This window comes from Spirulina subsalsa FACHB-351 (assembly GCF_026130165.1).
In the GTDB taxonomy this organism is placed as follows: Bacteria; Cyanobacteriota; Cyanobacteriia; order Cyanobacteriales; family Spirulinaceae; genus Spirulina_A; species Spirulina_A subsalsa_A.
In genome coordinates, this window is record NZ_JAIHOM010000033.1 from 1 (window position 1) to 45813 (window position 45813).

At 45.0% G+C, this 45813-nt stretch carries 33 protein-coding genes and 1 tRNA gene; 18 read left to right on the forward strand and 16 right to left on the reverse strand.

Features of this window, described 5'->3' with window-relative positions; all coding sequences use genetic code 11:
* Positions 1-281 precede the first annotated feature (281 nt).
* A complete protein-coding gene (gene nadC / locus K4A83_RS08445) occupies positions 282-1145 on the forward strand; it encodes a carboxylating nicotinate-nucleotide diphosphorylase (RefSeq protein WP_265264047.1) in 864 nt (287 codons plus the stop codon).
* Between the two features lie 170 nt (positions 1146-1315).
* Here nadC and K4A83_RS08450 read toward each other — a convergent pair whose 3' ends face one another.
* A complete protein-coding gene (locus K4A83_RS08450) occupies positions 1316-2266 on the reverse strand; it encodes a sensor domain-containing diguanylate cyclase (RefSeq protein ID WP_265264048.1) in 951 nt (316 codons plus the stop codon).
* Between the two features lie 402 nt (positions 2267-2668).
* Here K4A83_RS08450 and K4A83_RS08455 point away from each other — a divergent pair, with 402 nt between their 5' ends.
* From K4A83_RS08455 to K4A83_RS08475, 5 genes are all read left to right on the forward strand, one after another.
* Complete coding sequence (locus tag K4A83_RS08455; protein ID WP_407809951.1) at positions 2669-3805, forward strand: DegT/DnrJ/EryC1/StrS family aminotransferase; 1137 nt, start codon at positions 2669-2671, stop codon at positions 3803-3805.
* Between the two features lie 46 nt (positions 3806-3851).
* Positions 3852-4781, forward strand: a complete 930-nt coding sequence (gene crtB / locus K4A83_RS08460) for a cyanoexosortase B (RefSeq protein ID WP_265264050.1) — start codon at positions 3852-3854, stop codon at positions 4779-4781.
* Entirely contained in the window at positions 4778-5497 is a 720-nt protein-coding gene (locus K4A83_RS08465; protein WP_265264051.1) for a cyanoexosortase B system-associated protein, read from the forward strand. Before crtB ends, K4A83_RS08465 begins: the two co-directional genes overlap by 4 nt.
* 17 nt (positions 5498-5514) lie before the next feature.
* Positions 5515-6771 carry a polysaccharide biosynthesis/export family protein gene (locus tag K4A83_RS08470; protein WP_265264052.1) on the forward strand — a complete coding sequence of 419 codons (1257 nt, stop codon included), beginning with the start codon at positions 5515-5517 and terminating at the stop codon, positions 6769-6771.
* Positions 6772-6920: 149 nt separating this feature from the next.
* Positions 6921-7115, forward strand: a complete 195-nt coding sequence (locus K4A83_RS08475; protein WP_265264053.1) for a hypothetical protein — start codon at positions 6921-6923, stop codon at positions 7113-7115.
* 62 nt (positions 7116-7177) lie between these two features.
* Here the strand turns inward: K4A83_RS08475 and K4A83_RS08480 are convergent, their stop codons facing one another.
* The 3 genes from K4A83_RS08480 to aspS form a co-directional block, all read right to left on the reverse strand.
* A complete protein-coding gene (locus tag K4A83_RS08480; protein ID WP_265264054.1) occupies positions 7178-8302 on the reverse strand; it encodes a class I SAM-dependent methyltransferase in 1125 nt (374 codons plus the stop codon).
* The gene (locus tag K4A83_RS08485; RefSeq protein WP_265264056.1) at positions 8302-10362 is read right to left on the reverse strand and encodes an ATP-binding protein; all 2061 of its coding nucleotides are present in this window, start codon (positions 10360-10362) and stop codon (positions 8302-8304) included. Before K4A83_RS08485 ends, K4A83_RS08480 begins: the two co-directional genes overlap by 1 nt.
* A gap of 587 nt (positions 10363-10949) precedes the next feature.
* On the reverse strand, positions 10950-12743 hold the full coding sequence (gene aspS, locus K4A83_RS08490) for an aspartate--tRNA ligase (protein ID WP_265264057.1): 1794 nt from the start codon (positions 12741-12743) through the stop codon (positions 10950-10952).
* A gap of 256 nt (positions 12744-12999) precedes the next feature.
* Here aspS and ureA point away from each other — a divergent pair, with 256 nt between their 5' ends.
* The 5 genes from ureA to K4A83_RS08515 all read left to right on the forward strand — a co-directional run bounded on the left by ureA (position 13000) and on the right by K4A83_RS08515 (position 19265).
* On the forward strand, positions 13000-13302 hold the full coding sequence (ureA, locus tag K4A83_RS08495; protein WP_265264058.1) for an urease subunit gamma: 303 nt from the start codon (positions 13000-13002) through the stop codon (positions 13300-13302).
* A gap of 61 nt (positions 13303-13363) precedes the next feature.
* On the forward strand, positions 13364-13678 hold the full coding sequence (locus K4A83_RS08500) for an urease subunit beta (protein WP_265264059.1): 315 nt from the start codon (positions 13364-13366) through the stop codon (positions 13676-13678).
* Positions 13679-13776: 98 nt separating this feature from the next.
* Positions 13777-14499 (forward strand): CorA family divalent cation transporter, encoded by a 723-nt coding sequence (locus tag K4A83_RS08505; protein WP_265264060.1) that lies wholly within the window; start codon positions 13777-13779, stop codon positions 14497-14499.
* Positions 14500-14929: 430 nt separating this feature from the next.
* Complete coding sequence (locus K4A83_RS08510) at positions 14930-18499, forward strand: PAS domain-containing protein (protein ID WP_265264061.1); 3570 nt, start codon at positions 14930-14932, stop codon at positions 18497-18499.
* Between the two features lie 130 nt (positions 18500-18629).
* Positions 18630-19265 (forward strand): histidine phosphatase family protein, encoded by a 636-nt coding sequence (locus K4A83_RS08515; protein WP_265264062.1) that lies wholly within the window; start codon positions 18630-18632, stop codon positions 19263-19265.
* Positions 19266-19345: 80 nt separating this feature from the next.
* On the opposite strand, the gene K4A83_RS08520 is transcribed toward K4A83_RS08515, so the two are convergent.
* Positions 19346-20602 (reverse strand): family 10 glycosylhydrolase, encoded by a 1257-nt coding sequence (locus K4A83_RS08520; RefSeq protein WP_265264063.1) that lies wholly within the window; start codon positions 20600-20602, stop codon positions 19346-19348.
* A gap of 227 nt (positions 20603-20829) precedes the next feature.
* Here K4A83_RS08520 and K4A83_RS08525 point away from each other — a divergent pair, with 227 nt between their 5' ends.
* From K4A83_RS08525 to K4A83_RS08535, 3 genes are read left to right on the forward strand one after another with little or no spacing between them, the layout of a single operon-like run.
* Positions 20830-21444 (forward strand): Uma2 family endonuclease, encoded by a 615-nt coding sequence (locus K4A83_RS08525; RefSeq protein WP_265264065.1) that lies wholly within the window; start codon positions 20830-20832, stop codon positions 21442-21444.
* A 56-nt stretch (positions 21445-21500) separates the two neighbouring features.
* Positions 21501-22442: a DUF1517 domain-containing protein gene (locus K4A83_RS08530; protein ID WP_265264066.1), complete on the forward strand. Its 942-nt coding sequence runs from the start codon at positions 21501-21503 to the stop codon at positions 22440-22442.
* Between the two features lie 56 nt (positions 22443-22498).
* Complete coding sequence (locus K4A83_RS08535; protein ID WP_265264067.1) at positions 22499-23047, forward strand: NUDIX hydrolase; 549 nt, start codon at positions 22499-22501, stop codon at positions 23045-23047.
* A 222-nt stretch (positions 23048-23269) separates the two neighbouring features.
* On the opposite strand, the gene K4A83_RS08540 is transcribed toward K4A83_RS08535, so the two are convergent.
* From K4A83_RS08540 to K4A83_RS08550, 3 genes are all read right to left on the reverse strand, one after another.
* On the reverse strand, positions 23270-24241 hold the full coding sequence (locus K4A83_RS08540; RefSeq protein WP_265264068.1) for a sulfotransferase: 972 nt from the start codon (positions 24239-24241) through the stop codon (positions 23270-23272).
* Between the two features lie 52 nt (positions 24242-24293).
* Positions 24294-25280: a nodulation protein NodZ gene (locus K4A83_RS08545; RefSeq protein ID WP_265264069.1), complete on the reverse strand. Its 987-nt coding sequence runs from the start codon at positions 25278-25280 to the stop codon at positions 24294-24296.
* Between the two features lie 312 nt (positions 25281-25592).
* Positions 25593-27569: a serine/threonine protein kinase gene (locus K4A83_RS08550; RefSeq protein ID WP_265264070.1), complete on the reverse strand. Its 1977-nt coding sequence runs from the start codon at positions 27567-27569 to the stop codon at positions 25593-25595.
* A 52-nt stretch (positions 27570-27621) separates the two neighbouring features.
* On the opposite strand from K4A83_RS08550, the gene K4A83_RS08555 reads away from it, so the two are divergent.
* Positions 27622-28284 carry a class I SAM-dependent methyltransferase gene (locus tag K4A83_RS08555; protein WP_265264071.1) on the forward strand — a complete coding sequence of 221 codons (663 nt, stop codon included), beginning with the start codon at positions 27622-27624 and terminating at the stop codon, positions 28282-28284.
* A gap of 216 nt (positions 28285-28500) precedes the next feature.
* Positions 28501-29757, forward strand: coding sequence for an L-lactate MFS transporter (locus tag K4A83_RS08560; protein ID WP_265264072.1), 1257 nt, complete (start codon positions 28501-28503; stop codon positions 29755-29757).
* Between the two features lie 37 nt (positions 29758-29794).
* Here the strand turns inward: K4A83_RS08560 and K4A83_RS08565 are convergent, their stop codons facing one another.
* From K4A83_RS08565 to K4A83_RS08595, 7 genes are all read right to left on the reverse strand, one after another.
* On the reverse strand, positions 29795-30160 hold the full coding sequence (locus tag K4A83_RS08565; protein WP_265264073.1) for a slr1659 superfamily regulator: 366 nt from the start codon (positions 30158-30160) through the stop codon (positions 29795-29797).
* Positions 30161-30430: 270 nt separating this feature from the next.
* Positions 30431-31060, reverse strand: a complete 630-nt coding sequence (locus K4A83_RS08570; RefSeq protein ID WP_265264074.1) for a DUF6272 family protein — start codon at positions 31058-31060, stop codon at positions 30431-30433.
* A gap of 4 nt (positions 31061-31064) precedes the next feature.
* Positions 31065-32804, reverse strand: a complete 1740-nt coding sequence (locus K4A83_RS08575; protein WP_265264075.1) for a SpoIIE family protein phosphatase — start codon at positions 32802-32804, stop codon at positions 31065-31067.
* 50 nt (positions 32805-32854) lie between these two features.
* The gene (locus tag K4A83_RS08580; protein ID WP_265264076.1) at positions 32855-33301 is read right to left on the reverse strand and encodes a hypothetical protein; all 447 of its coding nucleotides are present in this window, start codon (positions 33299-33301) and stop codon (positions 32855-32857) included.
* A 62-nt stretch (positions 33302-33363) separates the two neighbouring features.
* Positions 33364-33741 carry a response regulator gene (locus tag K4A83_RS08585; RefSeq protein WP_265264077.1) on the reverse strand — a complete coding sequence of 126 codons (378 nt, stop codon included), beginning with the start codon at positions 33739-33741 and terminating at the stop codon, positions 33364-33366.
* A gap of 54 nt (positions 33742-33795) precedes the next feature.
* Complete coding sequence (locus K4A83_RS08590) at positions 33796-36600, reverse strand: response regulator (RefSeq protein WP_265264078.1); 2805 nt, start codon at positions 36598-36600, stop codon at positions 33796-33798.
* Positions 36601-36659: 59 nt separating this feature from the next.
* Complete coding sequence (locus K4A83_RS08595; RefSeq protein WP_265264079.1) at positions 36660-41048, reverse strand: amino acid adenylation domain-containing protein; 4389 nt, start codon at positions 41046-41048, stop codon at positions 36660-36662.
* Between the two features lie 460 nt (positions 41049-41508).
* Between K4A83_RS08595 and K4A83_RS08600 the strand changes: the two genes are divergently transcribed.
* Positions 41509-44250: a diguanylate cyclase domain-containing protein gene (locus tag K4A83_RS08600; RefSeq protein ID WP_265264080.1), complete on the forward strand. Its 2742-nt coding sequence runs from the start codon at positions 41509-41511 to the stop codon at positions 44248-44250.
* A 94-nt stretch (positions 44251-44344) separates the two neighbouring features.
* The gene (locus K4A83_RS08605) at positions 44345-45433 is read left to right on the forward strand and encodes a porin family protein (protein WP_265264081.1); all 1089 of its coding nucleotides are present in this window, start codon (positions 44345-44347) and stop codon (positions 45431-45433) included.
* 84 nt (positions 45434-45517) lie between these two features.
* Here K4A83_RS08605 and K4A83_RS08610 read toward each other — a convergent pair.
* Positions 45518-45590: transfer RNA gene (locus tag K4A83_RS08610), tRNA-Ala, on the reverse strand.
* Positions 45591-45813: the final 223 nt, after the last annotated feature.

Consider the following 45813-nt stretch of genomic DNA (forward strand, 5'->3'; position numbering starts at 1 on the left):
GACGCAACTTGTATTGATAGGAAAGAATGAGCATCTTACGAAATGCAAGTGATTCTCTTAATTGTATTACGATTAAGAAAAAGCCGTCCTAGAAGGACGGGGCTTTAGACCCAGGGTTTTTGGTAAACAGGAATCAGCAGAGAAGGGGGGAGTCAAACTTTGTAGCAACATCAGCTTAGAATCCCCTGAGTTTCAACCGGGGGGGATGTCAAGCCCTCATTTTTGCTCGTCCCCTCTGGGATAAAATGGGGGGGCGCTGCTGTTTCTTTACTCCATTGTCTATGAAACCTATTACGGCTTTCCTTCCCCCCTGGTTTGTGCTTGATCCTCTGCTCAAAAACTGGTTGTTAGAAGATATTGGACGAGGCGATCGCACCAGTGGCGGATTAGGGATTCCCGATGACCGTCTATGCCAAGCCCGTTGGGTAGTTAAGGAGGCAGGTGTTATTGCAGGTTTACCTGTGGCGGAACGGGTGTTTTTTCTGCTGGATCCTCGCGTAGAATTTAAGCCCATGGTATCAGAGGGTCAAGCTTGCGATCGCGGGGAAACCATTGCCTCTCTCCAAGGCCCTCTCTCCCCCTTACTGATGGGGGAACGAGTAGCCCTCAATTTAGGGATGCGTTTGAGTGGAATTGCTAGTTTAACGCGGCAATATGTGGCGCAAATTGCCGATTTACCCGCTCGCTTGGTGGATACGCGCAAAACTACCCCAGGCCTGCGCCTTTTAGAGAAATATGCCATGCAGGTGGGGGGGGCGATGAATCACCGCATGGGATTAGATGATGGGGTGTTAATTAAAGATAATCATATTGCGGCAGCTGGGGGGATTGGGGCGGCTATGGAACAGATTCGCGATCGCATTCCCTACCCCCTCACCGTTGAAGTGGAAACAGAAAACCTCGCTCAAGTTCAAGCAGCCCTCGCCCATCAAGCCGATATTATTATGTTAGATAATATGCCCCTAGAACTCATGGGGGAAGCAGTGCAACTGATCCGCGCTGAAAATAAGCGGATTAAAATTGAAGCCTCGGGGAATATTACCTTAGAAACCATCCGAGGGGTGGCAGAAACGGGAGTAGATTATATCTCTAGTAGCGCCCCCATTACTCGTTCAACTTGGTTAGATTTAAGTATGAAAATTTGACGTTCCCCGACCTCAAGCTGTGAGGACTCTTGGCTTCACGAGGCGACTTGCTGAAGCCAGTTTTCAATAGCAGAGGTTTTCCCACACCATATTTTGATAACTTGGGGTGAACAAGAATGACGGTAATCCTGACGCACCATCCTGAATCTATGATCCATTCCCCCACCGTTTCACTCATAAATTCCCGTTACAATAGAAATCCGATTGTCTCCCAAGGCTTGACAAGCGGCTAGGGTTTGATGGGCTCGTTCTAGGAGAGTATGGGCTGAATCGTTGTTTTGTGCCATTGTCCCACTGACGGAAAGGGTGACATGAAGGGGTGAGGTTTGATCTAATACCAGACAGGTATCTTTCACCAAAAATGAAAGGCGACCTGCTAACATTTTTAACACCCGCTCATTAATATTAGGGAATAAAATAATAAATTCATCTTGATTCCAGCGAGTCAGTAGGTCTACTGTACGACGAATCGATGTGCTGAGTGTTTTGGCAACCATGCACAAAACTTGATCCCGAATTATTAATCCGTAGTCTTCTTCAATTTCGGTTAAGTGGTCAATTTTCAAGACCAATAAACCGAACTTAATCTGATATTCATGGAGTTCCTCAAAACGATGCTCTAAATTCAGGCGGGTGAGGCGATAATTGCCAATTTCTGTCACCTGATCAATAAGGGATTTAGCTTGTAATTGGCTGACCGTTTCTTGATCACGATGGAGTTGAGAACGATCTAAAAAGAGTTGGACCGCACCTAACAAATTTCCTCGTTCATCATGAATCGGTAACACTCGCAGGCTAATCGGGACAGGATACCCTTGTTTGTGGTAGAGGTAAAAATCACCACTGCGTTTTTGCCCATCCTGTAACGTAGCCGTCAGGGGATATCTCTGCCCAGAGAGTTCATGACCTGTTTCGTCTAGGTGTTTTAATAAATTACCCTGGCATTTTTTGCCGAGTACATCCTCTCGGCTGTATCCTGTAATATCTTCTGCCCGTTGATTCCAGAATAAAATCCTTTTTTCTAGGTCAACGTAATAAACACCGTCGAATAAATTATCAATAATCGATTGATACCAAGAGTAGTCCGTAATCTCTTGCCTTGCTGGTCTAATTTGATACATTGTCCTACTTACCTGCCATGTCCCTTATGGCATCTATTAAATGGGGTCGTGGTTCAAAATTCAACTAATTGAAAGGAAAGCTTTAGAAAGTGTGTAATGAATCTTAAGAAAGAGAAAAATACACTCCATCTTGATTAATGCAAGGGTTATAACGAAAAATTAAGCTCAGAAATTGCGAAAAAATCTGGCAGAAATCTGAGAATTTGTTCGATTTTAATTCATATTAATTTACACGGGAGGAGTTAGCTCTGACGGATTTCCCGAATGAATACTCAAGAGCGTCGCTGTAATCGGGAATTTTTGCCTCACAAACACTGAGCTGGATCTAACCTTAGTGAATCCGTGAATCCACTACATCCGTCAGAGAAACGCGATAACATGATTGAACTGTCTAGAACGCGAATGATTATGCAAGTCCCCTTCGTTGATTTTTCTTGGCAACATGAGCCAATTCAGAGCGAAATTGACCAAGCGATCGCACAGGTAGTGCAACGGGGCGATTTCATCTTAGGTCAAACAGTTGCTCAGTTTGAACAAGCTTTTGCCCAAGCTTCTGGGGTGGAGTATGGTGTAGGGGTGGGCTGTGGGACAGATGCGATCGCCTTGGGTCTACAAGCTTGTGGTATTGGACCCGGTGATGAGGTCATTGTTCCGGTGAACACCTTCATTGCAACAGTGATCGGGGTATTGCGCACAGGAGCAAAGCCCGTATTTGTCGATTGTGACCCCGCAACAGCTTTAATCGACCTAGAACAAGCCCCTAGAGTAGTGACAGCCCAAACCAAAGCCCTGATTGCGGTACATCTTTATGGGCAAATGGTGTCCCCTCAGCAGTTGCGAGAGTTCACCACAGCCCACGGTCTGCTGTTATTTGAAGATGCCGCCCAAGCTCATTTAGCCCAACGGGAAGGCCATAGGGCCGGCTCTTTGGGAGTAGCGGCCGGGTACAGTTTCTATCCCAGTAAAAATTTAGGCGGTTTTGGGGATGGGGGAATCGTCCTGACCAACGATCAGACGTTAGCTCAAAAGGTGCGCTGTTATCGTAACTACGGGGCCAGTCAAAAGTATGTTCACACAGAACTCGGTACCAATAGCCGTTTAGATAGTCTGCAAGCGGCCATTTTAGAGGTGAAATTACCCCATCTACAGGAGTGGAATTTAGCCCGCAATCAGGCGGCTGGTCAGTATGATGAGGCATTAAAGCCTTTGGCTGACTATGGGATTTTTCCCTTTCGCAATGACGGCGGCCCGGGTCATATTTACCATCTCTATGTGATACGAGTTACATCCGAATCCCCCTTAACTCGCGATAATTTACAAAAGGCTTTAGGAGAGCGGGGGATTCAAACAGGAATTCACTATCCAATTCCTTGTCATCTACAACCCGCTTATCAATACTTGGGCTATCATACCGGAGACTTTCCCCATGCCGAAACCTTGGCGCAAGAAATTCTCTCCTTGCCCATGTTCCCCGGACTGAGTGAAGCCCAAGTTCAGCAAGTGGTGGAGACGATTAAAAGTGTGATTCAGGGTGATTGATTCGATGAAAACTCTTGCTGCTCTCAAAATCTACCCATGAAAGACTATGGTACAACGTTTAAAAAACCCGGCTTTCCTGCTAGAACGCCGTTGGCTCTATGCCATGATGGGGGGACTTTTTATCCTCCTTTATGCTCCCTTGATGGTTCATTGGGTTGATGGTTGGCTCAATAAAACCATTAGCATTGAACATGAATATTTTAGTCATGGCCTGATTGGTTTTCCTTTTGCGGCCTATATTGTGTGGCTGCAACGGAAAAAATGGCGCAGATTGAGCGATCGCACCCATCCCGTCGGTGGAATTCTCTTAGGCCTTGGGGCGCTGTGCTACTTAAGCGGCACCGGGGAACTGGTGAACCTTTCCCTCCCCATTCTCCTCACGGGTCTTTGTTTGTGGCTCAAAGGAGTGCCGGGGCTAAAATTACAGGGCTTTCCCCTCATTTTAGTCTGGTTAGCTACCCCTAACGCCATGCCCTATTTAATCTCGCCCTTTTCCATTGTCCTCCAGACCTTTATTGCCAATGTGGCTGGATTTATCCTCATCCATGCTGGGATGGATGTACAAGTGGAAAGCATTTATCTCACCGTAGGCGGGCGTTTAGTAGAAGTTGCCCCCCACTGTTCTGGGTTGAAAATGCTTTTCACCAGCTTATATGTGGGGCTAATGTTATTGTATTGGACCGATAACTTGCGATCGCGCCCCAAAACCATCGCCCTCCTCCTCGGAGCCACCTTCATTAGTGTCAGTGCCAACATTCTGCGCAATACCCTCCTCACCTACTTTCATGGTAGCCATCAAGATCAACTCTTCGCTTGGCTACACGAAGGATGGGGCGGGGATCTTTATTCCGCCGGAATGTTAGGGTTAGTCCTAGTCTGGATGAACATTCTCGACCGTTTGCATCTTACCCCCAAGCCAGCCCTTCCCCTCACCCCAGAACCCCCTCAAGACTCGATGGGAGATAGTGAATCATGAAAATCACCGATACCAATCCTCAACCTATCCCCTCCCCAACAACAGCCTCCCGCGTCTCCCGTCCCCATCTGGCGATGGTGATTCTCCTCGCCATCGTCCTACTGGTGGTAGCGATTCCCCAATATATTCAAGGTGCTTGGTCTTGGCGTGAACCCCCCGCCATCCCCGCCCTGTCTGAGATGCTCGCCTTGACAGGGAAAGGCTTAGAATTACCCGGTTGGACTACCCAAGAACAAACCGAAGTGAGATTAGGCGGACAAAGTTGGTCTGGTCAATCCATCATCGGTGACGCTTATGATCGACCCATTACCCTGTTGTTATTACCCCAGAAAACCATCCGAGATCAGCCCGATGTGGAATGGGTGGATGTCTCCGGACAAATGCGCTGGAAAATGGGGGCGATGACCACCCTCCAAGTTGAGGTAGAACAAGAAGGGAACACCATTCCCGTATCAGCCCGCTTTTTCCAAGCCTTCACCGAACATCAAACCTTTGCCGTAGTTCAATGGTATGCCCTCGACCGAGAAGGGACTCCCACCCCCGGGCGTTGGTTTTGGTTAGATCAAATCGCCCAACTCCGGGGTCAGCGCGTGCCTTGGATCGCCGTAAGTCTCTTAATTCCTGTCAGTCCTCTGCGCGACCTAGAAGATAGCGAAGGTTTAGCCACAGCCTTGATTGAAACCGTACAATCCACCATTATGAATGATGTGTTTTAAGGCTCTTGGAGATTAGAATGTCTGATTCTGCCTTGAATATTCGACTATCAAGGGTGTGGGTCACTGCCTTCGCCGGGTCATCCCTAGGCATCGTCCTAGGAACCGTCTCCCCAGTCATCGCCCAGGATCAAACCATCGACCCTAACCTACGCGGCCCCATTCCCATCTTCCACAGCCCTGCTGGGACTATGGGTTTTCCGGTGATTCCACCCCCCATTCCCACGGAATCCGATGCCCCTCCCCCCACCTTCCCCGAGGGGGAGCGGATTCCCCCCGGTTACACGCCCCCTGTGCGGGACGAAAGCCCCCTAAACCAATTCAACCGCTACCGTTTAGCGGTTGGGGATGGGATTGCCGTTTCCGTGCCGAATTTTCCCGAATTTCAGGCCGCAGGGACTATTAACCTAGAGGGCAATCTTTCTATCCCCATTCTCGGCCCCATTTCCTTGGTGGGTTTAACCATTGAAGAAGCCCAAGCTAAAATTAGCTATGAACTGGGGGAACGCTTTTTGCAACGACCCCCCGACGTTTTAGTTCTCCTCAATGCCCCTCGCGCCCCCGATGTGACCGTTGTGGGGGAAGTGTTTGAACCGGGATTTTATCAACTCCCCCCCGGTTCAGACCCCATTGATGCCGTGCAGTTTGCCCAAGGCAGCACCCAGGATGCGGATTTACGCTCAGTCATAGTGCGGCGGACTTTAGTGGATGGCACAGTAATTGAGCAAAGTGTGAACCTGTTTGATCCTCTCAGCCAAGGGATTAAACCCCCGACCCTGATTTTACAGCATGGGGATTCGGTGATTGTTAACCGGATTCCCGTGGGGGAAGAACAATTTTATGATCAGAATTTAGTCGCTCGGTCTAATGTGTCTCAAGTGGCAATTGCCGTCCGGATCGTGAGTCATCCCAATAGTATTGCCACAACAATTAATTTGCCCAACGGCAGCACTTTTTTAGATGCGGTGACTCAGATGGGATCTTTTAATCAAAGTCAATTGAACCGCATTGCTTTAATTCGTTTTGACCCGGAATTGGGGCGGCCGGTAGTGCAGCATTTAAGCGGACGGGCGGCTTTACAGGGGGATCTCTCAGAAAATCCTCCCCTGCGCCATAATGATATCTTGGTGGTGAACCGTAACTTAATTGGTCGTCTTAGCTATGGTTTGAATACTTTTACTCAACCTTTCCGGGATATTTTGGGCTTTTTGCTGTTCTTTAATCAGTTAGTGAATAGTGCCAGTGATTTATTTCAACCCGGTGGGGGGGGGCAATAGTGGGGGGTGATCTTAGTCACGGTTGGGCTGTGGTTTTGCTCACCTCGGATGTTGACGAAGTACACCAAGGGAGAGAGAAGGCGATCGCGTTCTTTTTTGGAAAAACTTGGGATGATAAAGATGTCGAGAGTTAAGCCCCCTAAAAAACCATGTTAAACCTTCAACTGCTCCCCGGTGCCATTTCTGAAATCCTCGCCTCCGTTGCTGAAACCGGCCGTTTGACTCAAGGCGATCGCTACGGTTTATTAGCCGCCACCTTAGATGAATCCCTCGGCGAAGAAGAACGCCGCGCCGTTAACCGCCTTCTCCGTTCCGTCCAACGCGGTCGAGTTCAGTGGGCCTAAAATTTTTCTCCCTCAACTGAAGTTCATCCCTTAACTCACGACAACAACACCCTCACACCCGCTTAGATTTCTAAGCGGTTTTTTTTCCCCAAGATACCTCTAGCGACAGCAATACAAGTGGCTAAACTCGCCGTCGTTTTTAACCCTTGGGGATTGAGGTGGGTGGCCGTGGCGCGGTGTCCTTGGGCTTGGAGGGCTTGAATCAGTTGGGCTTTCGGGGGCAAGTCCAGTTTACCCCGTTTGCCGATGGCTTGTAGGGTGTAGAAATAGGGGGGGAAATCGACCTCGGCCTGGAGTAAATCGAGTAAACGAGGGAGGCTAGAATCAAGGTGGGGTAAGCTAGAAGAGCGCATCAGGTTGAGAAAAGTGCGATCGCCTAATTCCCCCAACCACATCGGCCCCGTCAACGTTAACGGCCGTTCATCTCGCAAACACACTGAACGCCCCAATTTCTCCCAAGCTACCCCCTGATAGTCCCCACAGTGGTGACAATAGCCCAAAAACCCGTAATTCTGGGGCGTGAGGCGCACCTTAGCCCCCAAACGCACCATCACCCGATAGGTATTGCTCCTATAGAGCGAGAAAATCGGTTCAATCCCCATCCCCCGACTCGCGGCCTCCTGTTGTAAAGCCCCCAACAGCAAGCGCAATCCCTGTTCATGGGCGGCCGGATGAGAACGAGCAAAAGCCCCATAATCCTGTAGACTTTTGCTGGGAAGGTGTCCCGTTGCACTGCGGCCATCGGTACTGGTAAGGTACAACAAGCCCCCTATTTTCACCGCCCATAATGCCGTTGTGAAATAGGGAGCAGCGGACCCAAAACAGTCTACATCCACCAAATCATAATAATCCTGCTCACTGTAACAGTGGAAAAACACACGATGGGCATTCTCAAAGGTGAGTTTACAGCGTCCCGAGGCGATCGCACCCTTTAAATTCTCCTCCAGCAGCCCCCTTAAATCTGGATTCCCCTCATTCGCCCACACCCAACTCGCCCCACTTTCTGCCCCATAACGCAAACTCCGCACCCCACAGCCCGTCATCCCATCTAACACCCGCAACGCCCCCACCTGTTGACGATACACCCACCCCGCCAACACTCCTAAATCCCGCACAATCCGGGTTTCCCGGCGATAAAACGCCCCATCCACACCAAAACTCACCCGTCCTTCTTCTACTGCTTGCATCAATTACTCACAGATTCCACCGGAATAGTAATTACAAACTCCGTCCCCTCCCCCGGTACAGAATGATAGGTTAACATCCCATGATGACGGTCTACAATAATCTGATAACTCACCGACAACCCTAAACCCGTTCCCTTGCCCACAGGTTTTGTCGTGAAAAACGGCTCGAAAATGTGATCTTGCGCCGACTCAGGAATTCCCTGACCATTATCTGCAATAGAAACCTGAATTTTTCCCTCCTCCAAATAGTGCGTTTCAATCTTAATTTTTTTCTCCTCTCGTTCACAATTCAACACCGCATCAATGGCATTACTTAAAACATTTAAAAACACTTGATTCATCAATCCCGCATAACATTCCACCGGGGGCAAAACATCATATTTTTTCTCAATTTTAATTGTGTTCTCAGAACCCGGAATATTTAGGCGATTTTCGACAATCATCAACGTACTTTCTAGCCCGTGATGTAAGTCTACCTGTTTTTTATCTGACTCATCTAAACGGGAAAAATTACGCAAAGATAAGACAATTTCCCGAATTCGTTCCGCCCCAACCTCCATGGATTGCAAGAGTTTAGGCAAATCTTCCCGCAGAAACTCTAAATCCACCTCCTGATAATAGTTTTCTATCTCCTCTGGTGGTTCAGGATAATATTTTTCGTACAAATCAATAATATTTAATAAATCAATGCCATAATGTTTGACATAGTTCAAATTCCCATAAATAAAATTAATCGGATTATTGACCTCATGGGCAATCCCTGCCACCAGTTGCCCCAAACTAGACATTTTCTCCCGTTGCACCAACTCCGTCGTCATTTTCTTATTCTCTTGGAAAATCTGGGCAATGGTTTCAAACCAAGCTAACCAATTTTCCGGCACATCTTCATAGTCAACGGTTTGATTTTGACTACAAGCTTCGATATGTTCAATTAATTGACTGGCCGGATTAATAAATTCTCGCTTAATCAGTTGATTCACTAAAAAAAACAACAACAGAGAACCCGTTAAAATGAGTCCTAAACCTAGGGAAACATGAAAAAGAAGCGGGGTAATAACTTCAGATTTTTTAGCAATAAACAAGAGCTTCCAGTTAGCATTGTGAAATTCTTCATGAACTAATAAATAACTCCCAGTATCTTGAATCGTGAGGGGGTTATTTTCTAAGTAGGAGTTAATTTTCAGTTTTAGGGTGTCGGGCAAATAATCTTTAAGCTGGATAATCGAGGGTTGGGCATCATGATTTAATTCATCAATGGCAATAATTTGTTGTTGCTCATTAAACAACACAAAATGACCTACAGTAGGAGATTCTTTTACTAAAATTTGCTTAAAAATATCTAAGGTAAAATCAAGGGCAATTAGCCCCCGAAATTGCTGTTTTTCATAGACAGGTGCGCCACAAGTGACAATAGATTGATGAGTCACGGGGTTAAAATGTACCGGACTCCAAAAGCGGTGATGTTGAGGATTTTTCTCAGGAAATGCTAACGAATAAGTTTCCTCTGTTAATAAATCTTCGGTAAAATGGGCTTGTTCTGATTTCACCCAAGGATAGAGATTTAAAAAGTGATTGTCTGATAAATAATAGGCCCAGAGAGTATTCGGAATGAGTTTAAAAGCAGTTTGTAATAAGGGGTTAATATATAAAGCCATTTCTAGTTCGCGATAAAACTCAGAACCGCGTTCTTGTAGCCTTCCCATCCCGGTTAAATTACCAATTAACCTCGGGCTATAGGGTTCTGGAATATTATCTAAATTATAGTAAATTTGCCCTTGACTTTCTTGCTCTTTTAAGCTATCTAACAAGATGGATTCAAAAGCCGTAATTTGACTAATATCGTAAAAAGAGTTTGCCCGAAATTGCATCTGTTCTACATAATTTTCCGCATTTTCTAGTTTACGATCAATAATTGTAACCACTTCCCGCATGGTGTGTTTCAGTTGCTGAGTTTCGTATTTATACTGACTCATAAACTGCCAGTAGAATAGAACGGAAATAACTAAAATTACAATAACAAAAGTGATTTGAATAATCCGATTGTAACGAGCAAAGATCATAGGGCTTGTTTCATAGTAGTTTGAGAGAATTAAACACCCATTGTTATTATATGTAGATTAGGTGCACTGGAGTGCGAAACCTAACTCTATTCTCTCTGGTGTTAGGTTACACGGGGTTTCACCCAACCTACAAGGGGGAGAATTCCTCCTAACTCTATTTTCTCTGGTGTTAGGTTACACGGGGTTTCACCCAACCTACAAGGGGGAGAATTCCTCCTAACTCTATTCTCTCTGGTGTTAGGTTACACGGGGTTTCACCCAACCTACAAGGGGGAGAATTCCTCCTAACTCTATTTTCTCTGGTGTTGGGTTACACGGGGTTTCACCCAACCTACAAGGGGGAGAATTCCTCCTAACTCTATTCTCTCTGATGTTAGGTTACACGGGGTTTCACCCAACCTACAAGGGGGAGAATTCCTCCTAACTCTATTCTCTCTGATGTTAGGTTACACGGGGTTTCACCCAACCTACAAGGGGGAGAATTCCTCCTAACTCTATTTTCTCTGGTGTTGGGTTACACGGGGTTTCACCCAACCTACAAGGGGGAGAAATAGGGGGGAATAAATTGTATTCCCCCAGAGAATAAATTAACCGTCTGCTTCCGGTTCATAGGTTGATGCAACATACAACTCTTTAAGCTGTTTAAGGTCAACTTGAGAGGGGGCATCGGTGAGCAGAGAACGAGCTTGTTGGGTTTTGGGGAAGGCAATTACATCCCGGATGGATTCCTCTTTGGCTAATAACATGACTAAACGATCTAAACCGTAGGCAATGCCGCCATGGGGGGGAGTTCCGTACTCAAAAGCTTCTAATAAAAAGCCAAATTTAGCATAGGCTTCTTCTTCAGATAGTCCAATGGCTGAAAAGACTTTTTCTTGAATTTCCCGTTGATAAATCCGCAAACTGCCGCCCCCTACTTCGATGCCGTTGTAGACTAAATCGTAGGCTTGCGCTCGGGCAGTTTTTAGGTCGTCTAAATCGTCAAGATGGGGACAAGTAAAGGGGTGATGTAGGGCTTCTAGGCGTTGCTCGTCTTCGTTCCATTCAAACATGGGAAATTCGGTAATCCAGAGCAGGTTAATTTGCTCGGGGTTGATTAGTCCCAGTTGTTCTCCGACGACGAGGCGGAGACGATCTAAGGATTTATTAACGGTAGGAATATCTCCCGCACCGAAGAGTAATAAATCTCCGGCTTGGGCGTTGGTGCGGGTGAGGAGTTCTTGTTTTTGTTCGGGGGTTAAGTTGTCTTTAATAGCTCCGATACTGTCAATTTCTCCCCCTTCTCGAACACGGATAAAGGCAATTCCTTTTGCTCCGGCGATGGTGGCTTCTTTAAATAAGTCGCCACCGGGTTTGATGCGGACGTTAGAAATGCTTTCGTTGCCGCCCGGAATGGGTAATACTTTGACGATGCCGCCACTTTTTACGGCTCCTGAGAAGACTTTAAAGCCGGAGTTGGCCATGATGTCTGAGACATCGACTAATTTTAAGTCAAAACGGGTGTCGGGGCGGTCTGTGCCGTATTGATTCATGGCTTCGGCATAGGTGAGACGGGGGAAAGGACGGGGGATGTCTAGGCCTTTGACGGTTTTGAAGATATGACAGACGAGGGCTTCGTTGAGGGCTAGAATTTCGTCTTGGGAGAGGAAACTCATTTCCATGTCTAGCTGGGTGAATTCGGGTTGACGATCGGCGCGGAGGTCTTCGTCTCGGAAGCAACGGGCGATTTGGTAGTAGCGGTCAAAGCCGGCTACCATGAGCAGTTGTTTGAAGAGTTGGGGAGACTGGGGAAGGGCGTACCATTCGCCGGGATTGACGCGGGAGGGTACGAGGTAGTCTCGGGCGCCTTCGGGGGTGGATCGGGTGAGGATGGGGGTTTCTACTTCGATGAAGTGTTCCTGATCTTCGAGGAAACGACGGATGGCTTTGATGACTTGGTGCCGGAGGGTGAGGTTACGGGTCATGCGATCGCGCCGTAGATCCAAGTAACGGTATTTCAGCCGCAATTCCTCTTTAATGGTCTCAGTTTCGGCGGTGGAAACCTGAAAGGGTAACTGTTTTTGAACGCCGTTGAGGATCTCAATCTGATCGGCATAAATTTCGATTTCTCCGGTGGGGATTTTGGGGTTGAGGGATTCTGCCGGACGCTGACTGACACGCCCCTCTATGCGCACGACATACTCATTTCGGAGGGTTTCTGCCATACTATAGGATTGGGGGGTGCGTTCTGGATCGCTGACGATTTGGACAACTCCGGTGCGATCGCGCAAATCTACAAAGATCACACCACCATGATCCCGACGACGATCGACCCACCCACACAGGCTAACTGTTTTTCCTACGGCCTCGGCTCGTAATTCTCCGCAATAATGAGTACGCATAAACTTTACTACAACACAAAAAAATAGAAGGACTTTCTATGGTAACAGAATGTTACGCCCAATCTATTATCCTTTATGTCGGGTTAAGATCGGGATTCTGGCTTGCCTGTTGAATTGTTGCTCCTAGAAAACCCTTTGTTTTGTGAGGTGGATTCAGTCTAATGGATCATGAAAATTGTTGATTGATTCTTGATTATCTCAGCCTTATGTCAGCTAAAATGAAATCATCGTAGATTGCCCAGTGACTTAATACCCTATGCAGTTAACTCCCCAAGAACAAGATAAACTTTTAATTTTTACGGCGGCCTTACTGGCGGAACGGCGCAAGGCAAAAGGGCTTAGGTTAAACTATCCTGAAGCGGTGGCTTATCTTTCTTCAGCGATTCTCGAAGGTGCTAGGGAAGGGAAAACTGTGTCAGAATTGATGAGTGAAGGAACTACACTACTGAGTCGCGCTGATGTGATGGAGGGGGTGCCAGAAATGATCCCGGAAGTGCAAGTTGAGGCGACGTTCCCTGATGGGACAAAATTAGTGACAGTACATCATCCCATTCGGTAATTGATGATTCATACATTGAACCTAAAATAATAAGTAATTATTCAGAGAAGAGCAAGGGATTATGATTCCGGGTGAATTGTTAATTGATGACGGTGAGATTGAATTAAATCAGGGACGAGAAACGCGGCGAATTGTGGTGAGTAATACGGGAGATCGTCCGATTCAAGTGGGGTCGCATTTTCACTTTTATGAGGCGAATCGGGCGTTAGAGTGCGATCGCGAGGCCGCCAAAGGAATGCGCTTAAATATCCCGGCGGGAACCTCTATCCGTTTTGAACCGGGGGATGAAAAGGAGGTGGAATTAATTCCCCTCGTGGGAAGTCGTCAAGTGTATGGGTTTAACGGATTAGTTAATGGGTATCTAGACCCGGATTAAATTCTAATTCAAGTGATAAAAAACGTGCCATCTTTACCCGAATAAACCGTAATAGTTGGCTCTGTTCAAGATAAACCTATCACTAGGATCCGTAAGTTATGAAACTCCCTCCTTCTTGGCAATTACCCTCGACGATTAAAAACCGTCTGGGTCAAAAAAGTGCGGGTAAACAACGGGCAATGATTGCGGAAGGACATCTTTTGCTGGTGCTACATCGCGCTCCGACTTTGGGAGAAAAACAGCGTCAAGGGGTGTTTTTCTGGCGAGATCCTCAAGGGAAGTGGGAATGTAGTGCGGGGGGGGTGGGATTAAAACCGTTAATGAAACATATTCAAGTCTACGAAGAGGCTGAGAATGTCCTGAGTTTAGCCTATGGCGAGGCAGAACAGGCGGAAGACTATTTTAACTTGCTTGAACAACTCGCTCCCCTGCAACATTCTACCCAGAATCTACACAATACCCTACAAGCGGCTCGGGAGGGGATTCCCGAAGACCGGGATATTATTGATTTGCGTGACTGGGCCTATGGGATAGAGCGATCGCTCAATCTCCTCCACGAAAACATCAAAAACAGCCTCGACTACCGCATTGCCGAACGAGTGGAACAGCAAAATGCCATTGCCTTGGAGTCGGTTCGGGCTAGTCATCGTCTCAATATTTTAGTAGCCATTTTCTTCCCCCTCACAGCCATTACTTGTATTTTTGGCATGAATCTGAACAGTGGTTTAGCGGAGTCCTTCAGTTTCTGGCTGATTCTCCTGATTAGCCTCACCTTAGGCTTTTGGGTGCGACGTTGGGTGATCGTCGGTAGACTTTGGTAATCAAGGGTTTCAGACTTTAAACAAAAAATGTTTAGAATTTTCTCTAAACCAATAAAAATAAAAAAACGGTGTTAGCTTGGTAATATCAGGGACACTACAGGATTTTTGTCTGGCATTGGGTGAACAATCAAAACTCGGATCTCTGATGGGGTGGATTTAATTTAACAAACAGACTCATCAGCAGCAGGGAGACGATTTAACCTAGTTGCGTTTAAGGATTGGGGATTGATGAAAGTCTGTCAGTCGGAATATGAACACAATCAGGGAATTTTCTAATTTTAATTACACAATTTTGATCAACTCACTTGTGGGGGGATTCGTGTGTTTTTTGCGTGAAAACCTCATAATGGAAAAAAGCCCCTTTTGTGGTAGTTAAGTGATTATGTGGGAGAAAAGTGTTATTCCAAAAGTCCTGAGTTCCGAGTCTGTTGTGGAATTAACCATTGATCGGAAACCCATTGTCGTGACACCTGAAACAACGGTGAGGGATGCGATCGCCCAAATGAAGCCCCCAGACCAAAACAACGCAGTCGCCCAAACTTCACCCCAGCCCAAAACTTGTATTCTTGTGGGGCAGGAAAACACCTTACTCGGATTCCTCACAGAACGAGATATTCTGCTTCTAATCGCTCAGGATATTGATTTAGCTCAAGTTACCGTGTCTAGTGTGATGGAGCATCCGGGGATCACCATTAGGCGATCGCACCTCAACAATCCCCTCAGTCTCCTCTCTCAATTCAGTGAACACCAGACGGGTTATTTCGTTATTTTAGAAGACGAGGAACCTCACAACATTTATGGTGTAATCACCCTAGAGCAACTCTGCTTAGACTTAAATAAAGCGGGACTACTAGCCAATCGAAAACCGCAAGTTATTGAGCCTCAAGCACCTATTGATTCTGGTTTAAGCCCCTCTATTTTCTCATCGGAAAGCCATAAATCTATTGATGAAGACCCAACTATAATTTCCCAACTTAAAGCCAATTTTAATCGCTTAAACTACCTACTAAACTACAGTCCGGCTATTCTTTATACAGCCGATCCAGTCACTTATGAAACCACCTTTATCAGTGAAAACGTCAAAACTATTTTAGGTTATGAAGCCTCAAGCTTTCTCGAAAATCCTAAACTTTGGCAAGAGTATATTCATCCTGAAGATCAAGTTATTCTTTCCTGGATAATTCAGCGTCTCTCTAACTCAAATTCTCAGACTTGTGATTATCGATTTCGGGATGCACAAGGTCAATACCATTGGTTACGCAATGAAATATTAGTGATTCGAGATGAACACAACCACCCTCAAGAACTGATCGGCTATTGTATTACAGTAGACGATTTAAAAGAAACCGAGAAAAATTTGAGAACCAGTGAGCAACAATTTCGCAGTATTTTTGAACAAGCCGATGTAGGGATTACTCAACTCTCTCCCACAGGGTCTTTTTTAAAAGTTAACCCAAAATTCATGGAAATTGTACAGTATTCTAAAGAAGAACTGCTACGAACTACCTACCAAAAAATTACTTATCCCCAAGACTTAGCCCAAGATTTAACCCTAAACTACCAGTTATTAATCGGTAAAATTTCCCGCTTTGCGGCTGACAAACGCTATGTTCGCAAAGATGGATCGATTGTCTGGGTTCATTGGAGTGGCTGTGTTGTTCGTGGTATAGGGGGAAAAGCCGAGTCAATTATTGCCGTAGTTCAAGACATTAGCGAACAGCAAGCGGCACTTCATGAACGCAAACAAGCAGAATTAGCCCTACAAGAAAGTGAGTCCATCCTGCGCAGTTTTTATGACAGCAGTACCATGATGATGGGCGTAGTAGAATTGACCTCTTCACCCGAGGATTTATTGCATATTTGGAGTAATTCAATGACGGCCGAGTTTGTGGGTTTACCTGCCAAGCAAATGGAATATAAAACTGCTCAGGAGTTGGGAATCCCTGACAATATTACTCGGGAATGGATTCAATATTGCAAACATATTCAAACCACCGGAAAACCTGTTCAGTTTCAATGTTTATACAAACACAACGGAAAAAATTTCTGGTTATTGACTACCCTTTCTCCAATTCGCAATGACAACAGAATCGGTTCTCGTTTTTGCTACATCACCGAAGATGTTACCGAACGCAAACAAACGGAACGCATCCTTGCCCAAACCACTCAAACCCTGTTACAAGCGCAAAAGATCGCCCATATTGGCTATTGGGACTATAACGTAATTAGTCATCAACTGATCTGGAATAAAGAAACCTTCGAGATTTTTGGTCGAGATTGGAATGAACCAGAACCCACCTATACTCAATATATCGCCCAAATTCATCCCGAAGACCGCATCAAATACCAAACCGCCTTAGAACATAGTTTGATGACAGGGGAACGGTTTGAGGTGGAATATCGCCTCTTAAGAGGAAGCGGAGAAATTCGCTATCTTTATGGTCAAGCGGAAGTTGAAACTAATAGTCAAGGTATGATTACTCGCCTTTTTGGAGTAGTGATTGATATTACCGAGAAAAAACACGCCGAAGAGAGTTTGAAGGCTTCTGAAGCGAAATATCGCCTGCTGGTGGAACAAATGCCTGCCGTTACCTATACGGCAGCTTTAGATGATTTGAGTACCACCCTTTATGTGAGTCCGCAAATTGAGCAAATGTTAGGCTATCCCTTACGGGAATGGTTACTGCAACCGGATCGTTGGTATAGGGCTGTTCATCCTGATGATCGGGATAAAGTAACCCAAGTTTTGAAAATAGCTCATGGGGGTCCGACAACTTTTAGTCGGGAGTATCGAATTTTTGCTAAATCGGGGGAAATGTTATGGGTGCGCGATCGCGCTAGAATTGTCACCAACGAAGCCGGAGAACCGATTTTTCTCCAAGGGATGATGTTTGATATGACCGAGCAAAAAAACTCGGAAGAAGAGTTACAGCACGCTTACACCCATTTAGAAGCCACGAACCACCGTCTTGAAATTTCCCTCAAAACCCTTGAACAACGCAACCATGAACAAGCCATTACCAGTCAGATGCTAGAGTTTCTACAGGCTTGTAGCACCTCCTTAGAAGCTTATCCGGCCACTGCCGAATTTTTAAAAGTCCTCTTTCCCCACTGTTTTGGGTCAATTTTCTTACCCCAAGCTAATAACAAAGCCCTAGAAGCTGTTAGCATTTTTGGAGATTTATCCCCCACACAAAGCACGATAAACACTCAAGACTGTTGGGCTTTACTCCGGGGAAAAACCCATTATGCTTCTCATCATCAACCGGGGTTATTTTGTCGTCACGTTGACCAAACCTCTCGCCCGACAGCAACCCTTTGTATTCCTATGATGGTACAAGGAGTAGCCATAGGTTTATTTTATTTATGCACCCAAGATTCAGCAGAGATTGAGCCAGAAAAGCAACAACTAGCTCAAACTGTTTCAGAACAAATTGCCTTAGCTATTTCTAACTTGCAACTGCGGGAAACTTTACAAAATCAGAGTATTTGCGATCCGCTAACGGGATTATTTAATCGTCGTTATTTAGAGCAATCCTTACAGCAAAATTTACAGACGGCTGAATTAAAAGAACAGCCTGTGAGTTTAATTATGATTGATGTGGATCATTTTAAACAATTTAATGATACCTATGGTCATGATGCTGGGGATTTTGTCTTACAAACTTTGGCAGAATTTTTACAAAAACAAGTGCGGGAGTCGGATATTGTCTGTCGTTATGGGGGGGAAGAATTTACCTTGATTTTGCCCAATGTGTCTTTAGAATTAGCCTATGAACGGGCTGAGTTATTGCGTAAACGGATTAAAAAACTGCCCTTAAATTATCAAGGGAAAAACTTAGGACAGTTGAGTTTTTCGGCGGGTCTGGCTACGTTTCCTGAACAAGGGGACACGGTGCAATCTCTCATTCGTCGGGCTGATGAGGCACTATATGACGCTAAACGACAGGGGCGCGATCGCGTGATTTGTGCTAACACCGTTCTCTTCGGGCAAGATTGACGGGCAATGGGATCAAGATTTGAAAAATGGGTAATAAAAAGCCGTCCTGAAGGACGGGGCTTGTATCCCATTATTTTCGGTCATGCTAAGATCCACACAGTCCCCCTGTTTCAGGTTCAAGAATTCCCCTATGGCTCAAACTGTCTGGATTGCACGACATGGCAACCGTCTAGACTTTGTTTATCCCGACTGGTTTAATACCGCACAACGACGCTATGATCCCCCGCTCTCAGAGGATGGATTCCTACAAGCACAAGCCTTGGGACAGCGTTTGCAAAAAGAGGCGATCGCCCATATCTTCGCCTCCCCCTTCCTGCGCACCGTACAAACCGCCCACGCTGTCGCCGAATGCCTTAATCTCCCCATCAAACTCGAAAGCGGCCTCAGTGAATGGCTAAACCCCCACTGGATGACCGAAATGCCCGAGCGTCTCCTCCCAGAAGTCCTCGCTCAACAATATCCCCGTCTTGATCTCAGTTACACCTCCTGCGTCATTCCCCAATACCCCGAAACGGAGAACGAAGTCATGGAGAGAAGCGCCGTGACGGTTCATCAATTAGTGCAAAAATACTCAGAAGATATTCTCTTAGTGGGTCATGCGGCATCCGTCGTCGGCACTACCCAAGGACTGGTCGGGGGGCAACCTTTTGTCAATACCGCGCTGTGTTGTTTGGTGAAAGTAGTGCATAAAAATGGGAACTGGGAAATGGAATTAAATGGCGACACCACTCACCTCGCTCCCCAGTCCGCCTCTTTTTGGGCCTAGGGGGGATCAATCAACACCAGTAGATTCACTGTTGGTTGTACGAAGAATCCCCGCCTAGGCAAGAGCAGGAAGTGCCAATATCACAACGTTGAGATTGACTGATTAACCATGCTCGTGCGCTTGGCCGGAAAGCGGAAAAGCACCTGAAACAGCGATTTCCTCTGGTCTGCGGGTTCCGGCGCATAATTCCACAAACTGTCATAGAAGAAGAAAGAAAACCCTAAACCCTGTTGACGGGCGCTTTGGATTTTAGCCTGAATTTGTTGTAAACCAACGGGACGATTTCTTAACCCAGTCAAAATTCCCACCCCAGTCGGGATTCGTTGCCGCGCTTCTTGAATTTCCGGCCGCACTAAATGCTCCCGGAAAGCCGCCAAATCAGGACGATACACTTGAACTAATAGTTCATCAATGATGCCCCGACGTAACCAAGCTAACCAGTCTTGGAGTTGTCCGCGATAGGCGAAATCGTAGGGATTAGGGGAAACTGAGAAAATAGCGTCGGGTTTTTTCGCTTTCACTTGACGGTGCAATTGAACCATAAAGGCCGTCAGTTTATCAGCCCGCCATCTTACCCAAGCGGGATCAGTGGGATTACTAGGGGCTGCCCGGCCGGTTTCTCGTCGATACATGGCCGTTGTGAAACTGTCATAGCCAAACTGGTTGGGGAGACTGGCATGATCATCAAACTGTACCCCGTCCACATCATATTGATCGAGGACTTCTAGGACAATTTGGGTGATGAATTGCTGCACTTCAGGATGAAAGGGGTTTAACCAGTAAACCTCTCCGGCGGTTCCAATCCAAGAGCGAGTTCCATCTTGTTTTTGGGTCAGCCATTCGGGGTGAGCTTTGGCTAATTCGGAGAAGGGGGGAGTCATAAACCCAAATTCAAACCAAGGTAAGACTAACAGGCCCTGACGGTGGGCTTTCTGTACGAGATCCGCTAGGATATCTTGACCTTGATTGCCGCGACGGATAAAGGTTTGAATCCCTGCTCTTTGGGCGGTGGCGCTGGGGTAGTGAACAAAACCGGAGTTCCAGACTACCGGATAAATGGTGTTAAAGTTCAGTTGCCCCAATTGAGTAACGGCCGCCTCTAGGGCTGTTTGATCCGCGAGTACCCGGGTGTCATTGTTGGTCATCCAGACTCCCCGCACTTCGGGAAAACGCTGTTGAGCAACGGTGCCCAGGGGGTGGCTCAGGAAAATAATCGTGAGCAAGGCGGTTAGAAAGAGGGCTAGTTGGGATCTCCAACGGTGCGATCGCCTTGAAAATATCGCCGATAAGAACATAGGTTTAAAGGTCAAAATCTTGATCAGTTTAGGGTTCATCATGCCGGGGACTCTTTCCGGCAAAGGTCTGAGAAGTTTTCAATACACCCGTGAAACGGTATTGCACCAATCCTTATACAATTCTTAAGCTTTAACAAACTTCTGTAGTATAGCTGACAATGCACGGGGTCTGTACTATATCTTGGGAGATATTGAGAGAGAGTCTGAATGGCGCGCTATTCACGGCACTTTAACATTTTTCCCTCTTGCTCCCAAGGTTTGACTAGAACATGGTTACTGCTTCTCAACCCAATCCTAATGTTATTGAAGGTCACTATACGCCAGAAGAATATTTAAGTCTAGAAGAAAGGGCAGACTTTAAAAGCGAGTACCATGATGGGGTTATCATTCCTATGACAGGTGCAACAACCAATCATAATCATATTGCGCTGAATTTAAGTATTGCCTTGCGTCTCGGCTTGAAAGGACAGAATTATAATATTTTTATGGGGGATGTTCGGCTCTGGATTCCTAAGACGAAACGCTACACTTATCCAGATGTGATGGTAATTTCAGGGAGTCCTCAGTATTATAAAACCCGTAAAGATACCGTCACTAATCCTCAAGTTTTAGTTGAGGTTTTATCCCAAGGAACATCCGCTTATGATCGGGGGGATAAGTTTAGTTACTATAAAACTATTGCCTCTTTTCAGGAATATCTCCTCATTCACCAATCCCAACCCTATATTGAACAATATTTTAGAACAGGCAATAAACGCTGGATCTATAGTGAATACGATGGGGACGATGAGACGGTAAAAATGCAGTCGTTTTCTTTAGATATTTCTTTGACGGATCTTTACGAAAATGTCGATTTTCAGACGGGCGGCGCGGATGCCCCATGATTTTTTCCTATGATTTTTGTCACAATAGAAGGTGAAGGACTTTTGAGTGTGAACGAATGGGTAACAAATTTGCGTTTAATCTGAAATCATTTTTAAAAGCGTTCCTGCTCTGTAGTTTAGTGCTGGTGCTAGTGTTTAGCTCCGCTGGGGACGCTTTGGCGGCTCGCAGTGGGGGACGGATTGGGGGTGGCTCTTTCCGCGCTCCCACTCGGACTTATAGCGGGGGAGGATACGGGGGATATGGCGGATATCGCTCTCCGGGGGGAGGTTTTGGTTTTCCTTTCCTGTTGCCGTTTTTCGGTTTCGGGGGCTTTGGGAGTCTGTTCACGATTTTGATTGTGATTGCGATCGCCAATTTTCTCGTCAATGCTCTCCGTAACAGTGGGGGAACCGGAGATAGCGGGGAATTAACGGTCAATAGTAAAGTTGCCGTGGCGAAAGTCCAAGTGGGTCTATTAGCGGCCGCCCGCGACTTACAACCCGATTTAGACCGACTAGCCGCCACAGCCGACACAGGCAGCGCTTCCGGTCGCGCCGAGGTGTTACAAGAGGCCACCTTAGCCCTCCTCCGTCACCCAGAATATTGGGTCTATGGGGCTTCAGAAGCCCAGCAAGCCCCCTTAAATCAAGCGGAAGCTAAATTTAACCAATTTGCCCTAGAAGAGCGCAGTAAGTTCACGGCGGAAACCCTCTCCAATGTAGAGAATCAGCTTAAACAGAGTGATGTACTGGCCAAGAGCGATGCCACCGATCTGGCCCAACTCTCCGAGGAAGTGGGGGAATATATTGTCGTGACGTTGGTCGTGGGGGCGCAAGGTCAGTTAGCCTTACCGAAAATCAACAGCACAGAGGAGTTACAGCAAGCCTTACGCACCCTCGGCAGTATTGGCAGCGATCGCCTCCTCGCCATTGAGATCCTCTGGACTCCCCAAGCATCGGGGGATACCCTCACCACAGAGGACATCCTCGCCGCTTATCCCAATCTCAAGCTCGTGTGATTGACAAGTTCCACCCCCCCATCCAAGATGATAGGGGTGGAGCTTCCCCAATCACCATGAAAGAAAAACCCCAACAACTCAGTCAACGCCTCTTTTTCCAAGGTCGTAAATTTAACTTTGAAGTCAATCGTCTCCGTTTACCCAATGGAGTCGAGGGCGACTGGGAATGTATCCGCCACCCCGGAGGAGCATTAGGAGTCCCCGTTACCCCCGAGGGAAAATTAGTCTTAGTGAATCAATACCGTTTTGCTGTCGAGGGACGCTTACTGGAATTTCCGGCCGGGACTGTAGAAGTGAACGAAGACCCGGCCATGACCATTAAACGGGAGATTGAGGAAGAAACAGGCTACCGCGCCCATCGTTGGCGGAAATTGGGGCAATTCCCCCTTGCTCCGGGCTATTCTGATGAATATATCTACGCCTTCCTTGCCCAAGATTTAGAAAAGTTAGAAAAACCCCCCCAACAGGATGAGGATGAAGATATTGAGGTGGTGGTCTTATCCCCCCCAGAGTTAGAAGAAATTATCTTAACCAGCGATCGCGTCGATGCTAAATCAGTCACGAGTTTCTTTCTCGCTCGTCCCTTTCTTTTAGAGTTTAGCTAGGGTCTGCTGAATAATTCGGGGAGTCGGGAGTCGGGAGCAGGGGAGCAGGGGAGTCGGGAGCAGGGGAGCAGGGGAGCAGGGGAGCAGGGGAGCAGGGGAGCAGGGGAGAGGGGGAACAATTATCAATTATCAATTATCAATTATCAATTATCAATTCCCTATTCCCTATTCCCTGTTCCCTATTCCCTTGTTGAGTCTAGCGTTGGGCTTTTTCGGCAGACCCTAACTAGAATACCCTGTTGATTTGATATGATCTGCTGTCTTCACTCCATAAAGGCTTTCATAATCAGCTTCATCTTGATCACTGTAGAATGTAATACCGAATTTGTTAATCGTTTGTAGTATTTTGGTGATTTGTTCCCTCGTTAATTGCCTCTTCCAGCCATTCACTCCGCTAATACCTGAGCTACTGACAACACTAGAAGGTGTTTTAAGATTTGCAAGGGCGCACTCTAGATCAAGATTTAAATTTAAGCGGCTGCTAATCCTTTCAATAGTTCTCTGTGGCCTTAAACAAAGCTCCTCATAAGTGATCATTATCCAGGGTGTTGGAGCATTCTGAAGTAGTACAGGTAACTGATCCAATGCCCACAGTGCGGCGAGATACTCAACATCACTATTTAACTGTTCAAGTGCCGAACGAAAAGACGGATAGATATCAAGATAAGGAGGACTCTCTGGGGCATACTTTGCATTATCCCAGCCATACTTAATTTGCGATGCGATAACAGCGCAAGGATGTCTTATTAAAAAAATAGGTGCAGGAATGGTAAATGAATTGCAAATCCAGGGAAGTAAGCGATTCGCCCGGACAAATTTTACAATTAATTTCTCTGCGTTGTAGGCAATGCCAACAGACATCTCACAACTTGTCCAATCGTTGATCACCCGCCCCTCAAATACTCGACGGAGAAAGGTAGCACCCTCAGGCCAATCAATTTCTGGGTCAACGTAAGTTCTCCAGGAAAAACCTGCTTTTTCTGCTTCCGGTACTCTTCCAATGTGGAGTGGTTCAAACAAAACACAGGATTTCGGAATAGCCGATAGAATTTGCGAGAGCAGAGTACTTCCTGAACGAGGTGACGAAGTGAGAATAATTGCGTCACTTGCCTTAAAACGTCCATTTAGGCACTGCCGAATTATTTGAATCTTGGCTTTATCTCTCAACCTCCGAAAACTTGACTTGAATCTCATTCTATAAGTCTCCAGTTGTATATTCTACAGTCTTGACCGCATCTAAATCCACCTATTGCTTCTTTTGCAACTGACGTTTAAGCCGACCAAGATGCACTCGCAATTTACCGACCGGGCCGTGCTGAATAGCAGGCTTTATCTGTTTTGACCAAAGACTCTTGAGCCTCAATTGAGGACTCGCTGCTCGCTCATAAAGACCTTCATAAACATTTTCTGTTTTGAGATCAGGGCTTAAACACATCACATAGTTACTTAAATGACTATTCCCATGAATGAATTGATCGCACCGAGCTAAAAGATAAGCATCAACAAGGGCTTCCATGCCTAATTTGTTAAATGAAATGCCCCCAGATGCCTTTCGATTTTTTGCATGTGCTTCTCCCAACTCATATTGTTCTGATGCGACTGTCAAGACTCTATCACCGTACCTCTCTCTTACCTTTTTCTGGACTATTCCAGCATCAGTTCCTAAGAAGATACGATCATATTCATCTAGACTTTTATCAATTAGTTCAAAGTATTTTGAAAAGGGGGGACTTCCAACCCCCAGCAAGTAATCTAACCTATCTACACCGCCGTGGCCTACATTATTTTTCCCAGGCCCCCTTAAATGAACACCCAAGACACGAAATGAGCTAAAGTGCTGCTCATACAAAGATTGAATTTTTTCTTTGAGCCAGGGTTGCAGCAAGATATACTCATCAATGATTGCATGACATTCATGCCTGTCAAAAGGCACCCTCAAAATTCCCGCATATTGTGGAGCGGGATTCACTTGCTTGTCCCGTTCATGCTTCGCAAACAACTTTACGATATTGACTTCTTGAGTCAGCCCATATTTATCGTCTACGCTATGCCCAACTCGCTCAAAGAAGACATCCCAGATATCGAATTTTTCTTCTTCATGCCAGACTGAAGGCCAATAAGGCACTGGCAGGTATCCTGAGCGTTTTGCCACCTTACAAGCAACAATATACATATTCAACTTGGCAAAAACACCTGCCCATCCCTTTTGAAAATTGATCGTCGTTTTTTTCATTACTTGAATCCTTTCCCAGCAACTTACTGGCTTTACTACTAATATCAATACGGGCTAAATGTTTTGATTCTAATTCAACCCGATACTTCAAGAATCAGTAATTATTCATAGGAGAGCAAATTCTAGAGGGCGTTTAAATTTTAGACGCACTTGAACGGGTAAGTTAGGGGAATCACTGGTCGGTTTGTTTTTCCGTTCTACTTCCCCATTTTACAGTTACCACTTAATTATGTCAAGCATCTAAAATAGGGTAACAGAGATTGTTTAGTCAAAGTTTAACTAAATTAGCATTTGAGCGCTTGCCTCATTCATCTAACGTCTAGTTTCTTCTAAAAACCGATTAATTTCCAATATTAATATTTCTTTTTCATCTTGTTTAAGCCAACTGCCAAAAAGATAATGATGATTTTTGCTATCTAAAGCACAAGCTTTAACAGGTTGTTCATTAACCGTCATAGTGGTATTACTTAAACTGGCGTGTTGTAATTCCTCAGTTTTCCCTTTAATGTGATGACTCCAACTGCCATATTGCCAAGATAAATGAAAAGTTTCGGGATTAATCTCTAGGTGAAATGAGCCAAACGTTGACCAAAATAAATTACTCCGTATAACAGCTAAGGGAATCAGAATAAAGGGAATCAGAATAAATAGAAAAATAGGAAAGCTCAAAAATAGCAGAACCGCCATAAAAATCAACCAGAAACCAGTTTGTTCCCGAGGAATTAAACTGGGAACATCAATGGTCAGGCGATCTTGAGTTTTAGTGAGTTGAATCCGACTATATTCTAAAACATTTGAACTAAAACCAACGGATGAACTCGATTTGACTAAGTTCACTTTAGAACCTTGACTTTCTGGGCGTAGATTTTTAGCTTTAACGTCCCTTAAAAAGCTTTTTAACTCTTCTGCTAACCATTCTTTTTCTGCTAGGTCTAACCCTTCGGCAATTTTTTGTTTTAACGGTTTGTTGTATAATCGTTTGATACCGAAACTTTTAATATATAAACGCCCCAATCGCTTTGAACAGTTAAGGGATAAAGATGATAGATGGGGAATGGCTGGATCTGATTCCCGTTCAATTTCTAAAAACTCGGTATTGCCTTCAATAACTTCATTAAACAATAATAACTGACGACGAAATTGGAAGCGGTTGCGATTAATCTTGAGTAAAGTATTATCTCCTTTAAGGCTACGAAAACTCACCCATAATGCGCAACTTATACCCCAAGCAGGCAAGATAAAGCAGAGGAATAAGAAAATGAACTCGCCCAATCCCCAAGACTCGCCCAAGATGGCTAATACCAATATAATGGAGGCGGGGATGGTCCAGCCCACATAGAGCAAAAATAATAAACCACTGCCCAAGTTCCAAGGGTTTCCCGGAATATAAAGTTTTAACAGGTCGGGGGTTTTTTGTAGAAAGACTTCATTAATAGATTTAGGGATATTTTGTTCTGTTGTTGTGCGAGTAATGGGTAATTTATCCACTAACGCTTTTTGAGCAGAAACGGCTTCCCTAAAACGATCTTCTAGGGCAGGTTCAATCATTTTATCCAGCCAACGGCCAAAGGAATCGGACACTGTGATGGCGGAACGAAAATCAATTTTCATCCGCTTTTCAGGTAAATCGGCGGGGATTTTACGAGTGAGCAGATACACTAAGGTGGTGCCTAAACCGTATAAATCGGAAGCGTAGGTGGTTTGTCCGCGAAATTGTTCCGGGGCCATATAGCCAAAGGTGCCGACTAGAGTTCCCCCGCGACTGATGGTTTTGCGGTAGACTTCTTGCACTGCACCAAAGTCTACTAAGATGATGCGGCCGTCTTTACTTTGGATGAGGTTTTGGGGTTTAATATCGCGGTGGATGACTGGGGGATTGAGGGTGTGTAGGTAGGTGAGGATTTCGAGGACTTGGAGTGCGATCGCCTTAACTTCATCTTCTGTGGGTTTCCATCCCTGCTCAATCAAGGCTTCTAGGGATGATCCTTCCACTAATTCCTGCACTAAATAAAAGCGACGGTCTTCCGGTGTATCGACTTGGAAGTATTCAATATAATTGGGAATATTGGGGTGGGTGAGGGTGGCTAAGACTCGCGCTTCCCGTTCAAATAGTTCTAAGGTCTTCCATTCTGAGGCTTGACGCAAGGATACCACCTTAATGGCTACCCGTTGGGATGTATTCACATCTACGGCCGCGTAGGTAGTTCCCATTGACCCCTGACCCAAGACGGTGACGATTTGATAGTGATCGCGGATCATTTCGCCTTGGCCATGTAAACCCTGCATCATAATAGTTTATTCTCCTTGGGAGGGGCAAATGTAGTTACTTCTATTTTAAGCAATGACTCGAAAAACTCTAGGACTCGACGAGTCCCTTTATAACTATTTACTAACCGTTTCCCTCCGTGAACCGGATATTTTAAGCCAACTCCGGCAAGAAACCGCCCAGTTGCCCATGGCACAGATGCAAATTGCCCCAGAACAAGGGCAATTCATGGCCTTATTAGTCCAACTGATTGGCGCAAAGAAAACCTTAGAGGTGGGAGTCTTTACTGGATATAGTTCCCTCGTTGTCGCCTTGGCCCTACCCGAAGACGGCCACCTCATCGCCTGTGATGTCAGCGTCGAATATACCACCATGGCTCAACGGTACTGGCAAAAGGCCGGAGTCGCCCATAAAATCGACCTTCAGTTAGCCCCGGCTTTAGACACCTTAGACCAACTCCTCGCCCAAGGAGAAGCCGAAACCTTTGATTTTGCCTTTATTGATGCCGACAAGAGCAACTATGTCAACTATTACGAGTGCTGTCTAAAACTCCTGCGACCGGGGGGCTTAATGGTGGTGGACAATGTGTTATGGTCAGGACGAGTGGCGAATCCCGAAGTCCAAGATAATCGCACTAATGCCATTCGCGCTTTTAATCGTCACGTTCACCAAGATTCTAGAGTAGCGTTGAGTTTAATTCCCCTGGCCGATGGTTTAACCCTTGTGCGCAAATTGTAAGGGACTGGTGCGATCGCGAAAGCCGTATCATATAGATCATGGGGCAGGGTTGCGATCGCGGCATTCAACAGAGCATCCCTGTTCCTTAAAACATTACCTCTTGTTCCTCATTATTCCAGAAACAGCTGCTATATCTGGTGACATCTGGGCTTTTGACTATTGCCAATTTAGTCGAGAAGTGGTACCCAGAATCGGTCAAAGACTCATTACGGACAGATGAAGATCAAACCAGAGCATTCAACCTTAAGGGTATGTGGACTCACCCCAGAACAAGGGAGATGGTTGCTCATTCCGGCCGGAATGACTGTTCTCCTCTGTTTGGGTACTGTTTACTCTTGGAGTGTCTTCCGGAAACCCCTAGAAGATGAACTCAGTATCAGTGCCACGCAAAGTTTATTACCCTATACCATCGCCCTCCTGTTTTACGCCCTACTGATGCCCATTGCTGGGTTTTATATCCCCCGTTTAGGCGCACGAAGGATGATTATGCTGGGCGGTCTGATTGTGGGATTTGGATATATCTGCTCTAGTTTTGCCCACAATATTCTCACCCTCACCTTGACCTATGGCATGATTACGGGAACCGGAGTCGGGATTACCTATGGGGTGCCGATGGCAGTAGTAGCCCGGTGGTTTCCCGATAAAAAGGGATTGGCTGTGGGGCTAACGATTATTGGTTTTGGGTTATCGCCTTTAGTGACGGCACCATTAGCCAAAAATTTAATTGATGCTTATCAGGTCAGACCTACCTTACTGATTTTCGGCATAGTTTTCACGCTGATTATTCTCTTGATGACCATTGTCCTGAAATTCCCTCCAGTGGATTGGCAACCCAAGGAAAAAACATCGGCTAGCACTGTCACGTCTAGGACGGTGACTTATCCCAAGACATTATGGAAAAGTCGCTCTTTTTATGGGTTGTGGGTCTGTTATATGATCGGGACTTTTGTGGGGTTAAGTGCTATCGGGATTTCTAGTCCGGTGGGGGAAGAAATTATCAAAATTGACCCCGGAGTGGCCGCTACCAGTGTGTCGTTATTTGCCCTGTTTAATGGGGTGAGTCGTCCTCTATTTGGCTGGTTAAGCGATCGCTTTAAACCCCGTTATATTGCGATCGCCGCCTATACCTTAATCTTGATCGCCTGTATCCTGATGGTCAATGCACAGGAAGGGCAAGTTATAACCTATCTCGTCGCCTTCTGTTTATTTTGGTTCTGTCTCGGCGGATGGCTCGCCCTCGCCCCCACTACCACCTTACGCCTATTCCGACCGGAAGACTACGCCCAAAATTACGGCATCGTCTTCACCGCTTATGGAATTGGGGCATTATTGGGAACCTTAGTCGCAGGCAGTATCCGGGATTGGTTTGGCAGTTATACCTATGCCTTTTATCCTATGGGAGGAGTAGCCATCTTAGGAATCATCCTAGCCAGTTTTTGGCTCAAGCGCGATCGCCCCATAGAAACCTCCTAAATCAGTGTGGTAGGGGGAATTCACCCCTACCATCGTTTCACCTCTCCTCCTCCCATTCCAACAACGCCATCGGCATTAAACGCTTTAAATTTGTCAAAGAACTTTCCTGCCAAGTCACCTCCTTAGATCCCTTCAAAACCACCCGCATCGTCTTACGATTACGCACCTGAATAATAAACTTAGATAACACTCGAATTCCGGCACTATTCAGCAATTTTAACCCTCTTAAATCCAACGTAATTTGACTCGGTTCTTCCCCCATAATCTCCGTTAACAAATCCTCCAACGGACCATAAGCCTGCATCCCCATATTCCGCATTGTACCCTGACAATTCACCGTCACCGTGGCCGGATCATAACTAATCAGATAACTCTCTCCCTGAATTTGCTTACTATCCATCATCTTTGAGTATTTATACAGATTTTCCCGTCATGCTATAGCGTTTCCAAATCATTGATGAACTCTCAGAGAAGTTTCTCATAATACTTCAAGCTCCTTGTAAACCTTGTATACTGTTCCCTGTTTCCAGATCCGGTGTTCCCTTTGCTTTCCCTTGTGGATTACAAAACTCAAATGGGAACGCTATATTTGTCATATTTGGGGGACTTTAACCCATATTATAGGAGTAATTCATCAATTACCCCACCACAATCTATTGAGGACTGCTATAGATTAGAATCTCCTCCCCTCAACCTCTCTTTCCCCATATTTATACTCCAGTTGAACCATCGTCGTAGCCATCGCCACAAAGGGATCTTGCTGAATTGTCTCCAACTTCCATCCTAACTTAGCCGCGTAGTCATTTTTCATACTAATCAGACCAATTCCGGGAGCAGTATCTCCCTCAACACTACGTTCCAGTTGCTGCATATAAAAATCATCCGGCTCTATGGTCAAAATATCATCAATAAAACCCCGTAATTTTTGATAGTGAGAAGCATCAACACTATTTTGTACATTCAAAACAATAATCAGTCCATTATCCTCCAACGTATGGACTCCAAACTTAATCGGACAATTGGACTTCATATCATTGAATTTCATCGCATTTTCCAGTAGCTCATTGGCAATATAATTAACCGATTCTTTGATCTTTCGCTCAATTCTATGATTCTCCGTTTTGCTGCGATCAAAAGGTAAGAACGTGACCAAATAATCCGCCACAAAATTAGCCGATAAACCGTTATTTTTCCAGCGTCTTTGAATGGGAATCGAACTGGGAGAAAAACCGAGAACTAAAAACTCACAGTAATCCTCGACTAAATTATCAATAAATTCGCCAAAAGTATCAATTTGATTCATAGAATTATACTCGTTTCATCACAATCAAAGTAATATCATCATTTAGTTTTTGTCCTTCTAGATGACTGTGTACATCTTCGATGACAGCTTGTTGAATAGCAGATGCCGTTAAATGATGGTGTTGTTGAATCACCCGGCATAGCTGCTCGAAACCATAAAGTTCCTCCTTCCCATTTTCCGCCTCAACAATTCCATCTGTATATAACACCAGTGTATCCCCAAATTCAAGCCCTACAGTATGAGTATTAAATAAATTATCAATGTCTTGTTCAAAACCAATATAAAACCCTAAGTATAGAGTTTCAATGGGTTCAAGTTCCCCGGTATTTCGTACAATAATCACTCGTTCATGTTGACCACTAATCTTTAGAATACCCTCCTGATAGTCCAGTAAACATAACGTTAAGTGACGATCTAAATTCATTCGTTCCACATTAGCGTAAATGGCTTGGTTGAGAATCTGTAAAATTCGCACTAAGCTAGTTTCGTCTGCTTCGCATAATGTCCGAATGGCCGTCTGTACCATCAACATTAAAATTCCACTTTCTAAACCATGTCCAGTCACATCACCAATGCCAATTCTTACCCCTTTTTCTGTGCAGACAATATCATAATAATCTCCCCCCACTTCATCCGTAGGCTGCATGAATCCCACAATATCCAATCCCGAAATATTCAATTCTTCAACTTTCGGCAAAATCATTTGTTGCAACCGACGAGCCACTTCTAACTCTGTACTCAGTCGCACATTTTCCGCTTTAAGCTGCTCATTTAGCCGAGTAATTTGTTGATTTGCTTCGGTAATTTTAGTCAAATAAAGACTTTCTTGATCTCGTAAGTATTTCTTCTCTAAGCAAGCCCCAATTCTTGCTTTTAAAAGGGTTTGATTAAAGGGTTTAGGTAAGTAATCCTCCGCACCCATTTCAATACATTTTACAACACTGTCTAACTCATCGAGTGCCGAAATCATAATGACTGGAGTATGCCGCCATTCACTTTTAGACCACCATTCTAAGACCTGATAGCCGTTCATTTCTGGCATAATTAAATCTAAAAGGATTAGGTCATAATTTCCCGTTTTAATGCACTGAATGGCTTGTTTTCCATTCGCTACTGTTGTCACATGATAGCCCTGTTCAACAATTTTACGCGCTAATAACTCACAATTATTTTCATTGTCATCTACCACCAAAATATTGGCTGTCTCTTGGGAAATATTAGATTCAGAGACAGAATTAAAAAGGTTAACTGTAACAGCTTGAATGTTTTGGGATGTTGTGAGATTTAAACCCTTTAACCTTAAATCAGGAACAGTTTCAATTAACCCAGATAATGCTTCAACGGCAGTTAAAATCTTTTCAACATCCCCGATTAACTCATCGGGAACAGTTGTGATAATTTCTTGACAAGTTTCTTGAACCTTTAACGCTAAAGGCAATAACTGTAAAGATAACTCTTGATGGATTCTAGTTTGCTCTGTTCCCGGATTCGGGTTAGAGTCTGGATCAGATTCCGGGGTAAGGGGTATTAGACTAGAGGGCAGTATCTGCTTTAATCGTTCTAATAACTGATAGCCTTGTGTTTGTAAATGTTGTATCTTTTCGGACAACAAAATACTATTTATTTCCTCAAAGTCTGCCAACTCTTCACCCAGTAACTCACTATAGCCAATAATGCTATTAATCGGATTACTGAGTTCATGCCTGAGCAGCGAATACCAAGAAGCTTGAGGAGGATCTGTCATTAGATTTACACTATTATCAGGCTTAAAATTTGAGCGTTAAAACTTGATCCTCAAACTTTAAGGCTTAGAATTTCACTTTCCAGAAATAGGCTCAGATTATTAATTAAATTGACAATCCGTTGAGCAGAACTGGCAATTTTTTGCAAGTCTGCCACGAAATCAGGAGGTATCCCTTCAGAAACTTGGGAAGCAATTCTCTGTATGGCATAAACGGAGCTAAACAGGGCAAAGGCTAAGGTAATGCGAGTTTCTAGGATAATCTTAGGATTACATTCGATCTCTGCTCCGTTATAGGGCAGAGTCATCTTCACTTGACAGGACAGTTGTTCTCCATAAGCTTTGATTTGCTCAATTTCAGCCACAATCCAAGTGAGATCCTCCTCTTGTTCGTATTGGAAGTCGTCTAACAATAAACTACTATACCCGATAATGGTATTGATGGCGTTGTTCAGTTCATGTCTAATTAAAGATTGCCAAGATTTGCCAGAGTTGTTCATAAGAAAAAGAGATTCAAAAAGGGGTCAAAGTTACGAAAAATAATCTATCTGGAGAGAAAATGTTAGCGGGAGGAAACCGTTGACAGTAGGGCTTCAATTTTGGTCAATAAGCGGGGGAGTTCGATGGGTTTGGTATCATAGTCATCACAGCCTGCGGCTAGGGAGCGCTCGCGATCGCCAGACATGGCATGGGCTGTCAGGGCAATAATAGGAATCTGGGCGGTTTGGGGATGGGTTTTCAGTTGTCGGGTGGCTTCTAAGCCATCTAATACAGGTAAGCTAATGTCCATCAAGATTAAATCGGGTTGTTCAGCATGACTAATATTAATTCCCTCTTCTCCATCTACAGCAACCACAACGTCGTAGCCTTTGCGTTTCAAGCGACGGGAAAGCATATCCCGATTCATTTCGTTATCTTCGACTAAGAGTAATTTAGGCATGGTATTTTAAAGGATTAACGGTTAAAAGAAAGGATTGTTTAACTTGACCAGCCTTTAAGACTTTTTAGCTGATGGTTTTGGGTTGAGAACATGAGATAATAAATCATGTACTTCTGAGAGCAAAGCTTTCCGGTCATAAGCTCCTTTTTGGAACACTTTTTCCACGTAGCCATTGAGGTGTTGAATATCTTTTTCGCTCAACTCTTTGGCGGTGAGAATAATCACTGGAATGGAGCGCCATTGTTCATTTTTTTGTAATTCATGGATAAATTCAAACCCATCCATTTCTGGCATCATTAAGTCAGAAATGATCAGTCCGGGGGGGTCATTGGCAATGAATTCTAGGGCTTGATGGCCGTTTTCAACCATAACAACCCGACAGCCTTCTTTTTCTAATTGTCGCCGTACCATTTCCCCTGTAGGAATGTTGTCTTCAATCAGCATGACAACGGTAGAATGACGGTCTACTTGGAATTTATGGAGAACTTGGGTTAACTGTTGGCGATTTAAGGGTTTGAGGAGATAATCCGCCGCACCCAATGCGAAACCGAGGTTTTTATCATCTACCATGGAGGCAATGACGACGGGAATATGAGCGACTTCGGAATCAGCTTTGAGGGTGCTTAGGACTGTCCATCCGTCCATCTGAGGCATCATGATATCCAGAATAATGGCATCAGGACGAATCTCTTTAGCTAATTGTAAACCGATCGCTCCGTTGGGGGCTGTGACGACTTGAAAGCCTTCTTTGGTGAGATAGCGCTGCATTAAGTCGGTAACGGATTTATCATCGTCAATGACTAGGATCGTGCCTGTGTTTTGCAGGGGGGATTCGGCGATCGCAATGTGTTCCTCCTCTGGTACAGGCATTGGCTCAAAACTCTCTAGGGGAGAGGCTTGGCGCATTAAGGGAAGTTCAATCGTAAAGGTAGATCCTTGATTGGGGACACTTTCAACGCGAATATCACCCCCCATCATCTGGCAGAATTTGCGCGTAATGGCTAATCCTAAACCTGTTCCCCCATATTTACGAGTCGTAGAAGCATCTGCTTGAGTAAAGGCTTCAAACAGCTTATCAGACTGTTCTGGACTCATGCCAATTCCCGTATCACTGACCTCAAAACGAATCCATTCCTGCCCTAGTTGGTGATAACACTCCACCGTTAGGGTAATAGTTCCATTTTCGGTGAATTTACTGGCATTACTGAGTAAATTAAACAGGTTTTGACGAATTTTGGTTAAATCCCCATACATCACCCCGAGGTTTTCGGGTGTATTCACATTGAGAGTATTTTTATTTTTTTCCACCAAGGGAGAAATGGTGGTCAGAACCTCTTGAATCATGGGCTGGATTTCAAAAATTTCTAAATATAATTCCATCCGTCCCGCTTCAATTTTAGATAAATCTAAAATGTCATTAATCAAGCTCAGTAAATGTTTGCCCGCAAGGTGAATTTTTTGCAAGTCAGGAATAAATTCTTGAATATCTAAATCCTCGGCTTCTTCTTGCAGCATTTCACTATAGCCAATAATGGCATTCATGGGAGTGCGTAACTCATGGCTCATATTGGCTAAAAACTCACTTTTCGCCCGATTCGCAGAATCAGCCGCTTCCTTCGCTTCTTGCAGTTCTAGGGTGCGTTCTTGCACTCGTTTTTCCAGTTCCTCAAAGGATTCTTTAAGCTGACTAGCCATGCGATGAAACGTTTTTTCTAATACCGCCAGTTCGTCGCTCTCCTCTAAATTCATCAGGGGGGTAAGGTCTGAGTTATCTAGGGTTTGACCTTCTGCTTGCAGGCGCTGCGATCGCGCTAAATCCTCCTCCGCCAAACGGTGACACTCCCCGACAATCGGCTGCAAGCGGCGATTGAGGCGACGGACAAACAAAAACACCACCAACGCCAACACAATCCCCGCCCCCAACGCACCCCCCACCGTCACCCCCAACACAGGCAATAACACCACCGACTGCGGCACCGCCGCCAACATCAACCATTCCGTTCCCGGCACCCGTTGATAAGCCCAATAATGTCCCTCCCTCACCATTAAACCTTGATCACGATCCCCGATTTCCGACCAAACCGATTGCAGTTCCGGAATATCTTGATAAGTCGCTAAGACTTTAGCCTTTTCCGGTTTCGGGGGATAAGCCAACAAATTTCCCTGTTGACTGAGAATGACAAAATATCCACTTCCCCATGTTTCGGGAGTTTCCACCCGATTCGTTAAGTCCGTAACACTAATATCTAAACCAATAACCGCCAGTAACTCCTCCTCTTCTGAATAAACCGGAGCCGTTAAATTCGTAATCGTGAGTCCGTACCATTCAAAGGGTTCTAACCAAATCCCCTTCCCCGCTTCAACAGGCAAATTATAATAATCTAACTCGGAATAATTCTCGATCTCAAACACATCAACATAGCGGATCTTACTATTGGGAGCAGGTAAAGGTTCTCCCACTTGATCCGGCAGTTCTTGATCCATAAAAAAATAAGGCCAATATAATTCTTTATCACCAGCTAACTGAAACGGAGCTTGACCAAACCCCACTCCCATCGTTAACGGGGAACGACCTGTAAATGCTTTAAAGGCTAGTTCACGATAGGTTTCCTCATCCTCTAAACCTAAACGGTCAAACATGGTAATCGTCAAGGATAAGCTTTTCATCGCTTGTTCCACCCTAGCCAATTCCGTTTCAATTTCTTGAACTTGACTGCTCAAAGTCCCTTTAATTTGTTCAATATATAATTTTTCAAGGAGTTGATAAAAGACATAAGACATCGTACTCAGTCCGATTAAAGCACCCCCTAAAACATATATAAATAACTTAGAACCGATGGATTTTAGATGAATCGTCATGGTTTTTATCTATCGCTTATCATAGGTCTAGTATAGCCTTTTTGGGTTGCTTCAACTTCTTAATGGATTGAGGCAGAGACAGCCAGATTGACGAAATCATCATCAAGGGTTGCCTGAATTGTGGCCGAGGTTCTATCTCGTTGTGGAATCGGGAGAAAGTCACAGCTTGCTAAGTAGGTTAAGTAACATTTAATTAACTCAGCATTGACCGATGAACAGGTAACTTGGGGGCAATCCTGCAAGCCAGATATAACATTGGTTGTGGCAAAATTTTGATTTCCAAACAAAGCAACATCTAGATACCCTGCTTCATCTTTTTGACCTTGGTTTAACAGAGAAACAAGCGGCTTAAGCGCATTTTTTTCGGAGATGTTTAGTAGTTCATCCTGCCATTTTTTATAAGAGATTGGCGTGACCGAATAACCAAACTCATTAATCACAGAAACTAACTCAACAAACAAAATAGGGTTCGGATTGAAAAGATGGAACGCTTGATTTAAAGAGCTAGGTTTTTGTGCCAAGGTTACAATGGATTGACTCACATAATCCACCGGGGTAATATTAAACAAATATTGAACATCTGGTGCGCTCTCCATCTCAATCATTCCTTTCAACAAACGGCAGAATAAATCATCGGTATTGGAAACACCAGTCTGACTATTTCCTGAAATCATATTCAGCCGATAAATCGAGGCAGGAAGACCTCGTTGTTGCGCTTCCATCACCAGTTTCTCAGCGACCCACTTGGTTTGAGCATAGCCATTTTGTAACCCATCACTATGGAGCAAGGGATCATTTTCTGGAATGATCTCCATTGCACTGTAGATAGGCGATTGGAACACATCTAAGGTCGAAACAAAATGAACTGGAGTGGTTTTCCCTTGACAAGCAAGACGTAAAATTTCTTGTGTCCCTAATACATTTGTTTCTCGTAGGGTTTCATAGGAGTAAACTAAGTTGACCCATGCTCCACAATGATAGATAGTATCAATGTGATTGGCGAGGAATGAAAACTGTTCAGAATTTAACCCTAAATAAGGCTGGCTTAAATCTCCTAAGATGGGGATAATCCGATGGCTCAATTCCGGTTGCCAAAGCTGATAACACTTTAGATTACGTTCCAGTTTATAGAGTCCTTCGGTAACATCTAGAGCGCGGATTAAACAATAGACATTCCCTTGAGTTTGCCGCAGAAGTTCAGCGAGGATAAATGCTCCGATAAATCCTGTTGCACCTGTCAAAAATATATTATTTTGTTGTGCTGTAGGCACGAGATCACCTTGAGGAATAATCTGAGGATCTAAGTTTATATCTTCAAAGGTTTTGGGTGATTTTGATAGAACATTTTTCGAGATCAATGAATTGCTAGATTTTTGGGCAATCAACAAATACTCTAACCCCAAAATCGTTGGATCTTGCAAAAAAGACGCTAAACAAATATCCAAACCAAACTGATTTTTAACCTCATTCAACAGTTGAATAATCAGTAAAGAATGTCCTCCTAATTCACAAAAAGTATCGTTAACTCCTATTTCATCAATCATTAACAGTTCAGACCAAATCTTACAAAGTTCTTCTTGTAGGGTGGTTTGTGGGAGAATGAAGGGTTTTCCTAAATCAGGACGACTATTTTTCGGTTCAGGGAGGGAACGACGGTCAATTTTGCCATTGGGTGTTAAAGGCAGATCCTCCATAAAAATAAAGATAGAGGGGATCATGTAGTCGGGTAATTTTGTTTGTAAAAATGCCCGCAGTTGTGGGATGAGTGCTTCTGGAGTTATATCTAATGGGATGGGTTGATTGGTATAATGCTCTAAGGGAGCAAACAGAACATCAAGCACGGGCAAAGTTTGCTGAGGCTCTTGGCACAAAATGACATCATAGTATCCCAGTTTTGTGTCAGACCAAATGAGATAGGGTTTGTAATTTAAAAGGTGGGAGATGCTATGCCAGTTTTCTGGATGAATTGCTATCGCTGAGGAGGCAGAAGCAAGGCTATTTCTTAGGTCACCGACTGTTAAAGAGGGTTCAGAATTTTGTAGGAGATACAGTGCTTGTAAATCACTTAGTATTCTGAAATTGGGAATCTGAGAAATTTTGATAATGGGTGGGTGTTGCTTGGTAATATATTGAAAAACTTGGGAAATCGATACCTGATCCGGCTGCAAAACTAATTCTTCATACTGGGTTACTGGGGGAGAGGGGGGAGTCTGAATGCTTAAGGTGACATCATAGCGAAAATGAATGAGTTCATTGGGAGAACGTCCTCGTTTTAGGGTTGTATTAACCCGGGTAATCTCTGAAAAGTGTTCTGGGAGTGCGTGAAAGAAATGGGGATGAACTAACAGTTCTCGTTCCTGTTTAATATGTTCTTGAATGCGTTTTTGCAGGATATCAATAGTTACAGTGTCGGGGGTTTGTGCGAGTTGAACGGAGGTGTGAAAGGTTTCGAGTAAAGCGAGGTGACGAACATCACCAATGAAAATCCGTCCCCCAGGTTTAATTAGGGGAATGGCTTTTTTTATGACCTGAATTAAATACTCTACATTGGGGAAGTATTGAATCACTGAATTGAGGATAAGGGTATCAAAAGAAGCGGGGGTAAAATCATCTAATTCATGGGCCATTTTTTTGTAGACTTCTACTCCAGACCATTGCTCAGGATTGAGTTGACACTGGGTTTGAATATGCTCAATGGCTTGTTCAGAAATATCTAGCCCGGTATAGTGTTGAGAATGGGGAGCAATCCGGAAGAGTAATAGACCTTTGCCGCAACCAATTTCTAGAACTTGTTGGGGTTGGAAGGCTAGGATTTGTTCGACGGTGTAGTTAACCCATTCTTCAACTTCTGCTTGTGGCATGGGTTGATGGGTATAACTATCATTCCAACCACTGCTATCAAATAAGGGGTTTTCGGTTTGGGTGTTGTAGGTGTTGCTCCACAGGTTTTCCCACTGTTGAATTTGTTGGGTTTCAGGGTGGGTGGTGGGGGGATGAGGGACAACGTAGGCGATGAGACGTTTGGCTCCGGAGGGGTCTTCTTTGGGGACTACGGCGACATTTTCAACGGCTGGATGTTGACTGATGGCGGATTCAATGCTGCCGAGTTCGATGCGGTGGCCGCGGATTTTTACTTGATGGTCAATGCGACCGATAAAGTCTAGGCTACCATCGGGGAGGAAACGAGCGAGATCCCCGGTTTTGTAGAGTTTTTCGTGAGGGTTTAAGGGGTCTGGGATAAAGCGTTCTGCGTTGAGTTCAGGACGGTTGAGATACCCTCTGGCTACTCCGTCTCCTCCGATGTAGAGTTCTCCGGGGGTGCCGATGGGAACGGGTTGTAAGGGGTCGCTTTGGCGGTTGGCAGGTTCGCTAAAGATGTAGAGTTGGGTGTTGGCGAGGGGATAACCGATGGGGAGGGAGGTGTGATGGGGGAGGATTTGCTGGGTGGTTGACCAGACGGTGGTTTCTGTGGGGCCGTACATTTGCCAGAGGGATTGACCTTTGGTGAGGAGTTGGTCGGCGAGCGATCGCGTCATAGTCTCTCCTCCGCACAACATTTTTAAGTTGGGTTGACCGGACCAGCCGGAATGTAGCAACATATGCCATGTGGAGGGGGTGGCCTGCATGACGGTGACACCAGATTCTCGTAGGACTTGCTGGAGTGAGTAGGGGTCAATGGCGACCTCCCGACCAACTAAGGCAATTTGAGCGCCGCAGATTAGGGGAAGATAGAGTTCTGGGACGGACATATCAAAGGAGATGGTGGTCAGTCCTAAAAACACATCGTCTGAGGTCAGGCCGGGTTTATCCTGCATGGCACAGAGGAGATTGACGACTCCCCGATGTTCAATCTGTACGCCTTTGGGTTGTCCGGTGGAGCCGGAGGTGTAGATAATATAGGCAAGGTTGCGGGGGGTGACGGCGCTGGGGGGAGCTTCTGAGGGTGCGGTGGCGATTTGTGACCAGTCTTGATCCAGACAGAGGGGGTGGACGGTGGGATGGGTGAATTTTGTGCTTAAGGTTTGTTGGGTGACGATGATGGAGAGTTGAGCGTCTTTGACCATAAAGTTGAGATGCTCTTGAGGATAGGAGGGGTCTAGGGGAACGTAAGCGGCTCCCGCTTTGAGGATACCTAGGAGTCCGATAAACATTTCTAGGGACCGTTCGATGCAGATTCCCACTCGGCTTTCTGTACTAATTCCTAGATGTTGGAGGGTATGAGCGAGTTGGTTGGCACGCTGATCTAATTCTTGATAGGTGAGGGATTGTTTTTTAAAAACGATAGCTACTTTTTGGGGGGTTTTTTTTACCTGTTGCTCAATGAGGTGATGAATACAGTAGTTTTGGGGATATTCGGTTTTAGTTTGATTCCATTCTCCGGTGACTTTTTCCCAGTCTTGAGGAGGAATTAAGGATAGTTCAAGAGGACGGTGGGTTGGGGAGGTCATAGAGTTTTTCATGAAAAAATGGGGGGTGAAGCCAATGATTATTAAGGACTGTACTCTGTAAATGCACGGGTTAGAATTGCTTTTTAGCTTGTATCTCGTCATTAAATTCCGAGATGGGAGAACGAGCCGGATAAGGTTTATTTATCAATTATTGTTTTTAATCTTAGGCCTTGATTGTGAAAAAAGCGTGACAAACATTGATGAATATTGATGTACTTTCTATAAAGTGGCATCCTCTTTGAGTAAAGCTTGGGTAAAGTTTTAATTCAAGGGATAAGTCTTTGGGGGAATTTACGGAAAAACGGTCATAAGATTTTCACAAAATGTTTGTAGTTTAGAAAAATGTTACGAGTGTAGATTCTCTAAAAATCAAGAGATGATCTAAGGATTTCTATTGCTTTTTGGACGGGAAGGTGGCACAAGTAACGGTTGACGGCATCACCCTTTTGACTGGCTTGCTATGATATGTAACCCACTCTATCCTCAATGGAATTCTGAACGGATCGATACTCAGATGATGGGTTTTGAACCGACGACTATAGATTCTGTGCCTCTTTTGCGATCGCTATCTTCATGGCAATCTAGGTCTAGTGGCGATCGCCTATTATTGTATTCAGTCGCTCAACATACCTCAGAGCCTGAATCGGATAGGATCTCTGTTAGGATGGAACAACAACTGGTGAAACAAACGGTGGTAACATGGCAGGAAGATTGGGCAAGTTTTTGGAGTGACCCAGCGACTACGTTGCACTCGTTTCAAGAAATCTTCAACAGTATGGAAGATGGGGTTATTCTGTTTAACCCTGCACAAAATGCCCTATTAGTCAACCAAGCAGCGACGGCTTTATTGGGGCCAGACCTTGAGTGTTTATCTGACCCGTCTTCTTGGGGTGCTACGATTTTAACCGAGGTGGATTGTGACCCCATCACCTATGGCATGAATTTCCTCTTAGTGCGTTTTTTCCGGGGTCAGGAGTTTGAGGGGGAGGAGATTGAGGTTGAATCGGGTATTCAGGGAAAAAGGGTCTGGTTACGGTTGAATAGTCGGATTTTCCGTGATGCGGCAGGTCATCTACAAGGGGGTGTGATGATTTGTCGGGATATTAGCCACTATAAGGAGGTGGAAGAGCGGTTAATTCATGATGCTTACCATGATAAGCTGACGGGTCTGGGGAATCGTCAGTTGTTATTGGAGCATTTAAACCGTGCGATCGCCTACCATAAACAAGACCAAGAATATCATTTTGCGGTGTTGTGCTTAGATATAGACCGCTTCAAGGTGATTAATGATAGTTTAGGTCATGTTGTAGGCGATCGCCTCCTCAGAGCCATGACAAGACGCTTAGAAGCTTGTTTACGGGAGGATGATGTCATTGTGCGTTTAGGGGGAGATGAATTTGCCATCCTGTTGGAAAATATCCAAGAAGTCACCTGTGCAATGCAGGTAGCACAACGCATTCATCAAACCTTAACCCATCCTTTCTGCTTGGAAGAGCAAGAAATTTTTACCGATGTTAGTATTGGCATTGCGGTGAACAATACCCATTATAGTTATGCGGAAGAAATGGTGCGGGATGCCGATATTGCCTTAGTTCATGCTAAAAAATTAGGACTTTCCACCTATCAGGTTTTTGAACCGAAAATGCACAGCCATACGGTGGAACTGTTACAGATTGAAAATGACTTACGCCGAGCGGTAGAAAATAAAGACCTGCGGGTTTATTACCAACCTATTATTAATCTCAGTAATCGAGAAATTACTGGTTTTGAAACCCTCGTGCGATGGCAACATCAAACTCGGGGGTTTATCAATCCTGATGATTTTATCCCCTTGGCGGAGGAAACGGGCTTAATTATTCCTTTAGGACGTTTTGTTCTGCAAAATGCTTGTGAAAAAATGCAGCAATGGCGTTCTGCTTATACTGAAGCGAAGGACTGGGTAATTCATGTTAATGTTTCCGGGAAACAACTGTGCCAGTCTAATTTTGTTGCAGAATTACAAGCTATTTTAAAGCAGACGGAAATGTTGCCGCAAAATCTGAAATTAGAAGTAACAGAAAGTGTTTTTTTAAATCAAGTCCCAAGGGTGATGGAAATTCTCCATGAATTGCAGTTTCTTGGGATTCAGTTAGCCTTAGATGATTTCGGCACGGGTTATTCTTCCCTGAGTTATTTACATAAATTACCTTTTAAGACCTTAAAAATTGACCGTTCTTTTATCCAAGATTTAGAGATTAATAATGACAAGCTTGGAATCCTGCGCGCTATTGTTTCCCTAGCTACACATTTGGGAATGGATGTAGTAGCAGAGGGGATTGAAACTCCGCACCAAATGGCTCAACTTAAAGCTCTGAAGTGTGAATATGGTCAAGGGTATTTATTCTCTAAACCTTTGGACAGTGAACTGATGGAGGCTTGGTTTCAAGCGGAGTGCTTAAGTCAAGAAGAGCAGAAAGCTTGTAATCTTCGGACTGAAGTAGCTGAACAGGTTGCTCAGGAAGAATTAATGTTTAAAATTGAAACTTTAGCCCAAGAACTAGAAAAAATTAAACGAGAAAAAGAGGATTTAGAAATTTTATTGGAAACGACTGCTCAACACGCAGATCTATTTGAGTTAGAACTAAATCGAGAAATTTTACTCCATGAAAAAAGCAAAAAATCCTTACAAGAAAAAAATGAGTTATTAAAAGAACTTTGCCTTTTAGATCCCTTAACCCAAGTGGCAAACCGTCGGCATTTTGAACAATATATTCAAGATGTTTGGGCGCAACTACTGGCGGAACAGAATCCGATTTCTTTCATTTTATTAGATGTTGATTATTTTAAACGCTTTAATGATTACTATGGGCATCAAGTGGGTGATGATTGTTTATTGAAAGTAGCCCAAGCGATTAGTCAACCGATGCGCAATACAACGGATTTAGTGTCCCGTTATGGGGGGGAAGAATTTGCGATTATCCTACCCCATTGTGGCCCGGAGGGAGCGCTCCGGGTGGCTGAAAGGATTCGTCAGGAGTTAAAACAACTCAATATTCCCCACACGGAATCATTGGTGAGCGATCGCCTTACCGTAAGTCTAGGCATTGTTAGCACTACTCCCTCGCCGGATTCTAGCATTCAAAAGCTCATTGAGTCCGCCGATCAAGCCCTCTACTCGGCTAAACTCCAAGGACGCGATCGCTACATTCTCTTTTCCCAGTGATTAACCTCGGTTTCTGATGCCGAATTCCCCCCTACAATAGAGGAATGATAGTTGCATCTATCCCATTGCATTACTAGATTGCTGAGGAGTGATAGTGAACCGAAATCTAAACCGATCTGCCTATGCCTTACTGGGCTTAACTCCTTTTCTCTGGACTCTCGGAGAATTACCCAGTTGGGGAACCACTCAACCCGAAACCCCCCTATCCTTACCGGATTTTCCCAGCTTACCATCAGAGAATCCCCTACCTACGGCTTCCGTCACCCTCCCCACCCCCGTAGCCCAGTGGATTAAAACTGATGTAGATATTCCTCCTTCCGCCCTCGAAGTAGAGTCTCGCGATGCCCTCCCCCCCTCAGTGGCACAACTCCCCGAAACGTTGCCCCCGGAAAACTTGCCCCCAAATCTCTTAGAGAAAAAAGCGGAAACCGGACTAGAATTAGACTCCCCCACACTGGATGAAACCCTCCCCACAGCGCCCGAGGTTGCCGAGAAAATCCAGAAAACCATCAGCCTCTCTCACCCCCTTGAGGAGTCCTTAGACGAGTTGGAAACTGAAGCCACCGTAGAAGAGGTGCAGACCGATTTTGAACCCCTAGATGAGCTAGAAACGGTCACTGAGCTAACCGATTCTAATGGGGTGCATACCTCCGCCGCCCTCTTGCAACCGACCACCCCGGAACAGGTGAGAACACCCTCCCCGGCGGACTCATCTCCTGAATCTCAAGAAATCGCCCAACGGATGATTCTCCCGGGTCGGGGTGTCAATACGACTTGGAACTATGTCGCTGGGGGGGTTAACGTTGGACTGGGAGGAGGCACAGACTTAGGGACTTCTTCCTTTGCGGTTTACAGTAAAATTGCTTTACCCGGTACTCTTTCTGTCCGTCCGGGGGTGTTATTAGGGGATAGTGCCACGTTGTTACTCCCTGTCACCTATGATCTGCGCATTCCTTCCCCGGATCCCTTTCTCCCTTCCACCATTTTTCCCTATTTCGGCGGTGGGTTAGCCTATACCACTCGCAACGCGGAGGGGAATAGTATTGGACCGTTGCTCTCTGGGGGGGTTGATGTCCGACTGACGGATAAGCTAGTGGTCAATGGGGGGATCAATGTGGGGTATTTGGAAAAACAAGTTCAAGTGGGTTTAATCCTAGGAATTGGTTATATTTTCCTAGATTAAGTCGGGTCAAGAACCCCCACCTGTTTCAAGGTGGGGTTGACAACTATTGCTTAAACCGTTGATGTAGCAAGATTCCGATGAAAATGGAGAATAGGGAACTCGAATCCCTGACCTCTGCGGTGCGATCGCAGCGCTCTACCAACTGAGCTAATTCCCCTTACAAATCCCTATTATAGCACCAGCTAGGGGGTTGGGTTAACTTGACCGAAAATAATGGGATACAAGCCCCGTCCTTCAGGACGGCTTTTTATTACCCATTTTTCAATTCCATGTTATTATAATATTTGATATCCATTAACTCAGTATCATCCGTGTTTGTCTACGAGTTTAAGGTCTACCCTAAACCACAACAAATAACCGCCATTAATGAAGCAATTAGG

Bases quoted from the DNA above. Each gene is read 5' to 3' on its own strand.
- nadC (WP_265264047.1), top strand. From the start codon at position 282: ATGAAACCTATTACGGCTTTCCTTCCCCCCTGGTTTGTGCTTGATCCT.
- K4A83_RS08450 (WP_265264048.1), bottom strand. From the start codon at position 2,266: ATGTATCAAATTAGACCAGCAAGGCAAGAGATTACGGACTACTCTTGG.
- K4A83_RS08455 (WP_407809951.1), top strand. From the start codon at position 2,669: ATGATTATGCAAGTCCCCTTCGTTGATTTTTCTTGGCAACATGAGCCA.
- crtB (WP_265264050.1), top strand. From the start codon at position 3,852: ATGGTACAACGTTTAAAAAACCCGGCTTTCCTGCTAGAACGCCGTTGG.
- K4A83_RS08465 (WP_265264051.1), top strand. From the start codon at position 4,778: ATGAAAATCACCGATACCAATCCTCAACCTATCCCCTCCCCAACAACA.
- K4A83_RS08470 (WP_265264052.1), top strand. From the start codon at position 5,515: ATGTCTGATTCTGCCTTGAATATTCGACTATCAAGGGTGTGGGTCACT.
- K4A83_RS08475 (WP_265264053.1), top strand. From the start codon at position 6,921: ATGTTAAACCTTCAACTGCTCCCCGGTGCCATTTCTGAAATCCTCGCC.
- K4A83_RS08480 (WP_265264054.1), bottom strand. From the start codon at position 8,302: ATGCAAGCAGTAGAAGAAGGACGGGTGAGTTTTGGTGTGGATGGGGCG.
- K4A83_RS08485 (WP_265264056.1), bottom strand. From the start codon at position 10,362: ATGATCTTTGCTCGTTACAATCGGATTATTCAAATCACTTTTGTTATT.
- aspS (WP_265264057.1), bottom strand. From the start codon at position 12,743: ATGCGTACTCATTATTGCGGAGAATTACGAGCCGAGGCCGTAGGAAAA.
- ureA (WP_265264058.1), top strand. From the start codon at position 13,000: ATGCAGTTAACTCCCCAAGAACAAGATAAACTTTTAATTTTTACGGCG.
- K4A83_RS08500 (WP_265264059.1), top strand. From the start codon at position 13,364: ATGATTCCGGGTGAATTGTTAATTGATGACGGTGAGATTGAATTAAAT.
- K4A83_RS08505 (WP_265264060.1), top strand. From the start codon at position 13,777: ATGAAACTCCCTCCTTCTTGGCAATTACCCTCGACGATTAAAAACCGT.
- K4A83_RS08515 (WP_265264062.1), top strand. From the start codon at position 18,630: ATGGCTCAAACTGTCTGGATTGCACGACATGGCAACCGTCTAGACTTT.
- K4A83_RS08520 (WP_265264063.1), bottom strand. From the start codon at position 20,602: ATGATGAACCCTAAACTGATCAAGATTTTGACCTTTAAACCTATGTTC.
- K4A83_RS08525 (WP_265264065.1), top strand. From the start codon at position 20,830: ATGGTTACTGCTTCTCAACCCAATCCTAATGTTATTGAAGGTCACTAT.
- K4A83_RS08530 (WP_265264066.1), top strand. From the start codon at position 21,501: ATGGGTAACAAATTTGCGTTTAATCTGAAATCATTTTTAAAAGCGTTC.
- K4A83_RS08535 (WP_265264067.1), top strand. From the start codon at position 22,499: ATGAAAGAAAAACCCCAACAACTCAGTCAACGCCTCTTTTTCCAAGGT.
- K4A83_RS08540 (WP_265264068.1), bottom strand. From the start codon at position 24,241: ATGAGATTCAAGTCAAGTTTTCGGAGGTTGAGAGATAAAGCCAAGATT.
- K4A83_RS08545 (WP_265264069.1), bottom strand. From the start codon at position 25,280: ATGAAAAAAACGACGATCAATTTTCAAAAGGGATGGGCAGGTGTTTTT.
- K4A83_RS08550 (WP_265264070.1), bottom strand. From the start codon at position 27,569: ATGATGCAGGGTTTACATGGCCAAGGCGAAATGATCCGCGATCACTAT.
- K4A83_RS08555 (WP_265264071.1), top strand. From the start codon at position 27,622: ATGACTCGAAAAACTCTAGGACTCGACGAGTCCCTTTATAACTATTTA.
- K4A83_RS08560 (WP_265264072.1), top strand. From the start codon at position 28,501: ATGAAGATCAAACCAGAGCATTCAACCTTAAGGGTATGTGGACTCACC.
- K4A83_RS08565 (WP_265264073.1), bottom strand. From the start codon at position 30,160: ATGATGGATAGTAAGCAAATTCAGGGAGAGAGTTATCTGATTAGTTAT.
- K4A83_RS08570 (WP_265264074.1), bottom strand. From the start codon at position 31,060: ATGAATCAAATTGATACTTTTGGCGAATTTATTGATAATTTAGTCGAG.
- K4A83_RS08575 (WP_265264075.1), bottom strand. From the start codon at position 32,804: ATGACAGATCCTCCTCAAGCTTCTTGGTATTCGCTGCTCAGGCATGAA.
- K4A83_RS08580 (WP_265264076.1), bottom strand. From the start codon at position 33,301: ATGAACAACTCTGGCAAATCTTGGCAATCTTTAATTAGACATGAACTG.
- K4A83_RS08585 (WP_265264077.1), bottom strand. From the start codon at position 33,741: ATGCCTAAATTACTCTTAGTCGAAGATAACGAAATGAATCGGGATATG.
- K4A83_RS08590 (WP_265264078.1), bottom strand. From the start codon at position 36,600: ATGACGATTCATCTAAAATCCATCGGTTCTAAGTTATTTATATATGTT.
- K4A83_RS08595 (WP_265264079.1), bottom strand. From the start codon at position 41,048: ATGACCTCCCCAACCCACCGTCCTCTTGAACTATCCTTAATTCCTCCT.
- K4A83_RS08600 (WP_265264080.1), top strand. From the start codon at position 41,509: ATGATATGTAACCCACTCTATCCTCAATGGAATTCTGAACGGATCGAT.